Genomic DNA, 57,671 nt, shown 5'->3' on the forward strand with positions numbered 1-57,671 from the left:
ACATTTCCCAAGGCGAGTGAGCTGGCCGATTACCTGCATATGATAGAGGAGGCCAAGAAGCGTGATCATCGCAAGTTGGGACGTGAGCTGGAGCTGTTTGCCTTTTCAGAAAAAGTAGGGCTGGGGTTGCCGCTGTGGTTGCCTAAGGGGGCGCGGCTGCGGCAGAAGCTGATTGATTTTATGCAAAGGGCTCAGGTCAAAGCAGGATATGAACCTGTTGTAACCCCGCACATTGGGCATAAGAATTTATATGTCACATCCGGGCATTATGAGAAATATGGAGCGGATTCGTTTCAGCCTATCCATACGCCGCAGGAAGGGGAGGAGTTTCTACTGAAGCCCATGAATTGCCCCCACCACTGCGAAATATATAAGACCAAGCCCCGGTCGTACAAAGACTTACCTATCCGGTATGCCGAATTCGGCACCGTGTACCGTTATGAACAAAGCGGTGAGCTGCATGGCCTTACCCGGGTACGGGGGTTCACACAGGATGATGCACACTTATTTTGTCGTCCGGATCAGGTAAAGGATGAGTTTAAGAAGGTGATTGATTTGGTGCTCTATGTGTTTGGCGCGCTTGGTTTTGAGGATTACACGGCCCAGATTTCGCTGCGCGATCCGGAAAATAAGAGCAAATATATTGGTTCTGAAGATAACTGGAACCGTGCCGAGCATGATATTATTGAAGCGGCAGCGGAAAAAGGATTAAAAACGGTAGTAGAATATGGTGAAGCGGCATTTTATGGTCCTAAGCTGGATTTTATGGTCAAGGATGCATTGGGCCGCAAATGGCAGTTGGGTACGATTCAGGTAGACTACAATTTGCCAGAGCGTTTCGATCTGGAATATACGGGCAGTGACAACGCTAAACATCGTCCCGTCATGATTCACCGTGCGCCGTTTGGTTCGTTGGAACGCTTTGTTGCCGTGCTGATAGAACACTGCGCGGGCCAGTTTCCGCTGTGGCTCGCACCTGAGCAATTTATCATTCTTCCCGTGTCGGAAAAATACGAAGAATATGCAAAAAAACTTTTAGAATCGCTCAATAATTCCGATATTCGCGGCTTGATTGACCTGCGAGATGAGAAGGTAGGTCGGAAAATCAGGGACGCGGAGTTGAAAAAAATCCCTTATATGCTTATAGTCGGTGAAAAAGAAGCGGAAAACGGCACGATTTCTGTTCGAAAACACGGCCAGGGGGATTTGGGTACGATGCGTGTAGAGGCGTTTAGCGCACAGTTAATAAAAGAGATAACCGTTTAATTATTTTAGACATTTGGCATTAAATAGACCAGGATTCAGAGGCCCGAGACCTCCATTCAAGAAGAAGGAGCCGGAGCACCGTATCAATGAGAATATTAGGGTACCTGAGGTACGATTAGTGGGCGACAATGTAGAGCAAGGGGTTTATCCCACGCGCAAAGCATTGGAGTTGGCTGATGAATTGGAACTGGATTTAGTGGAAATTTCACCGAACGCTAGCCCGCCGGTCTGCAGGATCATTGACTACAGTAAGTTCATTTACGAACAGAAGAAGAAGCAGAAGGAGATTAAGGCAAACGCGAAACAGACGGTTATTAAGGAAATCCGTTTCGGGCCGAACACAAGCGACCACGACTTCGAATTCAAGCTTAAGCATGCGATTAAGTTTTTGGAAGCAGGCGAGAAGGTACGCGCGTATGTTCATTTCAAGGGCCGCGCAATCGTCTATAAGGAGCAAGGGGAAATCCTGCTGCTGCGCTTTGCCCAAGCGCTTGAAGACTACGGCAAAGTGGAGCTGCTTCCTAAATTGGAAGGCAAGCGGATGTTTTTGACCGTGGCCCCTAAAAAGTAAGTAAACTAACAAATCGATATAAAAAATAGTGAATCATGCCAAAAGTGAAAACCAATTCCAGTGCAAAGAAGCGTTTTAAGCTGACTGGAACAGGTAAGGTTGCGCGTAAGCATGCTTTTAAAAGTCACATTCTGACAAAGAAAAGCACCAAGCGCAAACGCAACCTGACGCAGACCGGTTTAGTGTCTGATGCCGATATGGGCAACGTTAAGCGGATGCTTACCATCGGCAAATAAGTCGGAGTCCGGAGTCGGAAGTCCGAAATTTTAAGTGTATTGTTAAAAGTTAAATAACCGGGTATTGGGTTGTAAGTTCATTGAGAGACATGGCGCCCACTACCAAAAAATCAAAAGATTATGCCACGTTCGGTTAACGCAGTAGCGTCAAGAAGACGACGCAAAAAGATTCTCAAATTAGCCAAGGGCTATTATGGATCGCGTAGCAAGGTTTATACCGTTGCAAAGAATACAGTAGAAAAGGGATTGTTGTACGCTTACCGCGACCGCAAGACCAAAAAAAGGGAATTTAGGGCTTTATGGATACAGCGTATCAATGCTGGAGCCCGTCAGCACGGAATTTCATATTCCCAGTTGATCGGAAAGCTGAATGCCAAAAACATCGGATTGAACCGTAAGGTACTGGCTGATTTGGCCATGAACAATCCGGAGGCATTCAAGGCAGTAGTTGATGCAGTAAAATAGAGTTTTAACCCGATATTGATTTTGTTAGGAAAGAGGGAGGCCGGCAGGCTTCCCTTTTTTAGTTCAAGGCCAGGTGCATCACGCTGTGCGGACCGATACCGGGTATCTCAAATTCTGCCGATAGTGTCGTAAAGCCCAACTGCCGGTAAAAATCATAAGCGACCCGGCGCGCGTTGCACCAGAGGTAATCAGCCATCAAACCGGTTGCCAAATGGTTGATCGCCGCATTCAATAGTTCGGTTCCAATCCCCTTGCCTCGCCAGTCGGGATGGGTAGCCATACCACGTAGCCGGTAGCCGGTTCCTGGGTGGCCTTCCAGCGCTTCGAGCTGGCAGGTCAGGATGCATACCGTGTCGCCATCACCTGACAGATATCCCATGTGGAACGTGGTTTCGAGATTGTCGCCTTGAAAATGACAGTCGGATAGCGGTGCACCAACCCGCAGTACAGCACTTCGCAAAGAGAGCGTTTCCTGCGCATTGATGAATCTAATCATGGTTAGTTATTTTTAACAACAGGTCGACCAAGCGATTGGAATAACCGTATTCATTGTCATACCAGCCAACTACCTTGACCAATCCGCCTACTACAGATGTCAATTGTGCGTCAAAGACACACGAATATGGGCTATTGAGAATGTCTATGGATACAATTGGATCGGTGGTGTATTGTAGTATCCCGTTCAATTCTGCGTTGGCTGCCTGTCTGAACGCGGCATTGATTTCATCGACCTTCGGTTGGCGTCTCAAAGTACAGGTGAAATCTGTCAATGAGCCATTTAAAACCGGTACGCGTATGCCAGCACCGCCGAGCTTGCCTTCCAGGTGCGGAAATACGCTGGTGATGGCTTTGGCAGCGCCGGTAGTAGTCGGTATGATAGAGGCAGTCGCTGCACGCGCCCTCCGTAAATCCCGATGTGGGGCGTCATGCAGGTTTTGGTCGCTCGTCATGCTGTGTACCGTCGTGATGTAACCGTCTAATATGCCCCAGTTTTCGTCCAGTACTTTTACCAACGGTGCAACATTATTGGTTGTACAGGACGCATTGGATAGGATAGGGGTACGCAGGCTGATAGCTGTATCATTGACCCCCAATACTACCGTCGGCACTTCCTTATCGGGCGAAGGCGCAGTAATGATCACTTGTGTTGCTCCGGCGTCAAGGTGCCGGGAAGCCTTTTCCCGGGTCACGAATTTACCGGTAGACTCTATCACAACATCGATGCCAAGCGATTTCCAGGGAAGATTTGCCGGCACAGGTTCGTTAAAAACGTGGATGGTATGCCCGTCAATCAGCAATTGATTGGACGTTGCATCCACCGATCCCCCGTACGGCCCGTGAACGGAATCGTATTTAAAAAGATGAGCGAGCGTTTGGGTATCGGCCAAGTCGTTGATGGCAGCGATATGCAGGTTGCTTGCCTTTCTAAGTAAAATGTTCCGGAGCGTATTTCGACCGATACGGCCAAACCCATTGATGGCGATAGTTGTCATGTTATGCATATACGAGCTGCCAAAGTTACACAATAAGCAATCATTCCCTAAAACAAATCGTTACTTCCGGCTGTTTTCCTGACATATGGGAAAGCATGAAGAACTAAAGCCGAGCGATTCAAAGCAGAATCTCAAAAAGGATAAACAGGTCGTCAAACGATCAGAAGACAAACGCTATGACAAGGATGAAGCTGATTTGGCGAATCCAGCGACAACCAGGAAATACAGCGAACAACCCCCAATTAAGCACAACTCCAAAACATAGCGTTGGAAATTAACAATGGAATGACATTGGACGTTCGTTTTTATATCAAATGGAATTACCTTTACCGAAATTCCATTTTGATACATGAAAACCATTATCGTAGCTACTGACTTTTCTAAGGAAGCCGAGAATGCCGTGGACTATGCAGCAGCATTAATCCAACAAATAGGGGGCAAAATTGTACTTTTCAATCTATACGTACCATCTATCCACGTCTCCAATGCGCGGCTTTCTCCGCAAGCTTTTGATCAATCCGCTAACCGCACCAAGGAACGGTTGGCCAGCCGCGCTGCAGCATTGAGCGATGCCTATGCTATTCCAGTATTGAGTTACCTTAGCGTGATGGGTGACATGGGCGAGGAAATTGAGCACCTCTTTGCCACCTATGATGCCAGCTTACTGGTCATGGGAATGGCGGCAAAGTCGTTGGAGCAGGATTTGCTTGGAAACACGACGACGGCACTGATTCATCAGTTTAAGTTTCCGGTATTGGCTGTTCCATACGGGGCAAAATTTAAGGGTGTCGATCGGATCCTGTTTGCCTGCGACAACCTGCAGGGAGTCCATCAGGTGATCTTACAGGAGGTCAAAACGTTGGCTTTGGGCATGAAGGCATCGGTGGAGATTTTCCACGTGAATAATCAAATCCGGAGGATTCAGGACGAAGGTATCGACGATCAAACAATAGCTGCCTTCGGGGAAGGGTTGGAAGGCGTGACGTATTATTATAAGGATGTAGCGTCCAATGCGGTAATCAAAGCCATACAAAACGAATTGATTAATATCAATGCCGACCTACTCATTATGTTGCCAAATAAATACGGTTTCTGGGGCTCGCTTATCCACCGGAGCAAGACACGCATTATGGCATCTGGTTTGTCGATAGCGCTGCTTTCCATTCCCTTGACCCTTGCCAGCAGGAAGGAAAGAACCGACGCTTAATTCCGGATAGCGGCAATCACTTTGTCAATATCGCGCTCACCGTCCCAATGGTCTTTCAGCTGGCCGTTATTTCCGTATATATATACGGCCGGGTACTGTGACGGAATATGGAATTTGTTGATGAAATCTGCGTTGCGGTCATATAACAATTCTACATTGGCCTTTCCCACCAAGGGTTTTGCATGGGTTTCCAGAAAGGACGCCATCAAGGCCGGATCGTTCATGGATACAAAGTAAAAATTTGCATCTTTCACTTGATCATAACGTTCGCCAATATGCTTTGCTTCATGCTGGCAGTGGCCACAGGTTGGATCGAACAGGATAAAGACGATATTCCCCTTCTTGGCGAGATCTTGCTTAGTGAAGCGGATGCCGCTACGGAGCATATAAAACGTAAAGTCGGGAATGGTCTGTGCGGGCTGGGGCGAAGCGGATGGTGTAGCCGGTTGCGGGGCGGCCGATACCGGATTGACGTCGGTTGCATGTGCCGCAGCGGAGGCGGCAGCTTGGGTATCTTCTGTTTGCGCTTCAATCGGCTTGGTGCTGTTTCCGCATGAAAGCATAGCCAGCAATAACAGTGTTCCAGTTAATGTCATCATGGTATTCTTCGTCGTAGTCATAGCAGCAAAGGTAAGGATTATCCGTCCAGTTTGCGAACCAAAAGCTGACAAGTGTACCGGTCTTTCAGTTCCATGATAATCGCTTTGTTGACCAGTACCCGATCTATCGTTTCTTGGTTATAGTGGCGAATGGTAATCAGTTCCAATCCGTTCTGGCATTGTACTTCATATCGGGCTTTGAGATCATGCAACAGCATGTTGACATTGTCTCCCGTGTCATCCACACTTACCGAGAAATTCACGGCACTGTTGTGCATCATGTTGACTTTGATTTTGTGTTGATGGAAGCGGCTGAAGATATCGCTCAAATTGTCTTCAACAATGAATGAAAAGTCCTTCGGAAGTATGGAAATCAACACCTGGTTGACCTTAAAAATAAATGATGGTACGGGCAGCGGGCCGTCAGTCCCACATATCTGTGTGCCTCCGTTTTCAATGTCTATGAACGACTTGACATAAAGTGGTATATTCTTGTTTTGTAACGGCTTGATGGTCTTTGGATGGATAACGGTGGCTCCGTAATAAGTCAATTCAATGGCGTCCAGATAAGAAAGCTCGGGGATTAACTGCGTTTCGTCGAACCATTTGGGATCTGCGTTTAGTACACCTGGTACATCTTTCCAGATCGTTACACTTTCGGCCTCGAGACTCGCTGCAAAAATGGCCGCTGAATAATCCGACCCTTCCCGTCCCAACGTGGTCGTGAAGTTTTCCGAAGTTGAGCCGATAAAACCTTGCGTAACAGCAAGCTGGTTTTCAAGCAACTGTGGAAGGTCCCGTTGGACGCGTTCTCTGGTGACGTGCCAGTCTACTTTCCCTTCGCGATGCGTGTTGTCTGTAGCGATGTAGTCACGGGCATCCAGCCATTTGTTTGCTATCCCGATGTGATTTAAATAGTGGCTGACGATGGTGGTAGAAACAAGCTCGCCTACCGACACGATCTGGTCATAAAGGTAATCATATGGATCCGCCGGTGCTTCTTCCAATATCCATTCGATCTCCACAAAACGATTGGAGACCTCATTGTAGACCGGATGACTGGTGTCGGTAAACAAGGCCCGCACAATCGAAGCATGATATTGCTTCGATTGTTCCAACAGGCCGAGTGTATCGTCTTGTTTGTTGAAATAACTTAAGGTTAGTTGCTCCAGCAGGTTCGTGGTCTTACCCATGGCGGAGACGACAATAAGCAGCTTGCTCGGTTGATAAGCGGCGACGATGCGGCCCAAGTTTACTACGCCTTCGGCGTCTTTGACAGATGCGCCTCCAAATTTGAATACTTGCATTTAAGGTTAATGATTTTGCATGTTTAATTCAGCGATGATACGCTTCGCCCGGTTGGTGAGAAGGCGTTCGATTTCACGATAGGGGACGCGCAATTCCGTTTGACCATCCACGTAAGGCTTAATCTCATAGATATTGTAGAGAAACAGCATGCTGTCCCGCTCTAAGGCAAAGTTATCGGGCAGCCTGAAGCGTCCTTGATCAAAAAAATACCGGTCTTCAAGCGATTGGTTGACGTCCAGGTTTTCCTGTTTTCTGAAATAACGTTCGGCTACCGCGGCCAATTCGTTTTGGAAAGTTTTGGCCACAACATCATCCAATCCCAGAAATGAGCGGTCTGTGAGGTCATAATGAACAAAGACGGTAGCATAATTGCCGTGGGCACCACCTGTATAACTAGAAGCATTGATTATCAGTTCTAAGTACGACGGTGTGATCCGGTACACTTTGGCATGCGATTCGGAAGTCCATACCCGGGGGAAGGGATCGGAGGCATGAAAATCGTCAAATTCACTGATGAACGTTTGAGCAGCCCCCTCTACGGTGGCCGTGTCGCTCCCTAAGACCGCTGCCAGGACGAAGCGGTTGACGACGGAGTCCTGAAACCTGGGATAGGACACGGTGAAATACGTTGTATCCGTTGTTTCACTGGTCTTGACCAGGTTCGAACTGTATTTTATGTAGTGTTCGTATTCGTATTCCAGCGTGTCGGAAGCGGCACTATTGGCTGTCGTTCCCTTCGTATCCGTATGGTTCTGGCATGCACTCAACAGCACTGTGCTGAGTAGATATAAGTTACGTAGCTTCATTGATTTTGCCATTATTATTGTTTACTTCCAGTGACACATTGACCCATTCTCCATCAAAAGACGCACCATATTTTTTATAGAAATTGATGGCGGGTTCATTCCATTCTAGTACTTGCCATACCATACCGCAATATTGCCGTGCGCGGCATAGTTCTCTGGTCGCATCAAACAATAACCCGCCGATACCCTTGCCACGCATCTGCGCCGTGACGATGATGTCTTCAAGATAAAGTCGGCGGCCTTTCCAGGTAGAATAACGGACATAGAAAAGCGACATGCCCACCAATTGCCCCGCCACATCGGCTACAAACGCTTCCCATACGGGCACGTCACCAAAGCCGGCATCGATAAATTCCTCCATACTTACGGTCACCTCGTCCGGAGCGTTTTCGTAAGCTGCCAGCTCCTTGATGAGCTCCAGCATCTGCGGGCAGTCAGCAGCGTTGGCTTTGCGTATCGTGATGTTCATTTTATTTGCCTGCTTCCCTGCCATTCATCACCGGTTACCGAAGATTGTACTTCCTAACCGCACCATGGTGCTGCCTTGCTCAATTGCAAGTTTGTAGTCAGCCGACATGCCCATCGAAAGGGTATCAAAGTGCGCGTCGTCTTTAAAAAAGCTTACCTTTATGCCGTCAAACAAAGACTTTAGCTCATGGAATTCTTCTTTGATTTCCTTCTGATTGGGCGTATTTGTAGCGATGCCCATCAACCCTTTAATCCGTATATGCGTTAATTGCGCAAATTCCGTCGATCGCAATAACTCGATGAGCTCTACGTGGTCAAGCCCAAATTTAGTGTCTTCCGTTGCGATATGTACCTGCAAGAGACAGCCAATGGTACGGTTATATTTTTGAGCCTGCTTGTTTATCTCCTTCAAAAGCTTCAGGCTGTCTACGGAGTGAATCAAGGTAATGAAAGGCGCTACATATTTCACCTTGTTGCTTTGTAGATGGCCAATAAGATGCCACTCAATATCTTTGGGCAGCACATCATATTTTGCAACGAGCTCTTGTACCATGTTTTCGCCGAAAGCCCGTTGCCCCGCATGGTAGGCTGTCAATATTTCTTCAGGTGTTTTGGTTTTTGAAACGGCGACGAGTGCCACATCTAACCGTTTGAGTTCTTCTTGAATCGTTTTTATCTGGTCAGCGATATCCATGAATCCGGCTTTATTTTTGTTTTTGTTAGCTATCTTTAACGTTTTCCCTCAATGGTTGACGGGTGATTGGCAAATTGCTTTTCATTGGCAATTTGTCTAAGTTTGCACAAAACTACAAAACCCGTGGGTTTCCACCAAAAGGGAGGTTGAAGGGGATAGAATAAAAAGAATGCAACGGCTGCTTACCGGAATTACGATTTTGTTTTTGTGCATCTCCTGCGGGGAGAAAATCCCGGATGGAATCATTCCGTCTAAAAGGATGCCCGATGTACTGTTGGATGTACATTTGGCGGATGGGCAGTTGATGGCCATGCCAATTGATTCAGCGCGTGCCTATCGCGACTCCTATTACCAAGCGATTTTCGACCGGTGGGGAATCGATTCAGCCGTGTTTAGACGGAGTGTTGAATATTATTCGACGCGGCCGCGTATAATGAATGAGCTTTATATAACGGTAGAAAAAAGATTGGAAGCACTTAACCTTGCTGAACAGAAGGCGGTGGAAGAAAAGTACAACCTGCAGCGGCGGGCAGATTCAATCATTAATGTCAGGCGATTGGATAGCTTGAAACGAATAGCCTTAGACTCACTGGATTTTAAACGCAAGCGCTTTCTGCTTTTCCTTCACGCTCCGGACAGTATTTATGGAGCACCCCATCCGATCACTCACGAAATGCTCCACGATAGACTATTGGAGTCGATTGGTTTGTCCCAGATGGCCATTGAAGGTCAAAATAAGGTCATGCCACGCGGCGAATCTCCAAGGCCTCCCCAGCCCCAGGCAAAATCAACAGAGGCCTCGCCCGTATTGCGGCCAATTGAAAAGATAAAATGAGCATGATTTACCCAGATAATGCGATCGAGAAGCTTGGTTTTGCCGATATAAAGGCTTTAATCAAAGCAAAATGCCTGAGTGAACCGGGGATGGAGATGGTCAATAAGATATCGCCACAAACGCGATTTGATCAGGTTGATAAGTTTCTAAGACAGGCTCATGAGTTTAAAGAGCTGCTTATTAATGACGCACCACTTCCTGTGGATCACCTCTATCCCATACGACCATTGGCAGAGAAAGCAAGGATTGTCGGTACGTTCTTGGCAGAAGACGAGTTTTTTGCGATATTGCTTTCTCTCAAGACCGTTTTTGCCGTTATCCGGTATTTCAATGAGCGAAGTGGCCAGTATCCCAATCTGGAAGCGTTGTTTGAACACTTGCCCATTGAGAAGAACATCGTGTCAGCGATTGAGCAGGTCATTGACGCAAAAGGCAGGGTCAAGCCTAATGCCTCGCCCATACTCGCTGAAATTATTTCAGGCATTACAAAGGCCGAACAGGAGGCCCGGAAGCGCATCGACCAGGTATTCCGGACTGCACAGCAAAATGGATGGACGGCAGACGGCAATTTGACTGTTCGCGATGGCCGGTTATGCATTCCCATCCTCGCCGAGAGCAAACGCAAAATAAAGGGCTGGATACACGATGAGTCAGCCACTGGCCAAACGGCTTACATTGAGCCTGAAGAAGTATTTCATCTGAACAATAAGGTGCGAGATCTTGAATTTGACAAGCGGCGCGAGATTGTTCGTATATTAACCGAGCTAACGGATGAATTGCGGCCTCACGTGCCGCTACTGATCGCCTATCACAACCTGTTGAGCAAGGTCGATTTTGTGCGAGCCAAAGCACTGTTTGCCATTGATATCGATGGGCATATGCCCGAATTGGGTAAAGATGCTTCTATTTCCCTTGTTGCTGCGCGGCACCCCCTGCTGTTGTTGACGCTACGCGAAAGCCAGCAATCGGTCGTGCCGCTCAATGTACATATAGACGATCGGCAGCGCATCATTGTCGTGTCGGGGCCGAATGCGGGCGGGAAGTCCGTATGTATGAAAACCATCGGACTATTGCAGTTGATGGTTCAGTCGGGGTTACTCATTCCCGCAGATGCCACTTCCAAAGTAGGTATATTCAAGCAACTGTTTGCAGATATTGGGGATGATCAATCCATTGAAAGCGATCTTAGCACGTATAGTGCTCACCTGTCAAAGATGAAATATTTCTCCGAACACGCTGATGCAAAAACATTGGTACTCATCGATGAGTTTGGCACGGGCACCGATCCGCTTTTCGGCGGACCTATTGCGGAGGCCGTACTGGAAGTGCTCAATCGGAAGAAAGTAAGGGGGGTAGTGACCACCCATTATTCCAACCTAAAGGTTTTCGCCAGTAATACGGAAGGAATCGAAAATGCGTCCATGCTTTTTGACAATGTAGCAATGCGACCACTGTACATTCTGCAAACAGGCAAACCCGGCAGTTCTTACGCCTTCGAAATCGCCCAGAAAATTGGATTGGGCGAAACCATTTTGCAGGCTGCGAGGCAAAAAATAGGCGACCAACAAAAACGTGTGGATACACTATTGGTTGATTTAGAACGCGACAAAAAGGAAGTCTATGAAGCGAAAATTGCTATTGCCCAAAAAGAAAAACAACTCAGCAGGTTAAAGGCGGAGAACGAGCAATTGCAGGCATATCTGGAAGAAAACAAGAAGACAATTATTAGCAAAGCACGGGAAGAAGCGCGCGACATTATCCGGAATGCCAATAAGCTGGTCGAAAATACAATATCAGGCATCAGGGAGAGCCAAGCGGAGAAAACGAAAACCAAGGCGTTGCGCCAACAACTGGATGCAGAATTGCACAAACATACTGAAAGGGCTAACATACAGCCTAAAGCCAAACAAAATCCCGTCGAAGCGGTTGCTATCAAGGTAGGTGATTGGGTGAAGATATTGGGCACGGACAATGAAGCACAGGTGATCAGTATAGCTAAAAATAACGTGGTACTGGCCATGGGCGAATTGCGCACCGTACAGAAGCGGTCAAATGTCATCCGTATAGCCAAGAAGGATGAACCGACACGCTCGCGCCAGCCCCATCAAACCAGGATTGCCGATGACGTGGCCAGTTTCCGGCCTGAGGTCGATGTGCGTGGCATGCGCACGGAAGCAGCACTATACGAAATTGAAAAATTTTTAGATAAAGCGGTAATGATGGGCTTCCCGAGCTTGAAAATCGTGCATGGTAAGGGCGACGGGATTTTGCGCAAGTTTATCCGGGAGTATTTACGCAAGTACGGCGAAGTGACGAGGATGGAGGACGAACACCCGGATAGGGGAGGTGAAGGAATTACATATGCGTATTTAGTCTAACAGCGGGTTCACCGAACACAAAATGGAATTTTTGCCTGAAAATAACGATTTGGTTGCTATTGGAGTTTCCGTACTTTCCGGCAGTTTGGTTGGACTGGAGCGGGAATACAAAAACAAGTCCGCGGGTTTTCGTACCATTGTATTGATTTGCCTGGGGGCGACAGCTTTTACCATTGCATCGCGCTATGGTGTGGGTAGCGACGACAGGATTGCAGCAAACATCATTACCGGTATTGGCTTTATCGGCGCCGGGGTAATCTTTAAAGACAAATTTTCCGTTATGGGGCTGACGACAGCAGCGGTAATTTGGATGGTAGCGGGTATTGGTATGGCGGCCGGAATTGGATATTATGGGCTTTCACTCTCGCTGTCGGTCATCACGGTTGTCGTGCTCTCGGTTTTCAATAAAGTGGAAGGGGCCATGGAACGGCTGTTTCTAACCCGTACCCTGTTTATCGTCTTTCAAGACATGGACGTCAACAACCTGGAAGAATTAAAACGACAAATGGACAAGCATCGTATTAAATATGTACGTAAAACGGTCAGCAAGCGGGCGCGCAGGTTGTCCGTAGTGTTTGAACTCACGGCCGACCGGAAGACCTTACAGCAATTTAACAATGAGATGATGAATCTCAGTTATGTGGAGGAATTTTATTATAATTCATAACAGCTAAGCGCGGCGGCTAAAAATGGTGGCAAAATTTGCTCTTTTTGTCAGAGTTTTAATCTTAACAAGCGGACCTCGTCCTATTTTTTTATGTGAATTAGCCAAAACTCACGTATTCTGAACGATTTTTCCTGTTTTTATTCTACTTTATTGTTAACATGGATATTTTTGTATGTTATGTTAATGTTTTGTTAACATGATTATGTGCTAAAATTAAGATAGACTTTTTACTTTTGCTTAAAAATAAAGCAATTAGTTGTTTACCCAAAAACAAATCACATGAAGAAGTCTTTACTTATGACGTCCTTAATGCTGATTGTTATTTCCTTTGTGCATGCACAAGTAACAACCAGTAGTATGACAGGTTCGGTGTCCCAAGTCGGCGGTCAGCCAACGGCTGGTGCCACTGTAAAAGCAACCCACGTGCCAAGTGGTACGGTTTACACGGGTACCTCAACGGAAAGCGGCCGTTTCAACCTCGCAAACATGCGGGTAGGAGGACCATATCGGGTTGAAGTGACGTACGTGGGGCAATCACCGGAGATTTACGAAGATATTTTCCTGCAATTGGGACAGCCTTACGTGTTGAATGCGATACTGTCTGATGCGAGCACTACGCTCGATGAAGTAGTAATTACGGCGTCTGGAGCGATTAATGTGAATAAAACTGGAGCTGGTACCAATGTTAGTACGCAGCAAATTGAAAATTTACCTCAGATAAGTCGGAGTGTTACGGAGTTTACAAGGTTGACTCCACAGGCTTCAGGAAATTCATTTGCGGGGCGTGATGCTCGCTATAACAATTTGCAAATCGATGGAGCCAATTTCAATAATGGTTTCGGACTCAGTTCAAACCCATTACCTGGTGGAAATTCCCAACCCATCTCATTGGATGCTATCGAGGAGATTCAAGTTAATATTGCTCCGTTTGACGTTACACAAAGCGGCTTTACTGGGGCAGGTATTAATGCGGTAACTCGGAGTGGTACAAACACTTTCCATGGTTCGGTATATGGTTTTTTTAACAACGATTACCTTACAGGTAGAAAAATAAAAGATAACCTGTTAGAGGCGGAGGATGGCGCAAAACGTAATTATGGCTTTCGCTTAGGTGGGCCGATTATAAAAGATAAGCTGTTTTTCTTTGTAAATGTGGAGCGCGAGGAAGCGACAGGTGCGAATGCTTCGGGCGCCAACCTTTGGAAAGCATCTTCAGATGGTGTCGCCAACCCAGATCAATATATCGCTCGAACCAGACGGGATGATTTAGTCGCTGTTCGGAATCACTTGATAAATGTATGGAATTATGACCCGGGGCGTTATGAAGGATATGCCGATGAGGCCAGTCAAGGTGCGACGAAAATTCTGGCCCGGATAGATTATAATATCAGTGATATTCATAAACTGTCTGTTCGTTACAATCAGGTCGTAGGGGTTAATGATCAGCAGGCCAACGGCAACTCGGGTCCGTATCCGCGGAGTTCGTTTAACCGGGTGAGTCAGAATTCCATCACCTTTGAGAATGGAAATTACGGATTCGAAAATACTGTTCGTTCGGTAAGTGCAGAATTAAATAGCAATTTTAACTCGCGGTGGTCTAATCAGTTTTTAGCTACTTATACCCGGATCCAGGATCTGCGTACTACTCCTGGGGATAGACTGTTTCCATTCGTTGATATTTGGGATGGGGGTAGAGCGGATGGTAACGGTAATTACATGAGTTTTGGCACAGAATTATTCTCTTTTAACAACGATGTGGTCAATGATAATTATTCATTTATCAATAATCTGACCTACGTCGCTGGTAGACATACGTTTACCGGTGGCGCCGCTTTCGAAATACAGAAATTTGGAAACAGTTATACCCGGTCTGGAACTTCTTATTATCGCTATGCATCGGTGGAAGATTTCCTTACTACGGGAACGCCTAATGAGGTAGCTCCTATTATGTTTTCATTGACTTATCCTTATGAAGGGCAGGACACTTACGCGCGAATCAATTTCGGTCTCGCATCATTGTACCTGCAAGACAGGGTTACTGTTACCGATCGATTGGCGTTGACATTGGGCGTACGTGCTGAGTTACCGCTATATTTAAATGATCTGACACCAAATCCGGCAATTAATGCAATAGAGTTACTGGATAAAGACGGTAATCCCACACATTACGACTCAGGTTCATGGCCAAGATCAAGGGTGTTGATATCACCAAGGCTGGGTTTTAACTTTGATGTATTAGGTGACCGCTCATTTATTTTACGTGGAGGGAGCGGCTTCTTTTCTGGACGGGTTCCTTTCGTTTGGTTGACCAATATGCCTACCAATGCGGGTGTCTTGCAAAATACGATTGAACCTGGAAGTTATGATGATGTTGCTTCATGGATTGGAAATGTTACTTTCCAGCCTCAGGATCCTTATTATTATGTGAAGAACCCTCCCCGTGGTGCAGAGGGTGTCTTCATTACTACGCCATCAGGAGGGGCACCTGGCTCTTTTGCATTGGTAGATCGTGATTTTAAAATGCCGATGGTGTGGCGTAGTAGCTTGGGTGTTGACTACAAGATCCCGAATTCCCCTGTTACGTTAATCGCAGACGCGTTATACACTCGTGACATCAACGCCGTATTTCAATTGGGAGCAAACCGCGTAGCCTCAGGAAATACCATGAACTACGGTGGAAATCCGGGGGATAATCGTGAATTTTTCCAGCCGGGTCAAAGCACGGCTTATAATCCGGTGATGGGGGGAAATAATGCAACAGTATTGACGAATACAGACGTAAAAGGACACGCATTTAGTGGTACTATTGGTGCTTCTATAGCTAATTTCCACAACTTGTCCGGATCAGTTTTCTATACGTATTCAGCAGCTAAAGAAGTGTCTGCGAATGCCGGATCGAGCGCAAGTTCGGCTTGGAGTGGCAGCCCGAACATCAATAGCCCCAATGATCAATTCTTGTATGCCTCCAATTTCGCTGTACCTCATCGGGTGATTGCAAATTTGAACTATAGATTCCAAAACACTACCATTGGGCTTTATTACAATGGTTCGCATCAGGGCAGGTTCTCTTACACATACAATGCCGACATTAATAACGATGGTGTAAACGCTGATTTGATTTATCTACCACAGAATACCGCTGATATTCCATTCTCCGCATACTCGGTTACTATTAATGGTGTCGCATATGAGTTTAGTGTTGCCGACCAACGTGCTGCCTTTGATGCCTATGCTGCTGAAAACGGCCTAAATAAATACCGTGGCGATTACTTGCCCAGGAACGCATTTCTTATTCCTTGGCTCAATCGATTCGATTTGCGCTGGACGCAAGACCTATTTAACAATGTAGGTGGACAACAAAATAAGATTCAGTTCACCGCCGACATTGTAAACGTAGGTAACTTGCTGAATAGGGATTGGGGTATTCAGAAAATGTTTAATAACAATATGCAGAACCTGTTGACAAGAGCATCTGCGACCGACGAATCAGGTGTTCCAAGCCTGCGGATGAACTACATTGTCGAGTTCAACCAAGAAAGGGGGCGAGATGAAGCTGTATTGCCGACTTCTCCTTTCCGTGATGCCAGCACATTCGGAACTACGTGGAGTGCTCAGCTCGGTTTACGTTATACCTTCTAATAGATTTATCGTAAATTAATAATGTGATAAGCGGTCCAAACTAAATTGGGCCGCTTATCTTTTGACCATTTGGGCAGACGATGACAAACGAATGTTTTCGGCAAGTGTTATAACCTCTGCGCAGATTCGCGTCCAGGTAAGCAGCTGTGAGGGTTTTCCGATTAGGCCAATGCCACTAGCAAAAGGTGAATCGGATCATACAGGTCAACCACAACCTGAACCGCCTGAAACAACGGGCCGAGAAAAAGCTGAAAAGCAAACGGGGCGTCAAAAAGCGGAAGCAGCGATGCCACGATGTCGAGCCGGTCTTCGGCAACATCAAACACAACCACAACTTCAAGCGCTTCATGCTAAGGGGATTGGATAAGGTCAATGTTGGAATGGGACTACTGTCATTGGCACACAGCCTGAGAAAAAAGAGCTTCCTAAAAGCTCCTTCGCCTTATTGCTAACAACCTATAGCTTACCCCGAACACAAAACACCTCTTTCAATCTTGCAAAACGATCACTGAATTAGAAAAAAAGGAAACGGGAAGCGCGCCGATAAAAAATACCTGTAATACTTCAAAAATCAAAAAGCCGCCTCAGTTATTTTTGAGACGGCCTCTTTTAGTTTTATACAGATATGACTAAAGGACTTAAACGGTAGGCCCCTGCGACTTCCCCGCTTCCACTTCAGCCCGGATCTTACTGTGTCGCTTACCATAAAGGAAGTAAATCACGATACCAAGTGCCATCCAGATGGCCAGCCGTTCCCAGCTTTCGATAGGAAGTGAGGCCATCATCGCGATGCACACGATAATACCGAGAATGGGTATAAGCGGTACCAGCGGGGTACGGAAAGGCCGCGGTGCTTCGGGGTTAACCTTTCGCAGCACCATTACTCCGATGCAGACCAACGTAAAAGCAAACAACGTCCCGATACTTACCATGTGGCCCAAATCGGATACCGGCACAAATCCGGTGAAGATGCTGACAAATATCATGAATATGATATTGGTTTTCCAAGGGGTTTGTCTTTTTGATAAGTCGGAAAAGAAGCGGGGAAGCAAGCCATCCTTGCTCATGGTATAGAATACCCGGCTTTGACCAAGCAGCATTACCAAAATCACAGATGTGTATCCGGTCAGGATGGCGATGATTAACGCGGTATTAAGAAACGTATACCCCGTTTTTGCAAAGGCTGTAGCAACTGGCTTTGCGTCACCGGCAAACAATTTGTAGTTTTCCAGGCCGGTCAGCACGTAGGAAAATAATACATACAATACGGTGCAAACCAACAGCGAGCCGATGATGCCAATAGGCATGCCTTTCTGTGGGTTTTTAGCCTCTTGGGCCGCTGTGCTCACCGCATCAAACCCGATGAAAGCGAAGAAAACAACCCCCGCACCGCGCATGATGCCGCTAATGCCAAAATGGCCAAAATAGTCGCTCTTAAAAAACTCAAAGAATCCCAGCTGACCGGACTTGACCAGTTCTTCACCCTCATTCACCGGAATGAACGGCTGGTGGTTGAGCGGATCGATGAAACTCCATCCCAATGCGATAAAAATCAACACAACCGCTACCTTCACTACCACGAGAATGTTGTTGACTAGCGACGATTCTTGGGTGCCGCGCATCAACAACAATGAGAGCAGGCATACAATGAAGATGGCTGGAAGGTTGACCACACCACCTTCCCAGGGGCCATGAAGGAAATTGTGCGGAATATGAATCCCAAACTCCAGCAAAAATTGATTGAAATACTGGGACCAACTGGAAGCTACCGTCGCAGCACCTAATGCATACTCAAGCACGAGGTCCCAACCAATGATCCAGGCTACAAACTCGCCCATGGTGGCATATGAATAGGTGTAAGCACTGCCTGCCACTGGAATCATGGCGGCAAATTCCGCATAACAAAGTCCCGCAAACGCACAGCCTACAGCCGCTACAATAAATGAAAGCGTGACCGCAGGGCCCGCGTTTTCTGCAGCTGTTATCCCGGTAAGGGAAAAAAGACCGGCGCCGATAATGGCACCAACGCCCAATGCTACCAAACCACTACTTGATAATGTCCGTTTAAGTGTACCTTCACCGCTTTCCGCTGCTTCGGCAATTAACGTAGGAATCGATTTTTTAAATAACATACAATTTTTGTTTTGGCAATTCAGGCCATTCCAGCTAGTTGGGGCCAAACCTACAAATTTTTATTTTTAAATAAAGGCTTTTTTTTTCTTACTGCAGCTATGTAATGATTTTGTTGATATCGGCTGTGCTTTTTAATGCAAAAAAGGGATTTGCACTAGCAAATCCCTCTATTTATATAACTTTTCTTATCCCACAAACACGATTTAGTAGATGTAGGGATTGATGGGGCGCGCTTGCGTTTGTTCTGCCTTTGTAAACTCCGTTTCTATGTGCTTTTTCAGATCGACGTTGACATGATTGCCACCGCCATTCACACTGATATGTGGTGCGATGATCAGCGACACAATTGACATCAGCTTGATCAGGATATTCATAGAAGGGCCGGAAGTATCCTTGAATGGGTCGCCCACGGTGTCGCCGGTTACCGAGGCCTTATGCGCATCAGAACCCTTGTATTCAATCTTGCCATTGATTTCTACACCTGCTTCAAACGACTTTTTAGCATTGTCCCATGCACCCCCTGCGTTATTCTGGAACATTCCCAGTAACACGCCGGATACTGTGACACCAGCAAGTAGCCCGCCAAGAATCTCGGCCGAGGAGGTATCTTCGAATACGCCTTTAAAGCCAAACCCTACCAATATTGGCACAATCAGCGCAATTGCACCGGGTAATATCATTTCGCGGATGGAAGCCTTCGTGGATATGGCAACACACTTGTCATACTCGGGCTTCGCCTTATATTCCATGATGCCGGGTATCTCCCGGAACTGCCGCCGCACTTCTTCTACCATCGACATAGCTGCACGGCCCACCGCAGCGATCGCCAACGAAGAGAAAATAAAGGGAATCATCGCACCGATAAAGAGCGCTCCCAATACGGGTGCTTTATATAGGTCGATGGAATCGATGCCCGCAATACCGACAAATGCCGCAAACAAGGCCAGCGCCGTCAACGCCGCCGAGGCAATGGCAAACCCTTTTCCAGTGGCTGCGGTGGTATTACCCACGGCATCCAGTTTATCCGTGCGCTCACGTACTTCTTTCGGCAATCCGCTCATTTCGGCAATGCCCCCGGCATTGTCGGCGATCGGACCGAACGCATCAATAGCCAGTTGCATAGCGGTAGTTGCCATCATGCCGGCGGCAGCGATTGCTACACCATATAAGCCTGCAAAGGCATACGATGTAATGATGCCGGCGGCCAGGATAATGGTAGGGACTGCAGTTGATTCCATGCCGACGGAAAGGCCGCCGATAATGTTGGTGGCATGCCCTGTAGATGATTGTTTGACAATGGATCCGACCGGACGCTTGCCCATAGCGGTATAATATTCAGTAACAATACTCATCAGTGCTCCCACGATGAGGCCCACGACGATGGCAAAGAAAACATCCAGAGAAGTAAAGGATACGCCGCGCAGCGCCAATTGATCGGGTAGCAACCAACCGACCACGAAGTATGATGCCAAGGCTGTAAACAAGATAGAAGACCAGTTTCCGAGATTCAGCGCCTGCTGCACATTGCCTTGATCATCGTTGACTTTTACCAGTGCCGCACCAACAATCGAGAAAATCAGTCCCAAGCCAGCGATGAGGATAGGCAGCAGCACTGGAGCTATACCGCCGAAACTATCGGCCGACACAATTTCCCGTCCTAAAACCATGGTGGCTAGTATGGTGGCTACATATGAGCCGAAAAGATCGGCGCCCATACCGGCAACGTCTCCCACATTGTCACCCACGTTGTCCGCAATGGTTGCGGGATTGCGCACATCATCCTCTGGGATTCCGGCTTCAACCTTTCCGACCAGGTCGGCCCCCACATCGGCAGCCTTCGTATAAATGCCGCCGCCTACGCGGGCAAATAACGCAATGGATTCGGCTCCAAGCGAGAAACCGGCCAACACCTCCAGCGCTTTTTCCATTTCAAGGCCGTTGACGCTGGCGCCAGTGCTCACGACGTAAATCTGATAAAAAACGATAAATAAAGCCCCCATACCCAAAACCGCCAGACCTGCAACCCCGAGCCCCATTACAGTACCGCCCGTGAAGGAAACCTTGAGGGCTTTCGCAAGGCCGCTTCTCGCGGCTTGTGTGGTTCGGACATTGGCCTTCGTGGCGATGTTCATGCCGATATAGCCCGCGAATGCCGATGTAACCGCACCGATGACGAATGAGACTGCAATAACCCAACTGGAGGTCTCCACCAAGGTGCCGGACCATGCTAACAAAATGGCCGCTATCACCACAAAATAGGAGAGTACTTTCCATTCTGCTTTTAGAAAAGCCATTGCACCTTCGGCGATATGGCCGGCCAACGAGCGCATATTTTCGTCACCGGCATCCTGTCGGCTTACCCATGCTGACTTGACAATCATCACAATGATGCCTACCAAACCCAATAGTGGAATCAGGTAAATCAGATTTGCTTGTAAAAATTCCATTTATAATCGATTATTGTTTACAAAACGTTTCATTGTTAAATAGGTTTCAACAAAGAGTCGCCAAAAATAAGATGCTTATTGCAATAATCAAATTTATTTATATGAATTAGTCAATTTTACCTGCTCTCGTGTCACTAACTTAATTGGAGCATAACCTAATGAATATCACACGCAATATCCACTTTCGTCATAGCACTTATCGCCGGCGTGGTATTTCCCGGTTCATTTCGGTAATGTCTACGTCGTCTTGGTGATTACCCAATAGGTGCTTACAGAAATAATCGCCCATCTTCCAGAAGAAATACTCGGTCATGTCACCAAAGCCGTGACGCTGCCCGGGCAGTAAAAGGAAATCAAAGCGTTTATTGGCTTTGATGAGCGCTTCAGCCATGCGGATGGTGTTGGCAGGATGTACGTTGTTGTCGATATCCCCTGTGGCCAGCAATAGGCGCCCCTTGAGGTTTTTGGCCAGCTCGGTGTTTTTCTCGATCGCGTAGGAAAACGTTGTATCTCCCTTGGCAGATATGCGTTCGGTCACGCCATGATGCCGCTCGCTCCACCACCGGTTGTAAATATTGTTTTCGTGGTTGCCTGCACCCGAAACAGCTACCTTGAAAAAATCCGGGTAAACCAGCATGGCCGCAGTGGACATGAACCCGCCGCCGGAATGCCCAGTAATGCCCACCCGGTTGATGTCGATGAATGGATGACGGTCAGCCAACTGCTCAGCCGCCGCTTTTTTGTCGGCTAAACCATAGTCGCGCAAATTGCCATAGCCATAGGTGTGATACCATTTTGATCGGGCAGGATGTCCGCCCCGGTTGCCTACAGTTATGACTACAAAGCCAAATTGCGCCAAACGGTCTATACGGTCCATGCTTCGCCCAAAGGCTTTGTTTACCGACTCGGTTTGCGGACCCGGATACACGTATTCAATAAGGGGGTAGGTTTGGGTCGAGTCAAAGTGAAACGGTTTATACATCACGCCATATAAATCCGTGATACCATCATCAGCCTTGACTTTGAAGGGCTCGGGAAATTTATATCCCGCGGCAAATAGCTGCGACAAATCGGCTGTTTCCAACTTCAGGATTTGCTGTCCAGCATTATTGTAAAGAGCTGATTCCGGAGTAGTATTCACCCGAGAATAATTGTTTACAAAAAATTGGCTGTTTTCGTCCATGAGGGCCTGATGGTCGAAGTTGCCGGCATTTAGCAATTTCATTCCGCTACCATTCAGGTTTATACTGTACAAATGTTGATAGTAGGGGTCTTCGTTTGCCTCACGGCCGTTGGCTACGAAGTATAAGGTGCGAGTTTTTTCATCCAATCCGGTGATTTCCGAACAATAAAACTCGCCGGAAGTAATCTGGTTTTTTAGGTTCCCGTTGCCGTCATATAGGTAATAATGTCCCCAACCGTCGCGTTCTGACCACACCACAAATTCCGGTCCGTTGCCAACCAATTCCGGTGGCTGTACGTCCAGGTAGGTGTTTGATCGTTCTTCGATAAGTATCTTTACGCTTCCATCAATGGCGGCGGTACCGATATCAATGCGTTTGAGATCACGGCTACTCCGGGAAAAGAAAAATTGTTCATTGGTACCTAACCAGGTATTCACACGGATGTCGTCCGGACGGTTGTTGCGGGGTTGACGCTTGGTGTATACCGCGAGTGTTTGGTTTTTAAATGCTGCCACGTCAATGCGGCGGGGCTTCTTGGTGGCAAACTCAAAGAGGTGAAGTTCCTGTTCCGTACTGTCCGGCTCACCGGGCATTTGGTATTTGTAGGTTTCCAGCGTAGGACGCTTGCTCCCTACGTTGTTGATAACCCAAAGGGAGTTGAGATGGCGGTTGTCCTTACGGGTCACGAGGAAATAGCGCCCATCGGGTGACCAGATGATACCGGCGCGCCGGCGTTGGTTTTTCTCATCTTCGTCTTTCTTTTCATCGCCGGTGGTGACGCTGCGGTCATCCCCACCCCAAGCATAATATTGAATTCCATCTGTAGTAATCTGGTGTTCTACGATGGTGCTGTCTTTCTCATCTTTTCGGGCTTTTTCGTAATTTTCGCGGTCCATCCAGTACAGGTTGTAGTTTTTGGCAAACACTACAGCGTTGGTATCCGGCGAGAAGGACGCCCAGGAAAGGTGCGGCTTGGGCTTCAACGAATCGGCCAGCTCGACCAATTGCCGGGTTTGTAAGTCATATTCGAGGTAAAACACTTTTTTCTTGAGGGAATCCGTTTTATTGGTACTTTTCTCACGTTCTTCTTTGGTTTTCAATGTGTCTTTGGTACTGTTTACTTCAAAGCGGATGCGGCGCTCGTCCTCCGTAAATTTCAGGTTTCGGATATCGATATGCTGCGCATCGAAAGGATCTTTGACTATTCGTGTCAGCTGAGCGGCAAGCTGTGCATTATCAAAAAGAACGTCTTTCTTTCGGGCAGAGGGATCCACGATATACCAATTTTTTCCTTGGGACGTTTCATATACATACCAAAAGCGGTTGGAGTTTTTCAGCCAGTTGGGGCTTACAGAAGTGGAAAAAATCAAGCGCCTCAGCTTGTCTGGTGAGAATCGGGCGGCGAGCTGGTAGTTTGCCTTTACTTGTTCACGGTTTTCTTGTGCGATTCCTACGTTTACTACCAAAAACATGAAGAATACCAAGTTGTATTTTCTGTACATAGGGGTTAAGGAAAAGTATTACATTATTTGCAGGCGCAAATTATCAGTTTTTGATCGATATCTTTAGGTTTAAGATTGTAATATTCGCGTTAACCCGGTTGGAACAGCATTGTTGGCGGTGAAATAGCAAGTTAACATAGATTGAACGGCCAACGGAAAGGCCGCTCAATCTATATCAATGCTGTTGCTGGCGCTAATTACCTATCGTCCACAAATAGATAGTGTCACTACCTACTTCTATCGTCTTCTCGGCCGGCCAATCGCCCATATCGAAGTCGTGCGATACGATACGGCTGCCCGGTTTCAATTCTTTCTGCAGCTTTGGCCTAAGCTTTAGGTTGACCGACGGCAGGAGGTACATGGTTACGACGTTTGCTTTGCTGAAATCGAAATCAAACAAGTTTCCTTCGACAAACCGCACTTTGTCTGTGACGCCTGCCGCTTTGGCATTTGCATTCGCTTCTTTGATGCGTTGCGGATTAAGGTCTACGCCAACTCCGGTGGCACCAAATTTCTGGGCAGCTGTGATGACTATCCGTCCATCACCACATCCCAGATCATAGACGACGTCACCGGGCTTGACACCGGCAAGTTTGAGCATCTCTTCTACCGTCTCTTGTTTGGTGGGTACATACGGTACATCCAGATCAGGTTGTTGGGCGTACGCACCCGAGCATACGGCAACAAACAGAACCATCAGCCAATTTTTGAGTGTGTTCATTGTGTTCATTTTTAATTGTTATACCTAAAGTTAATTGCGTTGCATCATGTCTGCGGTATTACTGATAACTACCGAACTGTGAAGAAAAACAACATACCCAGCAACAGTACGGCTACCCCCACTAACGCGCCGATGCCCGTATAGGCTAAGCTTGAGTAAAGCAAATAAGCACACGAACCGCAGAATATGAGCGGCGTTACCGGATAGAACGGTACGCTGAATGGGCGGACAACACCGGGTTCTTTCGCGCGCAGAACAAACAGGGCTACGCCGGTAGCAAGGAAAAAGAACCAGAATACCGGCGCGGTAAAGTCTACCATCGACTGGAAGCCATCGCGCGTAAGAGCGCCCAGCACTATCAAAGCGAGCGCGATCATGCCCTGCAATATCAGGGCATTTACCGGTGACGACGTCTTGCTGTTCCATTTGCCTAAGCGGCCAAAGACCTCAAAATCCCGCCCCAGCGCATAATTAGTGCGGGCGCCCGTAAAGATGGTGGCATTGATGGACGTAAGTGCAGCCATAGCCACAATTACGCCGATAAGCAATACACCCGGTTCACCCAACGTAACACGCATTAAGTCGATACCCACCGCTTCGGAAGCGGCTATCCGCTCGATGCCGAGCGCGTGTAAAAACGCCCAATTGATAAGCAGATAAATCGCTGTAATGGCTAAAATGCTGATGACCAGCACTTGCACCATTTTCCGACTCCCGGCTTTCAGTTCGGCGGAAATATAGCCTGCCTCGTTCCAGCCGCCGAAAGTAAGCAGCACAAATACCATCGCCAGCCCGATTGCCGACGAGTTGTCTAAGGATGTGACTGGCAGCGCAGATAAGGCAGTAGGGGAAGGGCTGATAAAAAAGCCGACAACGATCACGCATAATATGCCGATAAACTCAAAGGCGAACAGCAGTTTCTGCATACCCGTGCCGAAATTTACCCCGAGTATATTGATGAGCGTAAGCGTCGTCACCACCAGCGCCGCAAAAATCGCTGACGAATAGCTGCCAATCGGGTAGAGCTGCGAAAGGTAATCACCGATAATATAAGCGAGTAGTGCTATGGATCCGGTTTGTATTATACTTAGCCTTGCCCAAGCAAATAAGAAGGCAAAACGTTTGCCAAATGCCCGCATCAGGAAATGGTAGTCGCCTCCGGTATTCGGAAATGTGGTGCTCAGCTCCGCATAGCAAAGGGCGCCGATGAGCGACACCAGTCCGCCGAGTAGCCACACGGAAAGAAACAATTCGGGGCTGCCCGTGTTAGCCGCAACAATCGATGGGGTACGGAAAATCCCTGCGCCCACCACGATGCCTACGATAATCGTGATGGCGTCAATAATCCGGATTAAAGGTCGAGGGTTTTTATCTTCTTGGACTTCGGAATATGGCAACGTTGGTGTCGCTTGGCCATTTTTGGATGTTGTCGTGAAGGCGTTGACCACCTTGCTTTCCTCTTTCATATAACGGTCGTTACGATTGGTGTACGGTTTATATACAAACGGATACCTGCTTTGTTTCCAAAGGTCCTGTAATATTTTTGTGAGGTAACCTTCGGCCTACGCTCGGTTATCGGTCACGAGCCTCCTTCACCGAAAAAGCCGTCGTGAAAGTTCACCAAAAACAGCTCTTTGGTTGCGCGGGTGCAGGCGGTATAGAGCCAACGTAAAAACTCCACGTCGAGCTGTTCGTCGGTGAGATAGCCTTGGTCTACGAAGACCGCCTGCCATTGTCCGCCTTGCGCTTTGTGGCAGGTGATGGCCATCGCAAACTTGATTTGCAGGGCATTATAATACGGATCCGCTTTTAGCGCGGCCATCCGTTCCTTTTTGTCGGGGATGTCTATGTAATCCTGCATCACGGCGTCAAACAGGCGCTGTTGATCGGCCTGCGATAAGCTGGGAGAATCCGTGTGCAGCGTATCAAGCATTACCCGGCAATCGATGGGTTCGATTTCGTCAGTATCGATAAAGGCCAAACTCACGTCGGCGAAACGGAAGCCGTGCTGTTCGTGGACATTGCGTACCCTGCGTACTTGTGCCATGTCGCCGTTTGCAATAAAACCTGTCCGATTCGAATCAGCCGAAAGCCAATAGTAGTTGTTACGTACTACCATGATGTAGTCGCCACCGGTCAGCTCCTCATCCCTAAACAGAATGCGGTGACGGATATTTTGATTATAGCTGTTAGCATTCTTATTCGAACGGCAGATAACCATGGTATTCTCCAGGCCGTATTTATCATAGGCATAGTGCAAGCCATCGATAAGCCGTTCGCCTGTCATTCGGTAGATATCGCCGTAACCTGCTACACGGATGCGTGGAAAAGTAATGGCTGCATGGTTTGTAGCCGATTGGAGTTGCTGGCGTATAGCTGTCGCATTGTGAAGGATGCCCGAATGCTTTTCCTGCCGTACTACCTCCGTAAGCTCAAAGGTGAATACTTGCATACCAAACGTGCCGGCAAGCCATTGCGCGTCGAGTGCGGGGCTTTGCAAAAGCCCCACCGGCGGAAGCTGGGCCGTGTCGCCGACAAACATCAAGCAGCAGTTTTGACCGCTATTTACATAGTCTACTAGATCCTCCAGAAGACTTTTGCTGTTAAAGGAAAAACGTTCGTTGGATATCATCGATGCTTCATCCACGATAAAAAGCGTATCCGTATGCGGATTATTAGCTAGCCCGAAAGCCATGTCGGGAGACAGGGCCACCTTTTTGCGGTATATCTTCTTGTGGATGGTGGAAGCCTTTTTGCCGGAATAGCTGCGCATTACTTTGGCTGCCCTCCCCGTGGGGGCCAAAAGGACCGTGCGCATTTGTAAAACGGGGAGTGCATTCACCAGTGTGCTGATGATGGTGGTCTTTCCCGTACCTGCGTACCCCTTAAGGACGAAACATGAATGATGACCAGCCTGCCCCAGAAAAATAGCTAACCTTTGGAATGCTTCATACTGCTGTCCAGTAGGCTGTAAGGGGAAACGGCTGTAAAGTAATTCAGCAATCTGCACGACCAAAGGTAGCCAAAAGTTTGTTCAAAATGATTTATCTAAGTAAGTTTGTCGCGACATATAAACGGTGATGACATATATTTCCGCAGATTTTGACCAACAACATGCCGCCGAGTACACTTTATTGGCGAGAATAGGACATGAAGAGAATGCCTTGGCTGTGTTAGACAATGCCGGACAACTGAAAGTCATTACCGCTTATGACCCGCGCCATACCAAGCAAGAAGTGGCTGATTTACTGAATCTCAATTTCGGGCGTGTGAAGTTGGCTGTGCCCGATGGTTCATATTCGTTTGTACCTGGCGAGGCATTTCGTGAAAGTGCTCTCGATATATACCGTCGGTACTTGCCCGGTGACGGCCTTGCCGATACCGTGATATCCAGTTTGCCCGCGCTTGGTATTACGTTGCTTCATCATGTCAACCAATTGGGCTTGGAACCGTTTGTCGGACGGTTTTCTCATCTGGGCATTTATCCTGTGGTCCAACCGTTGCTGGCGGCGGTGGTGGGGCATGCGCGGCAGACGGCGGGCCCATTCGTCAGCATCAACAAACAAGCTTCCTGCGTCAATATCGCTGTGCTTGATTCGGGAAAGTTTATTTATGCCAATGATTTTGAAGTCTTCGGTCCGGACGACCTAAATTACTACCTGCTCGCAGTATTAACAAATGGTGAGCTGATCGGTAAGCAGCCCGTTTGTTGTTTGTCCGGCGATATTGCGGAAGACGGCGAATTTCATCGACGGGTGACAAAATACAGTGAACATGTGGTATTTGCCGACAGCGGGCAGCTTACTGGGGTAAGCCTACCCCAGGCATTGCAGTTGGAGCAACATCAATACCTTACGCTTTTAGGGCTATATCTATGCGAATAATCGGGGGCAGTCACGGCGGACTGCGATTACATCCTCCATCCACTTTGCCTGTACGGCCCACTACGGACATGGCCAAGGAAGCACTATTCAATGTACTGGAAAACCGGATAGACTTCAGTGGACTGGGCGCGTTGGATCTTTTTTCAGGAACAGGAAATATCACATTCGAGTTCGCTTCCCGCGGTGTAGCCCGTGTTGTGGCGGTAGATGCCCATTTCAAATGCATCCAGTATATCAATACCGTCGCCAAGAAATTGAACATGACCGCTATAAAAGCGGTAAAGGCCGATGCCCTCAAATTTATACCATCTTGCAAAGACCAATTTGACTTGGTATTCGCGGATCCGCCATATGACCTGCCGCAATTGCCGCAAATTCCCAATCTTGTGTTCGCCGCTGGCTTATTAAAACCGGGCGCTTGGCTAATTTTAGAACATGCATCTACACGGAAGCTTGAAACCAGTCCACATTGGGTAGAAACACGCAAATACGGATATTCATCGTTTTCGTTTTATCGACTTTAGTACCGCTTCTGGAACGAATTGGCTAATGTCCCCACCGTTTATGATGATCTCGCGGATAATCGTCGAAGAAATGTGAGACAGCCCGCTACTGCTTACCAGAAACACCGTCTCAATATCCGGAGCAAGCACCGTATTGTTGAGCGCGATGGCCTTTTCAAATTCAAAATCACCGGCATTGCGCATACCGCGCAGAATATAATACGCACCGACCTTGCGGCAAAAATCTACCGTAAGCCCGTCAAACTGTACGACCTCCACACAGTCTCCATGTGATGAAAATACTTCCTGCGTGATAGCCAGGCGCTCGTCATGATTGAAATAGCCTTTTTTTGTCGTGTTCGTTCCAATAGCCACATAAATTTTGTCGAAAAGCCGCCGGCCCCTTACGACAATATCCACATGTGCATTCGTTATGGGATCAAAAGATCCGGGAAAAACCGCAGTCTTCATGTGTAGTTCTTTTTAAAGGTATTACATGGTAAATGATATCAATTGGGCGTAATCGTATTCAAAATGTCCTCAATAAGCGGATAGGTATTTTTCCTTATTTTATTGAATTTATCCCGTCCCAGCCATATCGCCTCGGTAATGTCCTCTTCCAGCTGGGGTTTTAGTTTTGGAACTTTGTTGACTCCCATTTCATACCAGTTTGTCTTTTTCAATACCAATTCGCCTTTCAGCATGTAAGCATGATAAGTGGTCATGACCTTCTGTCCAAGGTAATCGACTTTAATTCCGCACTCCTCTTCTACTTCCCGCACGGCGGCTTGTTTCATTGACTCATCATCATCCACTTTACCCTTAGGCAGGTCCCATTTCCCAAGCCGATGGATGAAAAGGTAGTCCCCTTCGCCATTTTTCACTAATCCACCTGACGCTTTAATTACTTTGATTCTTTTTTTAATGAGGCTCAAAAACTCCTTGGGGTTTTTTATTAGTATGAAATATGTAATAAAAAATTTATTATGCTTTGATTCTTTGAAAAGTTTTTCGAAGTCAAAATCTTGATCGTCAATCGTTTGAAAATTGGGTAAGTCACCGGGGATAAAATCTGCCAAAACGAGGGCCGATTGGTTCATATAAATTTTATAGATTTGCGCCATGAATAATATGAATGAGGTTGCACAAAAAGTTGCCGAATCATTGTTGCAAATTAAAGCAATTAAATTACAACCCAAAAAACCTTTTACATGGGCATCGGGTTGGAAGTCGCCGATTTATTGCGATAACCGGGTAGCTTTATCACACCCGCCTATCCGAACATATATTCGCCAGAAGCTTTCTGAGCTGATACAGGAGGAGTTCGGATCGGTGGAAATGATTTCCGGTGTGGCCACGGCTGGTATTCCGCAGGGGGTGTTGGTTGCACAGGACTTGGGGTTGCCGTTTACATATGTACGCAGTGGATCCAAAGATCACGGCCGGCAAAACCTGATTGAAGGCGAAGTCGTCGGTGGTCAGCGTGTGGTGGTTGTTGAAGATTTAATCTCAACAGGTAAGAGCAGCTTGAGAGCTGTGCAAGCACTGCGCGACGCTGAATGCAACGTTGTCGGCCTGGTATCCATCTTCACGTATGGTTTTGCGGAGGCAGATGCGAATTTCGCAGAAGCAAGGTGCAGGTACGTAAGTCTATGTAATTATGACACCCTTATTGAGGTCGCCGCTAAACACAACTATATTTTAAACAACGATATCGAAATACTCGGACAGTGGCGGAAGAATCCGGGCGAATGGTCACCAACCGAGTAATAAGGCCTATATGACCATTATTCAGAATCAAGTCTCCATCGATAAACCGGTTGCCGAAGTGTATGCTTTTCTGGCGGATTGCAATAACCACGAGCAATTGATGCCTTCATCGGTTTACAGTTGGTCATCCACGCAGGACGAGGCGCAGTTTACTATCCAAAACATGGCTAAGTTGGCGCTCAAGGTGGATAGTCGGCAGGAAAAGAGCGAAGTGGTGCTAGTGCCGTCTGAAAAAGCCCCGTTCGATGTATCTGTGCGTTGGTCTGTCAAGCCACAGGGCGACAACTCGACCGTGGCCAAGCTGGTCATTGAAGCAGACTTACCGGTGATGATGAAGATGTTAGCTGCTTCTCCCTTACAAAAATTGGTGGATGAACAGGTGACCAATCTCCGCAAGGCGCTGCAGAAAGCGGCAATTAAATGAGCAATGAGATATTAGCTTATTGAAAAACCCCGACTCTTTTTCGTTTTAAAGTCGGGGCTTTTTTGATCGCATTGGCAATGCATTATCCGTTGAATTGCTCAGCCACAAAATCCCAATTGACTACGTTCCACCAATTGCTGATATATTCAGGCCTCCGATTTTGATAGTGAAGATAATAGGCATGCTCCCATACATCAAGGCCAAGCAGGGGCTTCCCTTTTAGCTCCGCATCATCCATTAATGGGTTGTCCTGGTTAGGGGTCGAGCCTATTTTTAATGAGCCGTTATCACGTACGAGCCAAGCCCAGCCCGATCCAAAACGGCCGGTTCCAGCCGTAGCAAATTGCTCTTTAAATTGGTCGAGAGATCCGAATGCTCCATTAATGGCATCCAACAGTGCGCCCGTTGGCGCATTGCCGTCTACCGGCGCACGGAGCGATTTCCAAAAAAACGTATGATTCCAGGCACCACCTCCATTATTACGGATTTTTGCGGAGAGGCCCGAGATATTGGCGAAAAGCTCCCCAGGAGTGGTATAAGTTATTTCTTCGGCTTTGATAGCCTCATTAACCGCATTGATGTAAGCCGTATGATGTTTCGTATAATGGATTTCCATTGTACGTGCATCAATGTGGGGCTCCAATGCGTTGTATTCGTAGTCCAAAGGTTCCTGTGAAAATTCCAGTGAGCCGCCCGATTCATCAGATGATTCGCCGGATGAATTGGGTGAACTGCATCCCACCAAAGTATTTAACGGGCTCACGCCCAAAGCAGTGGAAGCAACAGTCAGGCCAATGGTTGTACGTAAAAAATTCCTTCTGTTGGTAGTTGCCATAACGGTTAAGAGATTTGATTTACAGCTTAAATACAACCAAAGGTAAAAATTTGTTTTCTAAATCCCATGGATTTATTGATATGAAACGGACGAATCGATTAATGTGATGGGAAGACTCAGTCACAATCGCCATCAGGACGACATGTGAGGCCTCCCGCCAGGTCAAGTGGTTTGTTGGGGTTTTCCTTCTTCCATGTTTCGAATGCCTTTTCCAGTGTTTCCAAAAATACTTCGGAAGGCTGTGCACCGGAGACGGCATATTTACGATCGAACACAAAAAAGGGTACTCCACGGGCGCCGATATTGCGCGCCTCCTGGATATCCCTGGCCACGTCATATCCATATTGATCGCTGTTCAGCATTGCTGTGATAGCCGCCTGTTCCAGTCCTGCGGATTCCCCCAGAGCCACCAATGTCTCGCGGTCGCTGATATCTTTTCCTTCCGTAAAATGGGCGCGGAATAAGATTTCTTTCATAGCATTGCCCACACCCCGCAATTGGGCCATGTGCAGCAGCCGGTGAGCATCCCACGTATTGGCTACTACCGTCCGCTCAAAGTTCAGCTCAACGCCGGCGTGTTTCGCCATGGCCGCTACCCGAACGGTCATATCCCTCGCCTGTGCAATGGGCAATCCCTTCCGTTCGGCGAGGTAATGGTAGGTATCGGTGTAAATAGTATCTTTGGGTAGGTCGGGGTCCAACTGAAAGCTCTTCCACTCCAGTCTCACGGCTTGGCGCCCGCTAAACCGCGCAAGCGCGGTTTCAAAGTGATGTTTGCCGATATAACAAAATGGACAAGCGATGTCCGACCATACTTCGATTTTCATCGTTATTATTCCTTAAATAGCGGAGCTATACAATTTGCAAAAATAATTCATCTTTAGGTGAGCGTACTTTCTTTTGGTTGACCAGCCAGTCGTTCTCCGAATCCCGATAACCTAAGGGCAAGATGGTTACGCTTTTGAGTCCCTGTGCGGGCAACTGCAGTAATTCGTCCAAAGCAGCGTTGTCAAAACCTTCCATTGGGGTGGCATCGACGCGGAGTTCCGCCGCGGCCGCGATCGCCAAGCCAAAGGCAATGTAGGCCTGCCGTGCCGCGTGTTCAAAGTTGGCATTGGCAGGTCTGCTAAGATACATGTTTTTTAGCCGATTCTTGTAGTCATCAAACGTATCAGCCGGAAGACCCCGTTCTGCTGCCGTATGACTGAAAACACGGTCAATCCGTTCAGCAGTGTAGTTGTCCCATGCCGCAAAAACCAGCACATGAGACCCATCCACAATTTGACGCTGCCCATAAGCGATTGGCTGGATTTTCTGGCGGAGTTCCGCATTGGTAATTACGATAATTTTAAAAGGTTGCAATCCGGATGATGTTGGAGCAAGGTATGCTGCCTGCAGTATTTTATCCACCTTCTCCTGCGGAACGGGTTGGCCGTTCATCTTCTTCGTGGCGTAACGCCAGTTTAGCGCATCTAATAATTGCATAGTCAGTCCCAAAAACTTGTTTTCGTTGAAATATATACGGATGCAAAGGTAATCAATGTTTAAACACTAATATGGGTGCCAATCGAAAATATACATTGAAATGACCGTCCACTTGGCGGCGCTAACGCTTGGCGAGAAACTGCTTCAACGGTTCGATGAACCGTGCGTAAGCTTCAATATGTGGCAAGTGACCGATATCAGCGATTTCCACGAGTCGCGCGTTTGGAATAGCCTCAGCAGTTTTCTTGCCCAGAAGAGGATAATTGCCCAACGTTTCCTGTACAGCTTTAGGCGCATTGGCCTTACCCAACGCTGTACGGTCGCGTTGTCCGATGATGAGCAGGGTTGGGACCTTGATGTCGCCGAATTCATAGACTACGGGCTGCGTAAAAATCATGTCGTATAACAATGCCGAATTCCAGGCAATGCGCGGATAATCGACATCGTTGGTCCAACCGGCAAGCATATGTACCCAGCGGTCATACTCCGGGCGCCATTGATTGCCGTAGTAGAAGGCAAGTTGGTAACTTTTGATTTTATCATAGGTCTGCTCAAGTTCGCTCTTATACCAGTCATCTACTGTTTGGTAGGGCACCATAGTTTTCCAGTCTTCCAATCCAATTGGGTTTTCCAGAATGAGCGATTGAGTTCGTTCAGGATACATCAACGCAAACCGGGTGGCCAGCATGCCGCCCATGGAGTGACCGAGGATATGAGCTTTGTCGATTTGGAGGTTATCCAGCAACTTTCGTGTATTCAGCGCCAGCAACTGGAAGGAATACTGAATGCGGATTGGTTTCGAAGACTTTCCAAATCCGATTTGGTCTGGCATCACGACCCGATAGCCTTGCTGGGCCAAGTCGGCTGCGGTCTGTTCCCAATACGCACCATTGAAGTTCTTGCCATGGAGCAGCACCATGGTTTCGCCGTTGGGCGCTTTCGGAACTACATCCATATAAGCCATCTTCAGTGTTTCTCCCTGGATTTGCAGCGATATGTAACTCACCGGAAAAGGATATTCGATGGTTTCGAGGTTGGCACCTATGGGCGAATCATTTTGTGCGGCAGCGGGGGCCATTGCGCCCAACACCAATGCGGTTATTCCCCACACGCCATTCATAATTTTAGTATATAGCATAGCCTATTGAATTCCTTGTCAGTTTGCGTAGCGATATAGCAATAAGTGCCCTGCCAGCATGAGCAGCGCGAAACCCACGCCTACTAAGGTAACACCCGTCCACTGAAAATGTTCCCATGCCAGAGAAGCTACAAAAGTGCCCAAAGACCCCCCCACGAAATAGCTGGTCATGTAGACCGTGTTTACCCGGTTGGTAGCTTCGGGATGTTTGGCAAAGATGATCGCTTGATTGGTCAGGTGGATGCCCTGCAGCGCTGCATCAATGAGTAATACACCAATTATCAGCGCTCCATAGCCCGTTGCTCCGGGGATGCCGATAAGCCACCAAGAAATCAAGGTGAGTACTGACAACCCGATGACCAGCTGATTACGGTCTATCCGGTCGATCATCTTGCCGAGAAATGCCGGCACGAGTGCACCCGCTATGCCAAGGATGCCGAACGCACCGGCCACGTCACTGCTTGCATAGAACGGCGGTGCTTCGAGATGGAAGACCAGTGTAGTCCAAAAGGTGGTAAAAATAGCGAAACTGCAAGCCCCCCGCCAGGCGGCAAGCCGTAAGGCGGAATCAGTCCTAAAATAGTGGACGAGCGAACGCATTAGCGAGCCATAGCTACCCTTAAACGATGGCTTCACCTCTGGTAAGGTTTTCATGACCAGTACCCAATAAATAAACATGATGGTAGCGCCAATGAAAAACATGTACCGCCATCCAAGCTGTGCACCAATGAAGCCGCTGATAACACGTGAAGCCAAGACCCCGATAAGCAAGCCGCTCATAACCATCCCGATGGACTTGCTTTTCTCCGCCGGGCTGGACAGCGTAGCAGCTAGTGGTACAAAAAGTTGCGGGATGATGCTGGTAAGGCCGATAAAAAAACTGGCGATGACCAACCACGATAGCGTATAGCTGAATGTAGCCAGCAACAATGACAGCACGATGAATGGAAAAATGGTCAGTATAAGCCGCTTTCGATGAAACATATCAGCGAGTGGGACCAAAAAAAACAGTCCAGCAGCGTAACCGATTTGGGTAACCATCGCCACGCTGCCAGCTTGGGCCTCCGAAACCTGGAAGTCCCGCGCAATCAGGGCAAGCAGCGGTTGGTTGTAGTAATTGTTGGCCACCACGAGACCGGCACCTACCGTCATCAGCCACAGTGTGCGTTTGCTCAATCCGGTCATCAGCGGAACGCTCCCTTTTCTGATTTCATCGTGTTCGTCGTTTGCCAAATCAACAGCCCGGCCAAGTAGATGCTGTGTACAAGTTGTACGGACACAGCGTTCCAGTTTTCGATGAGAGCACTCCCGAAAATCAAGGTGGTCATCACGGTGAGTCCTACCATCAGCGCTTCATTGAACCATCGGCCGGTGAAGAGCCAAATGCCTGTAATGAGTTCCACGAAAACAAGTACATAGCCGAATGCCGAAACCACTGCATATGGTAATGGGGTGCCGGCAAATTGCTCTGCCATGCCTGCGGCAAAAGTTTGCAGCTTCGGCAGGCGAACGAGCCCATGGCCAAAGAATGACATAGCGATAGGTAGTCGGATAAACAAAGCAGCGAATTTGGGATGACTCATGGTAGTCGTTTTTGTGAATGAACAAATATAGGGGGATTTGTTTAAGGACGGATGCAACAATTTTGGGAAAGTATAGTAACTTTGGCACATGTCAGTTACTACCAACACGAGCTTTCGTACGCAGCAATTTATCGAAAGGGAATTGCAATATGGCGCCCATAATTACCACCCTTTGCCTGTCGTTTTGGAAAGGGGGGAGGGCGTCTTTCTATGGGATGTCGACGGCAAACGGTATTATGATTTCCTGTCAGGGTATTCAGCGGTAAATCAAGGGCATTGCCATCCGAAGATCGTCGGCGCATTAATTGAGCAGGCACAAAAGCTAACGCTCACTTCAAGGGCTTTCCACAGTGATTTATTAGGTGAATATGCCCAGTACATTACCACGTATTTCGGGTATGATAAAGTACTGCCCATGAACAGCGGCGTCGAGGCTGTCGAAACTGCATTAAAGCTGGCTCGGCGCTGGGGGTATGACCGGAAAGGTATACCGGTCAATCAGGCTAAGATCGTCGCCGTCGAAGGGAATTTTCATGGCCGGACGCTCAATGTCGTGTCTTTCAGCACCGATCCATCCTCACGCGACGGGTTTGGTCCGTTCATGCCGGGCTACGAAATAGTCCCTTATAATGATTTGGAAGCGTTGGCTGAGGCTTTGAACGATCCCCAGGTTGCAGGGTTCCTGGTAGAGCCCATACAGGGCGAAGCCGGCGTATTTGTGCCGGACGATGGGTACCTGGCGGCCGCTTATGATTTATGTAAGCGGGCAAATGTCTTGTTCATAGGAGATGAAATCCAAACGGGATTGGCACGGACAGGAAAGCTCTTGGCTTGTGACCACGAAAATATCCGTCCAGACATCCTCATTTTAGGTAAAGCGCTCAGTGGTGGCACGTTGCCTATTTCCGCTGTTTTAGCTGATGACGACGTGATGCTGTGCATTAAGGCTGGTGAACATGGCTCTACCTATGGCGGTAACCCATTGGCTTGCAAAGTGGCGATAGCTGCTCTCGAAGTCATCCGGGAAGAAGGACTGGCCGAGAACGCGGCGCAATTGGGTGCTTACTTCCGACAGAGAATACAACAACTCCAGCATCCGTTCATCAAACAAGTCCGGGGTAAAGGACTTCTTAATGCCATTGTTATCGAGCACATTAACCCCGACGCGGCATGGCACCTGTGCCTCGTGTTGAAGGACCAGGGGCTACTGGCCAAGCCCACACATGGCGATAAAATTCGCTTTGCGCCGCCCTTGGTCATCAATAAAACACAATTGGACGATAGCTTGTCTATTATTGAAAAGAGCCTCGCCAAGTTGGCTGATTTAGTATAAAATTGCATCTCGCCCCGACAATGCGTAACTTCGTGCCCAAAATCGTACGATATGCAATATCAGCAATGGCGCGGCAGCGGGAATGAAAAGCGGGAAACGAACCAGCACATATACGGGATACGGGCGGTCATCGAAGCCATAGACAGTGGCAAGGAAATCGAATCGCTCTTCGTTCAACGCGGGTTAGGGGGGGCGCTGTTCCTCGAATTGAAGCAAGTGCTCAAGCAGCAGGGGATCAGCTACCAGCAGGTGCCTGTCGAAAAGCTCAACCGGATGACACGCAAAAACCACCAAGGTGTCATCGCGGTAATCTCGCCAATCACCTACCAACGTACGGAAGACGTCGTACCGATGATATACGAGAAAGGTGAGGTACCCTTGCTGATTATCCTTGACGGTATTACTGATGTACGAAACCTTGGCGCCATAGCGCGCACGGCGGCATGTACGGGTGTACATGCCTTTATTGTACCCAAAAAGGGGTCGGCCGAAATAAATCCCGACGCCATTAAAACGTCCGCCGGTGCACTCTACAAAATCAACGTGTGCAGGGAAGATAGTCTCGCCAAAACCGTCCGCTTTCTGCAAGAATCAGGGATTCAGGTGGTAGCTTGTACGGAAAAGACAGACAGCGATTTATATCAATTTGATTATTCAGTGCCGACAGCCTTGGTGCTGGGCTCAGAAGAGCATGGCATTTCCGATGATCTGCTGCGCGTCGTAGACCATTTGGCGAAAATACCCATGGTTGGCACCATTGCTTCACTCAATGTATCCGTGTCAGCTGGAGTAGCTTTGTACGAAGTGATTAGGCAGCGACGGGCTACCTAATCTTTTTCTTCCGAAGCAGCGGCTTCAGGTGCCTTTTTCTTCTTCTTGCTTGGCCTTCTTTTGCCATACGATCCATTGACGATTTTTCCACGTTTGCTTTTCTTATCTCCTTTTCCCATATTGAATTGAATAATTAGTTACAACAAATACAACAAATATGAAATTGAGTTTTCGAAACCGAAGACCAAATTAATAAAATTGGGGCTGAAAGAGAAATAAAGAACGTGCTGCAATTTTGTCAGTGCGGATGATGTGGGTGGTTTGAGGGGTTAACTTACAGTTAAAATTTGTTTTATTTATCTTTGTATCAGCTATTTGTGGTGATTACATGATGCGTTAATGAAAAAAGAATATCACATTGCGAATAGTGTGGTGCCTGTGCGTTTCGAGGATGGCCTTGTGCGCATCACCAACGGCGAATCCACTAAACGGGCCATGACAGCGGGATCCGAACAGCCGATTGCGTTGTTAGTACGCCTGATTAGGAAAGATTATCACACAAACTATGGAAAACCGTTGGCCATTAGCGACGACTCGTTTTCGGTAGAGATTGTGGGGCATCTTTTGGCTGAGTTTTTATTACTGAAATACAGTGGTTTACTTCGTGTAATCTTGTTGTTTGGTTTATATGATCGCTTCCGTCGTTCATGCGAGGTGATTGACTGCGGGGAGGCAGGCAAAGACCCCAATCGTTGGTTTTGGGACAAACTGAGCCCTTACCGTGGCAAGCTGGCCGGATGGTTACCCAAAGCCGAGTCCTGGCCGACGGAAACCCATCGCCAGTAATTTTTAGGCGACCTCGCGCATATCCACAGCCACGACACGCGATACCCCCTGTTCGACCATGGTCACGCCGTAAATGATATCCGTGCTTGCGATTGTACGCTTGTTGTGCGATACGATGATAAACTGCGATTGGTTTGAAAACTTGCGGATGATGTTATTGAACTTGTCGATATTCGTATCGTCAAGCGGTGCGTCTACCTCATCGAAAATACAGAAAGGTGCCGGCTTAAGCAAGTACAATGAAAACAAAAGGGCGGTGGAGGTCAATGTTTTTTCGCCGCCGGAAAGCTGATTGATGGACAGCGGCCGCTTACCTTTCGGGCGGGCCATGATGTCGATATCAGATTCCAGTGGATTATTGGGGTCACTTAAGATGAGATCGCAGGTGTCTTCTTCATTAAATAACGAGCGGAACACATTGATGAAATTTTCCCGAACCCGGGTAAACGCGTCCATAAATTTTTCCCGTGCAGTGTCGTCGATTTCTTGAATCGTTTCCAGCAGCGAATTTTTGGCGTCCAGCAGATCTTGTTTTTCTTTGACGATGAATGTGTAACGCTCATTCATTTCTTGGTAGGCCTCCATAGCCATCGGATTGATGCTGCCGAAGTCGTCCAATTGCCTGCGCAGCTTGTCTGTTTTCTCGCGTAGGGTTTCCTCATCGTCTGCTGGCTCGGTATTTGTAGTCTCCGGCTTCTCGGAGGCTGCGGCCATCAGCTCATTGATATCGATCGAAAATTCCACCGAAAGACGTTCCTTCAGCGCATTTAGATCGAGCTTGAGACTGGTCTTTTTATCACGCAGCTCGTCGAATAAAAAGTCCACCTGCTCTTTCTGCCTGCGCAGCTGGGTGATTTGGTCTTCCGTCTCGTTTATTTTTCCGCGAGCGGCATAATACGCTTCTTCTACCTCCTGCAGACCTTTTTCGAATGCTTCCTTTTGCGCATACATGGCGATGAGATCCTCATCCGAGTCATCCACGTGCTGCAGCGTCCCTTTGATATCGGCCTGCACCTGCTCGTATTCGGTAGCGTTTTTTGCGATGCGGGTTTCGTACGTATCTCGTAGGCTTTCGCGGTATTCGAGATCCTTATTGATGCTGGACACCTTGTTTTGCTGCTGATGAAAGCGGATATTTTCCTGATTGTAGGCCGACGACCGCTCGGTGAGTATTTCGGACAGCTCTTGGAAAGCCAACTGCATTTCCTGCACGGTCGTATCAAGCTCCATTTTTTCGGCTTTCAATCGTTCCAGCCGCGGTTCAGCCTCCCGGAGTTCACCGACGATACCTGTTATTTTCTGTTCGATGTCATGCTTTCGGTTTTGACTGGTGGTGATGAACGCTTGGTATTGTTCCTGCTTGGTCTTTACCGAAACCAGCTCGTTGTTGAGCCGGTTGAGTTGCTGGCTGAGTTCTTCCATCCGCGCTTTTTGCGAGCTATTTTTTAAGCTTGCAACCTGCTGTATTGCCGTATCCAGTCGTTCTTGCTGGGCAGCGATATGCTGCCCCAATGATTTGATCTCTTTGGACAGGTTTTCGAGGTTTTTAGCCCGCCCGATGCGTTTTCCCTCAAAGAGGCCCACCGAACCGCCAGAAATGCCAAATCGGTTTTTGCCAAATTTGCCGCCTTTGTGAAGCACGACGATCGCTTCCATCGGTAGTGGTTCTTCCAGCGCCTTTTCGTCGTCTGCCTGAAGCAAGAATACGTTATGCAACAACATCCTGCACAATGGAAGATATCGTTCGTCCGCGCTGATTATATCGAGCGCCGGGATTAGACGGTTGTCTGGCACTGGCAGCGACTCAGGCACGCGCAGGCCGTCGATGGCGTCAAGCACAAAGAAATTGGCCCGCCCACGTGCGGCATCGCTCAATAGACGTATCGCTTGCACCGCCTCCCCGTGGTGTTGCACCACGTAGTGATTCATGTACGGTTCGAGGTAATTTTCGACCGCAATGCGGTAATCTTCTTGGCAGAAGAGGATATCAGAAAACAACGGGTATTGCTTTTTCCAAGCCGCGCTTTTACGCAGGAATCGGATAGACTCCGGGAAACCTTCCAGATTGTCAACCAGGGATTTGGTTAGGTTATATTCGTTTTGTTTGGCATCAAGTTGCCTGTTGTCCTTGATGATTGCATCCTTAAGCGACTGGATAACGGCCTCGGTATCGGTAATTTGCCGCTGCAATTCGCCTTCTGACTGAACGGCGAGGTCGTACTCCCGCTGCAACGTAGTTGTTTGGTCCTCGAGTTCAGCAACCAACGCGTTGAACTGATCGAGCTCGGCCGCCTTTGATGCGGCGTCCGTTACATTTCGTAGGCTTTCCTGCTCGAGTGCATCGCGCTGGATATGCAATACGGCAATTTCCTTTTCGAGCTTATAGCTTTCGTTTTGTAGCTCGTTGTGTTGCCGTGTGATGGCGTTGAGCTTGTTCTTAGCCGTTTGCTGTTGCCCGCGCAGTTCGTCAACCTCGGTCCGTTGCCGGTTAAGTGCGGTGGTGATGGTATCGAGTTTCTGTTGTTCTACGGCATGCTCCTCGTTTAGCCGTTTGATATTATACAGCGCATGATTGAGCTGTTGTTTATCTTGGGCAAGTTCTTCGCTAAGCCGCTTTTCCTTATCCTGCAGGTTGCGAAGCTGTTCGTTTTTTACTTTTTTTTCGCTTTCGTATGCACGTATTTTCGCGATATATTCATGCGTGGCCTTCTGCTGGGTGGAAAGGTTTTTCTCTTTCGCCAGGCTTTCTTGTTTCAACTGCTGGAGTTGTGCCTCCAGCTTGGCTATTTCCGCGCTCACGCGGGCCTGTTCGGTACGCTGGCTCAATTCTTGTTCGTCTAAACGTGCCAGCGACTCACTGAAATGCGTAATGCGGTGAGTGGCCAATGCCATACTTAGCGTTTTGTACTGCGCTTTAAGCCGATGGTAGCGTTCTGCTTTTTTGGCCTGGTTTTCCAGGGTCTTTAGGTTTTTCTCGATTTCAAACAGCAGGTCTTCGACCCGTGCTAAATCACTTTCGGTATCCTTCAGCTTATTAAGCGTCTGCTTTTTGCGGACTTTGTATTTGGAGATGCCCGAAGCTTCCTCAAAAAGGTTGCGGCGTGAGTTTTCTTTATTGTTGATGATTTCATCAATCATCTTCAGTTCGATGATGGAATAGGAATCGGCACCGATACCTGTATCCAAAAACAAATCGGTGATGTCTTTCAGACGACATTTCACGTCATTAAGCCGGTATTCACTTTCCCCATTGCGGTAAAGCTTGCGGGTGATAGTTACCTGTGAAAACTCCGTGGGTAGGATGTTCTTCGTGTTATCAAACGAAAGCGATACCTCGGCAAGGTTTGCAGGCTTGCGATTTTTGGTGCCGTTGAAGATGATGTTTTCCATCTTTTCCGAACGAAGCATACGGGTACTCTGTTCGCCGAGTACCCAACGGATGGCATCCACCACATTGGATTTGCCGCAGCCATTAGGCCCTACAATAGCCGTCACGCCTTCGTTGAAATGAATGGTAATTTTGTCACCGAAACTTTTAAAGCCTTTTATTTCGAGCTTGGTAAGTTGCATCTATGCCGATATTCTCCTCATTATTCGTGGGCGAATTTAAGAAATTGGATTGATTAAGCGCAAGTATCGCCTATCTTTGCCACAAACAACTCAATTGCCCCATGGGATATACTAGCCTTGCTGCATGCATCGATGACCTGGAACGCCATAACCACCTGATTCGCATCAAACAGGAGGTCGACCCGTATCTGGAGATGGCTGCCATTCATATGCGCGTCTACGATGCTCAAGGACCAGCCTTGTTGTTTGAAAACATTAAGGGAAGCCAGTTTCCGGCAGTGTCCAATCTCTTCGGCACCTTGGAGCGATCGCGTTTTATGTTCAGAGATACACTTGACAAAATCAAAGTGCTGGTAGACGTCAAGTCCGATCCTATGCGGGCACTCAAAAATCCCTTGAAATACGCGCATGTAGCAACGACCGCTTTATCGGCGTTGCCGTGGAAAAAGCGAAGCGGTGCCCCGATCCTCTATGGCACCACGCAAATCAGCCAATTGCCTCAAATCGTGAATTGGCCCATGGATGGCGGTCCTTTTGTGACGATGCCCCAGGTTTATACCGAGGACGTAGCCAAGCCTGGCCCCATGCATGCCAATCTTGGCATGTATCGTATCCAACTGGCAGGCAACGATTACGTACGTGATGCTGAAGTAGGTCTTCATTACCAACTTCACCGAGGCATTGGGGTGCATCAAACAAAGGCGAATGCAATGGGGCAGCCGCTCAAGGTAAGCATTTTCGTGGGCGGCCCGCCGTCGCACCCGTTATCCGCCGTAATGCCGTTGCCTGAAGGGTTGTCGGAACTGACGTTTGCTGGAGCGCTGGGCAATAGACGTTTCCGGTATTTCTATGATGAGGAAGGTTTTTGTGTTTCTGCAGATGCTGATTTTGTTATTACTGGTACAGTTTATCCGGGGGAGAATAAGCCAGAAGGGCCTTTTGGCGACCATCTGGGCTATTACAGTCTGGTGCACCCATTCCCGCTGATGCGTATACATAAAGTATATCACCGGAAAGACCCCATCTGGTCGTTTACTGTCGTTGGACGCCCGCCACAGGAAGACACCAGCTTTGGGGCATTGATACACGAAATCACCGGATCCGCTATTCCGCAGGAAATCAACGGACTCCATGCCGTCCACGCGGTGGATGCTGCCGGTGTGCACCCGCTGCTGTTTGCCATCGGCAGCGAGCGTTACACACCTTATTTGGAAACTGATCGGCCGCAGGAAATTCTTACCATTGCTAATCAGGTGCTTGGCAAAAACCAATTGAGCCTTGCCAAATACCTTTTTATAACTGCATATCAGGATAACCCCGAATTGGATATCCATGACGTAGCAGCTTTTTTGAAACATGTGCTCGAACGTATAGACTTCCAGCGGGATTTGCACTTTCATACGCAAACAACCATTGACACCCTTGACTATTCGGGCGACGGATTGAATGCGGGTTCGAAGGTAGTCTTTGCCGCCGCTGGCAGCAAAAGGCGCGAACTGGCTACCGAACTGCCTGCCGGTCTGTCATTGCCCCAGCCGTTTCAGGACTGCAAACTCGCACTGCCCGGCATTTTGGCCGTCGAAGCCCCTCCATTCACGGACAACGACACGGAGGCTGGCCGCATTGAGCGGTGGAGTGCTGCAGTACATGCAGTTGACTTTACAGGCATCATGCTTATCGTGCTTTGTGATGATGCCGCATTTACTGCTGCCAACATCAATAACCTGGTGTGGATTACATTCACCCGCAGCAACCCTTCGCATGATATCCATGGCGTGGGGAGTTTCACCAGGCACAAGCATTGGGGATGCCATGGACCGGTAATTATTGACGCACGCAAAAAGCCCCATCACGCCCCCGAGCTCATCAAAGATCCCCAAGTAGAGAAACGTGTGGATGCGATGGGAGCGAAGGGTGGACCGCTTCATGGCGTGATATAAAGTAAACAAGCTAAAGCCGCCATCGTTGATACCCATATTTAGGGTAAGTTGTTGCCCGCGCTGATTTTGCCGGTCGACAAACAACCAATAGCCTGGGTAGAACAATCCCGTCGTCAACCTGTTAACCCCTATAGCAAGTAAGTCACAGATGTTTTACAAAAACCAGTATCGTTATGAGAAAAGTGCTGATGGTGCTCACTTCCCACCAGGATATGGAAAATACGGATAGTAAAACGGGCGTATGGCTCGGCGAGTTTACAGAGCCGTACTACGAGTTTATAGACAATGGCTTCGCGGTGGTATTAGCAAGCCCGGTGGGTGGCGAGCCTCCCGTGGATCCTATGAGTAAATTGGCGGAGCATATCACCGCTTCCAACCGGCGGTTTCATGACGACCCGGATGCGCAGCGTCTGTTTAGTAACACGTTGACGCTGGATACATTAACGGCTGTAAATTTCGACGCGCTGTTTTATCCAGGCGGACACGGGCCGCTTTGGGATTTGGCAAGGAATGCCACCAGTGGGCAGCTAATTCTGGATTTCATGGCAGCTGGCAAACCCGTCGGTGCAGTATGCCATGGACCGGCCGCACTCATCAAGGCGGCGGCATTGCAACCTGGGCTGTTGCGGGGTAAGCGGGTCACAGCATTTACCAACATGGAAGAGACGCTGAGCGCCCGCACGGGCAACATCCCGTATAACCTTGAATCGGCGTTGAAAGAACTTGGTGCCGATTTCCACGCTGCGCTGGTTCCATTTACCAAGCATGTAGAGACCGATGGTATGTTGGTAACCGGCCAAAACCCACTGTCTGCCGGCCCCACTGCCCGGGCAGTCATTCAGCTACTCGGCGCAAAAGGTGAACTCGGGGTGGTCGACCCGCTGCCCTGAAAGGACAAAATCCGGTCCCACTACTGCGCGGGACCGGACTTGCCATCATACCAACTACTTAAATCTAAAAACTAACCTTTATACCGGAACCATTTTGCCAGTTCTTTGTAACTTGCTTTCTTGCCATACATCAAAATACCTACTCGGTATATACGGCCAGCAACCCACGTGGTAAGGACGAACCCGCCAACCAACAGGGCCAGCGACAAGCCGATCTGCCAAACGGGTACACCGAAGGGTATACGCACCAGCATCGCAATCGGGGAGGTGAATGGGATCATGCTTAGCCAGAAGGCCAGCGGCCCGTGGGGATCGTTGACCAAAATGCCGAACGACAGGATATACGTGAATAATAGCGGGATGGTTATCGGAAACATGAACTGCTGGGTTTCTGTTTCGCTGTCTACCGCAGAACCGACAGCTGCAAACAAAGCGCTGTAAAGCAGATATCCCCCAAAGAAATAAAGCAAAAAGGTAATGACGATGGTTTGAAAATCAACTTTACTCAATTCATGCGTGGCTTTGCTGAATAAACCGCCTTGAGATTTGGTTGCTGGCGTGACCCCGTCGCCCGAGACACGCTGCTGATTTTCGATTTGTGCCTTGATATCCCGCCCGTCCATGATTCCGGCACTTGCTACGCCCATTAACGTAGTAGAAAGGACAATCCAGAGAATAAACTGGGTAAGCCCTACCAACCCGATGCCGATGATTTTGCCCATCATCAATTGAAAAGGCTTGACCGAGGAGATGATGACTTCCACAATGCGACTGTTTTTTTCTTCGATAATACCCCGCATCACCTGTGCGCCGTAAAGAAACAGGCAAATATAAACCAGGATAGAAAGCGAAATTGCAATTCCCATCGCGGCCCCAGCACTGCTATCCTTCTCCCCATCGGCGGAAATCTCCTTAGCGGAAAGGGTTACGTTTGGACTGATACGCTCTACGGTTGCCCGATCAATCCCTGCATTGGCAAACGCGATGTCACGCAATACCTGTTCCAGCTGGCGGCTTACTTCGTTCTGTATGCCAAAACTGGCCGTTTCCTTGGCATACAGCTCGACGTTGGATGACGTCGCTACATCAGGCGGAATGATGAGGAGGAGTGTTTTCTCTTTTTCGCTCAGAATCCGTGCTTTTTCGGCAACGATGTCATCCGACACATCCATAAACGTGATGTTTTTGGTGTTGGACAGCTTTCCTTCAATAAGACTGCTCTGATCAATGACATATATGGTTGCTTGATTACCTTCGAAGCTCTTTGCGGTAAGGTAAATGGTGAGCGCATAAATCCCTATCAGGAACAAGGGCACAAGGAACGTCACCAGTAAAAATGACTTTTTCTTTACCCGGCTAAGGTATTCGCGCTTGATGATGAGTAATATCTTGTTCATTCGGATGTCGCGATTAATGTATTTGAAGTTTGTGCGGTTACCTGTTGCACAAAAATATCATGGATGCTGGGAATTACCTCTTTAAGTTCTTGGATTTGAACCAGCGGGATTAAATAGGTCAATACGTCATTGATCGTTTTCCCTGCCGCCACCTTGATGGTTAGTATGGTGTTTTCACCGGCGTGTACCGAATTTTCAATGGAAAACAAACCTTCTACCGCCGGTATGGGCTCGTCATGGGCAAGGTGTTCTACGCGATAAGTGTTGGTCCGATAGGTATTTCTGATTTCTTTTACTTTGCCATCCAATATTTTCTTGGATTTATTTATCAACACGATACTATCGCAGAGCTCTTCGACAGATTCCATGCGGTGAGTGGAAAAGATGATAGTAGCACCGCTGCGATTCAGCGCTAATATTTCTTCTTTGATGATATTTGCATTGACGGGGTCAAAGCCGGTAAACGGTTCGTCCAGTATAATCAAATCGGGTCGATGAATGACCGTGGCCACAAACTGAACCTTTTGCTGCATTCCCTTGCTGAGATCTTCCACTTTTTTATTCCACCAGCTCTGCATCTCCATTTTTTCAAACCAGTGCTTGATGCGATCGACTGCCTCTTTTCGTGAAAGTCCCTTGAGTTGGGCAAGGTAGAGCATTTGTTCGCCGATTTCCATTTTTTTGTACAGGCCGCGTTCTTCGGGCAAATAACCGATACGGCTGATATGGTTGGGATTAAGCCGCTCGCCATCGAAATACACCTCGCCGCTGTCGGGAGCAGTGATTTGGTTGATAATGCGAATCAGTGAGGTTTTCCCCGCTCCATTAGGGCCTAACAGCCCAAAAATGCTGCCTTTTGCTACACGCGTGGAAACATCATCCAATGCTCGATGGTTGGCGTATTGCTTCACGATGTTTTTGACTTCAAGCATATGTGTGTATTGGTTCATGCGGTTGAGACGCCGCAGTTCCGATATTGTTACATTACATGTTTTAACATTTTTTAACAAAGGACGGGGTTAAACTTTTCCGGTTAAATCTCCTCTTATGATTAAACGCAGCAAGTAACAGATAGCAACAATAACGAAAGGAGATTATCATGAAAATTGCACTATTGATTACGCTTTTAGTTTCTGGAATGACCTATGGAACCGTCGCTCAACAGCCACGGCCAGAGCACCCGCGGAGCGCGGAAGAAATCGCCAAAATGCGGACGGACCGGCTGGCGGAAAATCTGGGGCTCAGCGACGAACAACAAAAAGAAGTTTATGCGCTGAATCTCGAAAAAGCGGAAAAATTGAAAGCTACGCGCGAAGAACGGGCAGCTAAGATGGCCGAACTGCGTTCGGAAATGAAAGCTGATCAGGAACGGCTGAATGATATCCTGACGGAAGAACAGCGCGAAATGCTGAAACAGCAACAAGCGGAACGCGCTGAAAAAATGAAAGCCGCGAGGAAAGGGCGCAACGAAGGAAAATTTAGGGGCGACCGGTTTAGAAAAGGAGATAGACACTTCCATAAAAGGGGAGGCGCCAAGGCGGATACCACACAGGTCACCCTGTCAGAAGTAACCCCGAATGTAAAGTAGTTTAATTGTTCTATATTTTTTTGGTTAAGTTTGATGATGAACGCCCATTCCGCCTTTGGTGGATGGGCGTTTTTTTTGCATCTCGCACGAGTTTTATGCTGTATCGGATATGGGAACTCATGCAGGTTTGTTATGTTTGTGCCATACCAATACAATTCCATTATGCGGCATATCAGTATCATTGGTTCGGGCACCATGGGAAATGGAATCGCCCATACATTTGCTCAATTCGGTTTTGACGTTTCCCTTGTTGACATCAACCCGGATGCATTATCAAAAGCGCTGCTCACGATTGCGGACAACCTTGATCGTCAAATCAAAAAAGGAACGATTACCGATAGTGACAAACTGCACACACTTGGACGCATCGCTACATATTCGAGTGTAGCCGACGGCGTCAAGGCGGCGGACTTCGTCGTGGAAGCGGCCACCGAAAATGAGGCGGTAAAGCTGGGCCTATTTGCCGAACTGGATCGTTTATGTCCAGCCCACACGATCTTAGCCAGCAATACTTCGTCAATATCGATAACCAAAATTGCGTCAGCCACTTCGAGGCCGGACAAGGTTATCGGAATGCACTTTATGAACCCCGTGCCGGTCATGAAGCTTGTTGAAGTGATAAAAGGCTATGCCACATCAGTGGATACAATAACCACAATTATTGCCCTTTCAAAACAGTTGGATAAAGTCCCCGTGGAATCAAATGACTATCCGGGCTTCGTGGCTAACCGCATTTTAATGCCCATGATTAACGAAGCGATCTATGCCTTATACGAGGGTGTAGCGGATGCCGAGGCGATTGATACCGTCATGAAACTGGGCATGGCCCACCCGATGGGGCCTCTGCAATTGGCTGATTTTATTGGACTTGATGTGTGTTTGTCCATACTGCGGGTACTCCACAGCGGCTTCGGGAATCCCAAATACGCACCATGTCCGCTGCTGGTCAATATGGTGGCCGCGGGTAAGCTGGGCCGTAAAAGCGGACAGGGGTTTTACCGATATTGATGGAGCCTTCGGGCTGAAAAACGCCAAAGTCCCTAAGACAATCGCATTCAACAAATGCTGGTGTTCTATGGCACCCTAAGGTACTTCTTTCGTACTACTTCCTTACACTTACTTTACCTTTTACTCGGATTTTATTCGGCATTTGTTCGGATCATGTTCGGAGTTTGCTCGGTTATTAACCGAATAAACTAAAAAGAAAAAACAACTTATATTCATAAGAATATACCGTTTTATGTAAATTTGGGGTAAGGCTGACTTACGTTATGAGTAGGGGGACACCTGCCTAAGTTAAGCCCTCAACAGGAGATCGTGCGGTTGACCCGCCGAGTCCTGGATGTTTTTGCGTCTCGCAAGGAAATGCGTACCTTTGTAACATGAAAACCCTGGATGGGCGCACGCCCAAATTCTTGCAGTTTGCCGATTTGATTATCCACGAAGATGACAACCTTATTGTCATCAATAAACCACCGTTTCTAGCATCACTCGATGAACGCGAAGGGGGAGAAGCTAGTGTGCTACGCCTGGCAAAAAAATACCATCCGGATGCCCAGATATGTCACCGGTTGGATAAGGAGACTTCGGGACTCTTGCTGATTGCTAAAAATCCAGAAACATACCGTTTGATTGCTATCGAATTTGAGCGCCGCCGGGTGTCTAAGATATACCATGCCATCATTGAAGGTACGCATGTGTTTGAAGACCTATTGGTAGATTTGCCCATTCTGAACTTAGGTAACAAGAACGTAACTATTGACCGTGCCAACGGTAAACGTGCCGAAACGTATTTCAGATCGCTACGCTATTTTAAACACTATACATTGGTAGAATGCCGTCCCATAACGGGCCGCATGCACCAAATCCGTGTACATTTGGCTACACAGCACGCTGCTATAGTGGGTGACACCCTCTATCGCGGTAAACCCGTTTTTCTTTCGCAAATCAAGAAACGGGGGTTTACCTTGGGTAAAGGACAGGAAGAACTTCCGATTATGAAGCGGTTTGCGCTCCATGCCCGTGAGTTGCAATTGACCGTTGGCGACCAAGCCTATCGTTTCGAAGCCCCATACCCGAAAGATTTTGCTACGCTGCTCCGACAGTTGGAAAAATACGATGACTGAATGCACCCCGTCGTATTGGATATCCATACAATTTTACTAAGTTTGGCTCCGTGAAGTTACTTCGTGTCATATTGCTGATGTACATCGGCGTATTGTCGTTGATTCCTTGTCGTGATGATATCTCGGCATTAGGGTTTGACGGTCCATTGACACATGCGGCTTCCGGCCATTCGGACGCTCATTCCCACGACTCATGCAGCCCATTCTGTGTAGGCAACTGCTGTGGTGCAGTATGGGGGCTCCGTATGGGGATTGGTCCGATAAAAGATCCCATTTATTTCCCTTTCACGAGTGACCGCGCAATTCTTTACGATATCGGCCTCATCCCTAACTGGTTTTTGAGCAAAATCTGGCAACCCCCGCAGGCTACCGTTTAATCTTACTTTACATTTCTATTTAATCGCTGTAGATTGGCGTTGGCATGCCTATGGCTGTACGCGGCGGTATCGGCGATCCGAAGTTGATTACTTATAAATTAATCGGTCAAGCAATGTTAGATGCTGTCATAAAATTTAGTATAAAAAACAAGATTATTATTGGCTTGCTGACCCTATCCCTCATCATTTGGGGAATATGGAGTGCTAGCAGACTGCCCATTGATGCCGTACCCGATATCACTGACAATCAGGTACAGATTATTACCATCTGTCCAACACTGGCGGGGCAAGAGGTGGAACAATTGGTCACCTTTCCGATTGAACAAAGCATTGCAAATGTACCCAACCTGGACGAGATAAGGAGTATTTCGCGGTTTGGTTTGTCGGTTGTCACGGCTGTGTTCTACGAAAATACCGATATTTATTTCGCCCGACAGCTTATCCACGAACGGCTACAGGAGGCCGTTGAACAGATACCGATTGGTATCGGTACACCTGAATTGGCACCAGTAAGCACCGGCCTGGGCGAAGTATATCAATACATCTTGCGCCCAAAGGCAGGAAGCGAAGCCAATTATTCGGCCATGGACCTGCGTACCATGCAGGATTGGATTGTCGCCCGTCAGTTGCGGGGAACGCCCGGCGTTGCTGAGATCAACAGCTTCGGCGGTCAACTCAAGCAATACGAGGTTTCGGTCAATCCAGATAAGCTCAAATCCATGGATATCGGTATCCCGGATATATTTGACGCCCTGGAAGTCAATAATCAAAATACGGGCGGGGCGTATATTGATAAAAAGCCAAACGCGTATTTCATCCGAGGGATCGGGCTGGTCAACTCACTGGAAGATATCGGCAATATCGTTGTGAAAAGCCGCTCCAACAGCGTTCCGATACTCATCAGGGATGTTGCCGAAGTGCGGTACGGAAGTGCTATACGGTACGGGGCGCTCACATACAACGGCGAGGTGGATGCGGTAGGAGGCGTGGTGATGATGCTTAAGGGACACAACAGCAATGAAGTTGTCCAGCGTGTGAAAGCCAAGATACCCACGATACAGCAATCGCTGCCGGACGATGTGGTCATAGAGCCCTACCTTGACCGCACCGAACTGGTGGGTCGAGCCATGGGTACAGTGGAAAAGAACCTTGTTGAAGGGGCGCTAATCGTCATTTTTGTATTGGTGGTTTTTCTGGGGAACCTTCGGGCGGGACTCATTGTCGCTTCTTCCATCCCCCTTGCAATGCTTTTCGCGCTGGGCATGATGAATGTCTTTGGCGTAAGCGCAAACCTGATGAGCCTGGGTGCGATTGATTTTGGACTCATCGTTGATGGCGCAGTGATTGTCGTAGAGGCCGCCCTGCACCACTTGGGAATACGAAAATCTACCGAACGCCTTACCCAACGTGAAATGGATGAGGAAGTGTACCGGTCGGCTTCAAAAATACGCACGAGCGCGGCATTCGGCGAAATCATCATCCTTATTGTCTATATTCCGATCCTCACACTGGTAGGTATCGAGGGCAAAATGTTCCGCCCCATGGCCATGACCGTGGGCTTTGCCATATTAGGGGCATTGATATTGTCGCTTACTTACATCCCCGTGATGTGTGCCTTGTTCCTTCCAAAGGCAAAGACCGCAAAGACTTCGTTTTCAGACCGGATGATGGCTCGCCTGCAACAGGTTTACAGGCCGCTGCTGGAAGGTGCAATGCGCATAAAATACGTGCTTATTGGTACTACCGCGGTGATTTTTGCTGTATCCCTCATCGTCTTTTCAAGAATGGGCGGAGAGTTTATCCCACAATTGGAAGAAGGCGATTTTGCGTTCCATTGTATCCTGCCGCAGGGTACGTCCTTGAGCCAAAGTGTCGAAACCTCCATGCTGGCATCGCGTATCATCAAACAATTCGACGAGGTCAAAATGGTCGTCGGCAAAACCGGTGCTGCCGAGGTGCCAACTGACCCAATGCCTCCCGAAGCTACAGACCTGATGATTATCCTTAACCCCAAAGATGAGTGGCCGGTACGTAAAACATATAAGCAACTTGCCGATGAAATCATGGAAAAACTGACCGTAATCCCAGGCGTTTTCTTCGAGTCAAACCAACCGATTCAAATGCGTTTTAATGAGCTGATGACGGGTATCCGACAGGATGTAGCTGTGAAGATCTTCGGGGAAAACCTGGATTCGCTATTGGTCTACGCAAACCAAGTGAGCCGAATCATACAAGGCGTGGAAGGTATCACTGCACCACAGGTAGAACGGATAGCCGGTCTACCGCAGATCAACGTCGTATACGATCGTGCGCGGATCGCTAACTACGGATTGTCAGTTTCGGCACTGAATGACATATTGAGTACGGCATTTGCCGGAAAGGCCGCTGGATTGGTGTTTGAAAATGAACGGCGGTTCGAGCTTGTTGTCCGGCTAGACAGTGTATATCGGAGTTCGATAGCGGATGTCGCCAACTTATGGGTACCTTTGCCGACCGGAGAACAGGTGCCGTTGTCCCAACTGGCACAGGTGTCATTTAAGATTGGCCCGGCACAGATAAGCCGCGAAGATGGAAAAAGGCGCATCGTTATTGGATTCAATCTGGACGGCCGTGATGTAGCTAGCGCAGTAGCCGAAATACAGGCAAAACTCCAGCAACAGGTCCAACTACCCGCGGGATACTATTATACCTATGGAGGAATGTTCGAGAACCTACAAAAGGCCTCAAACCGCCTGATGGTGGTGGTCCCTATATCGCTGGCGTTGATTTTCATGCTGCTTTTTTTTACGTTCAACACGTTCAGACACGCAGCATTGATCTTTACGGCTATCCCGATGAGTGCAATCGGTGGCGTATGCGCATTGCTGTTGCGGGGCATGCCGTTCAGCATCTCGGCGGGGATCGGTTTTATCGCACTCTTCGGCGTCGTGGTATTGAATGGAATTGTATTGATCGGCACATTCAACCAACTTGAAAAGGAAGGGTGGACTGACGTAGTTGCGCGAGTGTTGGAGGGAACGAAGATCCGGTTACGGCCGGTGCTGATGACCGCCGCCGTGGCCAGCTTGGGCTTCCTGCCTATGGCATTGAGCAATACGGCTGGCGCAGAAGTGCAACGCCCTTTGGCAACGGTGGTAATTGGCGGGCTATTGACCGCAACCTTTCTGACGTTGTTTATTTTGCCGTTGCTTTACGTGGTGTTCGATGGTGGCAAACGTCGACGATCCGGTGTAGCAGGTACTGCAAAAAGAACGCCGCTTGTTGTTTTCCTGACGTTGTTGGCTGGAATACCACAGGCCTCCCGCGCACAGCTTACCGACTGCACCAACGGGATTACCATTGAACAGGCCATATCGATGGCTCTCGCCAATAACCAGGATGTCCTGGCAGCTGAATTGCATGCTAAGGCCTCGGAAAGCATGCTTGTGGCCACGGCGGAGCTACCCAAAGCAGAAGTCGGCGTGCAATCGGGAAGCTTCAACAGTTTGGCGCGTGACAATGCCTTTCAATTGTCCCAGGCCATACCCTTTCCGACGGTGTTTGGTGCCCGGCGCAAACTATATCAAGCTGAAGCGGAAGCGAGCCGGATTAACCGGGAGATTACCGTCAATACACTCAAAAATCAAGTGCGGACATCGTTTTACTACATTCAGTACCTTCTGCACCGGCAGGACAAATTGACCTACCTTGATAGCCTGTATGCCGATGCTTCCAGAGCTGCTTTCCTGCGCTACCAAACGGGAGAGGCGAGCCAGCTGGAAATGAGTATGGCTGACACGAAACGAGGCGAAATCAAACTGCTGTTGGAGGAAAACGGGACACAACTGCGTAATGCGTATCGAGATTTTAGCGCGTTATTAAATATGGATGGCATGCTATCAATAGCTCCTGGGGCTACCTATGAACCCGTGGAGCTGACTACGCTTGTTGACAATGCAGCTGTCATCCGCCATCCGATCATCCGCGAACTTCAGCAACGTGCTTTTATTACCGAACAGCGCAAAAGAGTTGAAACCGCCCAGACACTACCTGACGTGACAGTAGGATATACGAACCAATCCCTTGTTGGTACCTATTTGATGAATGGCCGCGAGCAATATTTCGGACGCGATAAACGGTTCGGTTTTGTCAACGTCGGTATTGCCATCCCGCTTACATTAGGAGCGACCAAAGGCCGCATACGCGCAATGGAATACCAGCAACAAGCAGCCGAAGCGGTGAGCCAGCAAGCTGTACGCATGATGGAAGCGCGGCTGCTGAATGCTTATGAGCAATACGAGCTTCGTTGGAGACGCTACCAGTATTTCGTCAAAAAGGCTTTGCCTAATGCAGAACGTATTATCCAAGCGGCACAATTGGGTTACCAAACCGGTGAAATCACTTATGTAGAGTATCTGTATGCGTTGCAGACCTCTACCGATGTAGAACTGGATTGTCTTGAAGTTATCCAATCGCTCAATCAGGCAGTTATCGATATCAATTTTTTACTAAACAATTAGCTATAAAATGAATAACACCGATTTTGTATTCAACAGTCGCAAACAGGTAGACTGGTGGCTTATCATGCTTATGGCCGTTTTGCTTAGCGCCTGCGACAGCCACGGGACAAGGGATGCACACGAGCATGGGGCTACACATAGCCACCACGGCGGAGCGGGGCAGGGTGGGACAATCGCTCGGCTTACCAAGGCACAGAGGCAGTCTATCGACCTGACGTTGGGAACGTTTGAACAAATGGAACTGGCCGCTATCATCAAGGCCAATGGTCGTTTGAAAGTACCCAACAGCAACAAGGCAAGTATTACCGCTTTATATGGCGGGGTGATCAAGACCTTGCGTGTAGATGTGGGCACTTCCGTAAAACAAGGTGCGGTCATTGCGACCATTGTGCATCCACAGTTTGTGCAACTCCAGGAAGAATATCTCGCCATCAGCAGTAAGATCGCATTTGCCGAGCAGGAACAGGAGCGGCAACGCGCACTGAATACAGGCAATGTGGGCGCACTGAAAAACCTTCAGCAGGCTGATGCGGAGCTCAATGTACAACGCACACGAAGGGCGTCACTTTTTCAACAGCTCCGGCTGATGGGAATCGACCCCGACGCCGTGACGTACAACAACCTCCAAACGGAATTGGCCGTCACTAGCCCGGTGAGCGGCATTGTCAGCCAGGTATACGCGCAGCTGGGTAGCTATGTGGATGCATCGTCTCCGGTGGCCGAAGTTGTGCAAAACAATCAGCTTCACCTGGATTTACATGTTTTTGAAAAGGATCTTCCCTTTTTGCGTGTCGGACAGCGGGTACATTTTAGGTTGACCAACAACCCAAGTAAGACCTACGATGCTCGCATATTTGGTGTCGGCGCTTCATTTGAAGACGAAAGCAAAACCGTGCCTGTGCACTGTGCAGTAGATGGCGATAAAGCCGGCCTTATAGACGGAATGAACATCACGGCTGCAATCAGTCTCGCCGAGATATCGTCCACAGCCTTACCCGATGATGCGATTGTAGATGCAGAAGGGAAGGCCTATATCTTCGTGGTGGTCGATGGACAAGCGCATGACCACAGTCATTCTCATGGCCACATCGGGCACGACCACGGTGAGGAACCCTCGTATCATGCCGAAGATTGGATGAGTTTCGAAAAAGTAGAAGTTGTAAAAGGGATATCGGAAATGGGCTATACAGCGGTTACTCTGGTTAATCCGATTCCAGACCAAGCACAAATCGTAACAAAAGGCGCATTTTTTGTAAACGCAGTATTAACCGGTACGGCAGGGCACTCGCATTAGCACAGGCCCGGCCAACCGGCCAACCTCGTCTGTATACGTCCATCGGCGTATTAGGTAAACAATTGATGTTGGGGGCCACGGACCTGAAGCCCCAAAGCTTTATTTAAAGCTTCAATGAAATAGGTGGACAGCAGCGGCGATTCAATCTCCACATTTTGATGGACAAAGAAATAAAGGGCTTGCAAACCAGCGTCCCGCCATTCCTGGATGCGTTCAACCCAATCATCCAGCCGACTTTTGTCCGTAGGGTGGTTTGCACCCACATAGCGCACGAAGGCCGTGGGCGTGGTCAAGCGCATATGCAGCATGTCTCGTCGTCCGGCAGTATCCACAATGACGTTTGCCACTTTCTCGGTCTCCAGCAGTTTATACAGCTTTTCGCGCGCATCCTGATTGGCAAACCACTCCGCATTGCGAACTTCCACCGCGAGTGGTACCGAACCGGCAAATTTTTTAACAAAGGAGGCTAACCGTTCAAAATCCTTGAGCTTGAAATTGTCATGCAATTGAAGGAAGCTCATCCCCAATTTTTCTTCAAACAGGGCAATAGCATCACAAAATGCAATCATCTTCTCGTCTACATTCAGCAACCGGCCATAGTGGCTGATCGTCTGTGGTACTTTAGGAAAAAACTTGAAATCGGCAGGCGTTTTGGCTTTCCAGATTTCCACCTGTTGCTTATCGGGTGAGTTATAGAATGTGCCATTCAGCTCGATGCTATTGAACTGGGTGGCGTAGTAGGTCAGCTCATCTTTGGTGCCGCGGGGGTAGAATCCCTTAAGGTCCTGTTTGTTCCACT

The 57,671-nt window shown here is 48.2% G+C and carries 52 protein-coding genes (2 of these 52 only partly in view); 26 read left to right on the forward strand and 26 right to left on the reverse strand.

Annotated features, from left to right (window positions below):
* From thrS to rplT, 4 genes are all read left to right on the forward strand, one after another.
* Positions 1-1,266 carry the 3' portion of a threonine--tRNA ligase gene (gene thrS / locus B5X72_RS05480; protein WP_079715810.1) on the forward strand. 660 nt of this gene lie to the left of the window's left edge, so 1,266 of the gene's 1,926 nt are visible here — the last part of the coding sequence; its start codon lies off the left edge, out of view; the stop codon is at positions 1,264-1,266.
* Between the two features lie 13 nt (positions 1,267-1,279).
* Complete coding sequence (infC, locus tag B5X72_RS05485) at positions 1,280-1,837, forward strand: translation initiation factor IF-3 (RefSeq protein WP_079715811.1); 558 nt, start codon at positions 1,280-1,282, stop codon at positions 1,835-1,837.
* Positions 1,838-1,872: 35 nt separating this feature from the next.
* Complete coding sequence (gene rpmI / locus B5X72_RS05490) at positions 1,873-2,073, forward strand: 50S ribosomal protein L35 (RefSeq protein ID WP_079715812.1); 201 nt, start codon at positions 1,873-1,875, stop codon at positions 2,071-2,073.
* 120 nt (positions 2,074-2,193) lie between these two features.
* Positions 2,194-2,538, forward strand: a complete 345-nt coding sequence (gene rplT / locus B5X72_RS05495; protein ID WP_079715813.1) for a 50S ribosomal protein L20 — start codon at positions 2,194-2,196, stop codon at positions 2,536-2,538.
* A gap of 58 nt (positions 2,539-2,596) precedes the next feature.
* Here rplT and B5X72_RS05500 read toward each other — a convergent pair whose 3' ends face one another.
* Both B5X72_RS05500 and gap read right to left on the reverse strand, forming a co-directional pair.
* A complete protein-coding gene (locus B5X72_RS05500; protein WP_079715814.1) occupies positions 2,597-3,034 on the reverse strand; it encodes a GNAT family N-acetyltransferase in 438 nt (145 codons plus the stop codon).
* On the reverse strand, positions 3,027-4,031 hold the full coding sequence (gene gap / locus B5X72_RS05505) for a type I glyceraldehyde-3-phosphate dehydrogenase (protein WP_079715815.1): 1,005 nt from the start codon (positions 4,029-4,031) through the stop codon (positions 3,027-3,029). Before gap ends, B5X72_RS05500 begins: the two co-directional genes overlap by 8 nt.
* 85 nt (positions 4,032-4,116) lie before the next feature.
* Between gap and B5X72_RS05510 the strand changes: the two genes are divergently transcribed.
* Positions 4,117-4,296 carry a hypothetical protein gene (locus B5X72_RS05510; RefSeq protein WP_079715816.1) on the forward strand — a complete coding sequence of 60 codons (180 nt, stop codon included), beginning with the start codon at positions 4,117-4,119 and terminating at the stop codon, positions 4,294-4,296.
* A gap of 84 nt (positions 4,297-4,380) precedes the next feature.
* The gene (locus B5X72_RS05515; RefSeq protein WP_079715817.1) at positions 4,381-5,238 is read left to right on the forward strand and encodes a universal stress protein; all 858 of its coding nucleotides are present in this window, start codon (positions 4,381-4,383) and stop codon (positions 5,236-5,238) included.
* On the opposite strand, the gene B5X72_RS05520 is transcribed toward B5X72_RS05515, so the two are convergent.
* Genes B5X72_RS05520 through B5X72_RS05540 form a run of 5 tightly spaced genes read right to left on the reverse strand, consistent with a single transcriptional unit; the run spans position 5,235 to position 9,113 of the window.
* Complete coding sequence (locus B5X72_RS05520) at positions 5,235-5,858, reverse strand: TlpA family protein disulfide reductase (RefSeq protein ID WP_233632583.1); 624 nt, start codon at positions 5,856-5,858, stop codon at positions 5,235-5,237. The two genes, B5X72_RS05515 and B5X72_RS05520, sit on opposite strands and share 4 nt — an antisense overlap.
* A 17-nt stretch (positions 5,859-5,875) precedes the next feature.
* Positions 5,876-7,144 carry an aspartate kinase gene (locus tag B5X72_RS05525; protein ID WP_079715819.1) on the reverse strand — a complete coding sequence of 423 codons (1,269 nt, stop codon included), beginning with the start codon at positions 7,142-7,144 and terminating at the stop codon, positions 5,876-5,878.
* A 6-nt stretch (positions 7,145-7,150) separates the two neighbouring features.
* The gene (locus B5X72_RS05530; RefSeq protein ID WP_176146108.1) at positions 7,151-7,951 is read right to left on the reverse strand and encodes a DUF3298 and DUF4163 domain-containing protein; all 801 of its coding nucleotides are present in this window, start codon (positions 7,949-7,951) and stop codon (positions 7,151-7,153) included.
* Positions 7,938-8,420 carry a GNAT family N-acetyltransferase gene (locus tag B5X72_RS05535; protein ID WP_079716032.1) on the reverse strand — a complete coding sequence of 161 codons (483 nt, stop codon included), beginning with the start codon at positions 8,418-8,420 and terminating at the stop codon, positions 7,938-7,940. The genes B5X72_RS05530 and B5X72_RS05535 overlap by 14 nt, the downstream gene beginning before the upstream one ends.
* A gap of 27 nt (positions 8,421-8,447) precedes the next feature.
* Complete coding sequence (locus B5X72_RS05540) at positions 8,448-9,113, reverse strand: YggS family pyridoxal phosphate-dependent enzyme (protein ID WP_079715821.1); 666 nt, start codon at positions 9,111-9,113, stop codon at positions 8,448-8,450.
* A gap of 169 nt (positions 9,114-9,282) precedes the next feature.
* Here B5X72_RS05540 and B5X72_RS05545 point away from each other — a divergent pair, with 169 nt between their 5' ends.
* From B5X72_RS05545 to B5X72_RS05565, 5 genes are all read left to right on the forward strand, one after another.
* Positions 9,283-9,948 (forward strand): DUF4296 domain-containing protein, encoded by a 666-nt coding sequence (locus B5X72_RS05545; protein WP_079715822.1) that lies wholly within the window; start codon positions 9,283-9,285, stop codon positions 9,946-9,948.
* Between the two features lie 2 nt (positions 9,949-9,950).
* The gene (locus tag B5X72_RS05550) at positions 9,951-12,326 is read left to right on the forward strand and encodes an endonuclease MutS2 (RefSeq protein ID WP_079716033.1); all 2,376 of its coding nucleotides are present in this window, start codon (positions 9,951-9,953) and stop codon (positions 12,324-12,326) included.
* A 31-nt stretch (positions 12,327-12,357) separates the two neighbouring features.
* Positions 12,358-12,993 carry an MgtC/SapB family protein gene (locus tag B5X72_RS05555; protein ID WP_176146109.1) on the forward strand — a complete coding sequence of 212 codons (636 nt, stop codon included), beginning with the start codon at positions 12,358-12,360 and terminating at the stop codon, positions 12,991-12,993.
* A gap of 279 nt (positions 12,994-13,272) precedes the next feature.
* Positions 13,273-16,632 (forward strand): TonB-dependent receptor, encoded by a 3,360-nt coding sequence (locus tag B5X72_RS05560; RefSeq protein ID WP_079715824.1) that lies wholly within the window; start codon positions 13,273-13,275, stop codon positions 16,630-16,632.
* 185 nt (positions 16,633-16,817) lie between these two features.
* The gene (locus B5X72_RS05565) at positions 16,818-17,084 is read left to right on the forward strand and encodes a transposase (protein WP_079715825.1); all 267 of its coding nucleotides are present in this window, start codon (positions 16,818-16,820) and stop codon (positions 17,082-17,084) included.
* Between the two features lie 186 nt (positions 17,085-17,270).
* On the opposite strand, the gene B5X72_RS05570 is transcribed toward B5X72_RS05565, so the two are convergent.
* The 6 genes from B5X72_RS05570 to B5X72_RS05595 all read right to left on the reverse strand — a co-directional run bounded on the left by B5X72_RS05570 (position 17,271) and on the right by B5X72_RS05595 (position 27,629).
* A complete protein-coding gene (locus B5X72_RS05570; RefSeq protein WP_079715826.1) occupies positions 17,271-18,764 on the reverse strand; it encodes an amino acid permease in 1,494 nt (497 codons plus the stop codon).
* A gap of 204 nt (positions 18,765-18,968) precedes the next feature.
* A complete protein-coding gene (locus B5X72_RS05575; protein WP_079715827.1) occupies positions 18,969-21,212 on the reverse strand; it encodes a sodium-translocating pyrophosphatase in 2,244 nt (747 codons plus the stop codon).
* Between the two features lie 196 nt (positions 21,213-21,408).
* Positions 21,409-23,898, reverse strand: coding sequence for a S9 family peptidase (locus B5X72_RS05580; protein ID WP_079715828.1), 2,490 nt, complete (start codon positions 23,896-23,898; stop codon positions 21,409-21,411).
* A 193-nt stretch (positions 23,899-24,091) separates the two neighbouring features.
* Positions 24,092-24,619: an SAM-dependent methyltransferase gene (locus B5X72_RS05585; RefSeq protein WP_233632584.1), complete on the reverse strand. Its 528-nt coding sequence runs from the start codon at positions 24,617-24,619 to the stop codon at positions 24,092-24,094.
* Between the two features lie 68 nt (positions 24,620-24,687).
* Complete coding sequence (locus B5X72_RS05590) at positions 24,688-26,085, reverse strand: APC family permease (protein ID WP_079715830.1); 1,398 nt, start codon at positions 26,083-26,085, stop codon at positions 24,688-24,690.
* A gap of 113 nt (positions 26,086-26,198) precedes the next feature.
* On the reverse strand, positions 26,199-27,629 hold the full coding sequence (locus B5X72_RS05595) for an ATP-dependent DNA helicase (RefSeq protein WP_079716034.1): 1,431 nt from the start codon (positions 27,627-27,629) through the stop codon (positions 26,199-26,201).
* 70 nt (positions 27,630-27,699) lie between these two features.
* Between B5X72_RS05595 and B5X72_RS05600 the strand changes: the two genes are divergently transcribed.
* Complete coding sequence (locus B5X72_RS05600) at positions 27,700-28,503, forward strand: DUF3822 family protein (RefSeq protein ID WP_079715831.1); 804 nt, start codon at positions 27,700-27,702, stop codon at positions 28,501-28,503.
* Positions 28,494-29,027 (forward strand): RsmD family RNA methyltransferase, encoded by a 534-nt coding sequence (locus B5X72_RS05605; RefSeq protein WP_079715832.1) that lies wholly within the window; start codon positions 28,494-28,496, stop codon positions 29,025-29,027. The genes B5X72_RS05600 and B5X72_RS05605 overlap by 10 nt, the downstream gene beginning before the upstream one ends.
* On the opposite strand, the gene coaD is transcribed toward B5X72_RS05605, so the two are convergent.
* Together coaD and B5X72_RS05615 are read right to left on the reverse strand one after the other, a co-directional pair.
* Entirely contained in the window at positions 29,001-29,477 is a 477-nt protein-coding gene (gene coaD / locus B5X72_RS05610) for a pantetheine-phosphate adenylyltransferase (RefSeq protein ID WP_079715833.1), read from the reverse strand. The two genes, B5X72_RS05605 and coaD, sit on opposite strands and share 27 nt — an antisense overlap.
* A gap of 38 nt (positions 29,478-29,515) precedes the next feature.
* Positions 29,516-29,941 carry an NUDIX hydrolase gene (locus tag B5X72_RS05615; RefSeq protein WP_233632586.1) on the reverse strand — a complete coding sequence of 142 codons (426 nt, stop codon included), beginning with the start codon at positions 29,939-29,941 and terminating at the stop codon, positions 29,516-29,518.
* Positions 29,942-30,128: 187 nt separating this feature from the next.
* Between B5X72_RS05615 and pyrE the strand changes: the two genes are divergently transcribed.
* Together pyrE and B5X72_RS05625 are read left to right on the forward strand one after the other, a co-directional pair.
* Positions 30,129-30,776, forward strand: coding sequence for an orotate phosphoribosyltransferase (gene pyrE, locus B5X72_RS05620; RefSeq protein WP_079715835.1), 648 nt, complete (start codon positions 30,129-30,131; stop codon positions 30,774-30,776).
* Positions 30,777-30,786: 10 nt separating this feature from the next.
* Entirely contained in the window at positions 30,787-31,200 is a 414-nt protein-coding gene (locus B5X72_RS05625) for an SRPBCC family protein (RefSeq protein WP_079715836.1), read from the forward strand.
* A gap of 82 nt (positions 31,201-31,282) precedes the next feature.
* On the opposite strand, the gene B5X72_RS05630 is transcribed toward B5X72_RS05625, so the two are convergent.
* The 6 genes from B5X72_RS05630 to B5X72_RS05655 all read right to left on the reverse strand — a co-directional run bounded on the left by B5X72_RS05630 (position 31,283) and on the right by B5X72_RS05655 (position 36,241).
* A complete protein-coding gene (locus B5X72_RS05630; protein ID WP_079715837.1) occupies positions 31,283-32,035 on the reverse strand; it encodes a superoxide dismutase in 753 nt (250 codons plus the stop codon).
* 116 nt (positions 32,036-32,151) lie between these two features.
* A complete protein-coding gene (locus tag B5X72_RS05635) occupies positions 32,152-32,862 on the reverse strand; it encodes a DsbA family oxidoreductase (protein ID WP_079715838.1) in 711 nt (236 codons plus the stop codon).
* 25 nt (positions 32,863-32,887) lie between these two features.
* The gene (locus B5X72_RS05640) at positions 32,888-33,520 is read right to left on the reverse strand and encodes a nitroreductase family protein (protein ID WP_079715839.1); all 633 of its coding nucleotides are present in this window, start codon (positions 33,518-33,520) and stop codon (positions 32,888-32,890) included.
* Positions 33,521-33,641: 121 nt separating this feature from the next.
* Positions 33,642-34,658: an alpha/beta fold hydrolase gene (locus B5X72_RS05645; RefSeq protein WP_304612944.1), complete on the reverse strand. Its 1,017-nt coding sequence runs from the start codon at positions 34,656-34,658 to the stop codon at positions 33,642-33,644.
* Between the two features lie 18 nt (positions 34,659-34,676).
* Positions 34,677-35,891 carry an MFS transporter gene (locus tag B5X72_RS05650; RefSeq protein WP_245826841.1) on the reverse strand — a complete coding sequence of 405 codons (1,215 nt, stop codon included), beginning with the start codon at positions 35,889-35,891 and terminating at the stop codon, positions 34,677-34,679.
* A complete protein-coding gene (locus B5X72_RS05655) occupies positions 35,843-36,241 on the reverse strand; it encodes a DoxX family protein (protein ID WP_139378548.1) in 399 nt (132 codons plus the stop codon). The genes B5X72_RS05650 and B5X72_RS05655 overlap by 49 nt, the downstream gene beginning before the upstream one ends.
* An 88-nt stretch (positions 36,242-36,329) precedes the next feature.
* Here B5X72_RS05655 and rocD point away from each other — a divergent pair, with 88 nt between their 5' ends.
* Both rocD and rlmB read left to right on the forward strand, forming a co-directional pair.
* Positions 36,330-37,574, forward strand: coding sequence for an ornithine--oxo-acid transaminase (gene rocD / locus B5X72_RS05660; protein ID WP_079715843.1), 1,245 nt, complete (start codon positions 36,330-36,332; stop codon positions 37,572-37,574).
* Between the two features lie 51 nt (positions 37,575-37,625).
* Entirely contained in the window at positions 37,626-38,405 is a 780-nt protein-coding gene (gene rlmB, locus B5X72_RS05665; protein WP_079715844.1) for a 23S rRNA (guanosine(2251)-2'-O)-methyltransferase RlmB, read from the forward strand.
* Here the strand turns inward: rlmB and B5X72_RS05670 are convergent.
* The gene (locus B5X72_RS05670) at positions 38,402-38,524 is read right to left on the reverse strand and encodes a 30S ribosomal protein THX (protein ID WP_079715845.1); all 123 of its coding nucleotides are present in this window, start codon (positions 38,522-38,524) and stop codon (positions 38,402-38,404) included. The two genes, rlmB and B5X72_RS05670, sit on opposite strands and share 4 nt — an antisense overlap.
* Before the next feature lie 220 nt (positions 38,525-38,744).
* Between B5X72_RS05670 and B5X72_RS05675 the strand changes: the two genes are divergently transcribed.
* Positions 38,745-39,191 carry a hypothetical protein gene (locus tag B5X72_RS05675; RefSeq protein WP_079715846.1) on the forward strand — a complete coding sequence of 149 codons (447 nt, stop codon included), beginning with the start codon at positions 38,745-38,747 and terminating at the stop codon, positions 39,189-39,191.
* Positions 39,192-39,194: 3 nt separating this feature from the next.
* On the opposite strand, the gene smc is transcribed toward B5X72_RS05675, so the two are convergent.
* Positions 39,195-42,761, reverse strand: coding sequence for a chromosome segregation protein SMC (gene smc, locus B5X72_RS05680; RefSeq protein WP_079715847.1), 3,567 nt, complete (start codon positions 42,759-42,761; stop codon positions 39,195-39,197).
* Between the two features lie 101 nt (positions 42,762-42,862).
* Here smc and B5X72_RS05685 point away from each other — a divergent pair, with 101 nt between their 5' ends.
* Positions 42,863-44,701 carry a UbiD family decarboxylase gene (locus tag B5X72_RS05685; RefSeq protein ID WP_079715848.1) on the forward strand — a complete coding sequence of 613 codons (1,839 nt, stop codon included), beginning with the start codon at positions 42,863-42,865 and terminating at the stop codon, positions 44,699-44,701.
* Positions 44,702-44,874: 173 nt separating this feature from the next.
* Positions 44,875-45,591 (forward strand): type 1 glutamine amidotransferase domain-containing protein, encoded by a 717-nt coding sequence (locus tag B5X72_RS05690; RefSeq protein WP_233632587.1) that lies wholly within the window; start codon positions 44,875-44,877, stop codon positions 45,589-45,591.
* A 71-nt stretch (positions 45,592-45,662) separates the two neighbouring features.
* Here the strand turns inward: B5X72_RS05690 and B5X72_RS05695 are convergent, their stop codons facing one another.
* A complete protein-coding gene (locus B5X72_RS05695) occupies positions 45,663-46,988 on the reverse strand; it encodes an ABC transporter permease (RefSeq protein WP_079715849.1) in 1,326 nt (441 codons plus the stop codon).
* Positions 46,985-47,920, reverse strand: coding sequence for an ABC transporter ATP-binding protein (locus B5X72_RS05700; RefSeq protein ID WP_079716036.1), 936 nt, complete (start codon positions 47,918-47,920; stop codon positions 46,985-46,987). Before B5X72_RS05700 ends, B5X72_RS05695 begins: the two co-directional genes overlap by 4 nt.
* 167 nt (positions 47,921-48,087) lie before the next feature.
* Here B5X72_RS05700 and B5X72_RS05705 point away from each other — a divergent pair, with 167 nt between their 5' ends.
* The 6 genes from B5X72_RS05705 to B5X72_RS05725 all read left to right on the forward strand — a co-directional run bounded on the left by B5X72_RS05705 (position 48,088) and on the right by B5X72_RS05725 (position 56,872).
* Complete coding sequence (locus B5X72_RS05705; protein ID WP_139378549.1) at positions 48,088-48,576, forward strand: periplasmic heavy metal sensor; 489 nt, start codon at positions 48,088-48,090, stop codon at positions 48,574-48,576.
* Positions 48,577-48,738: 162 nt separating this feature from the next.
* Positions 48,739-49,584, forward strand: coding sequence for a 3-hydroxybutyryl-CoA dehydrogenase (locus tag B5X72_RS05710; protein ID WP_079716037.1), 846 nt, complete (start codon positions 48,739-48,741; stop codon positions 49,582-49,584).
* 374 nt (positions 49,585-49,958) lie between these two features.
* Positions 49,959-50,702, forward strand: a complete 744-nt coding sequence (locus tag B5X72_RS05715; RefSeq protein ID WP_079715851.1) for an RluA family pseudouridine synthase — start codon at positions 49,959-49,961, stop codon at positions 50,700-50,702.
* A 50-nt stretch (positions 50,703-50,752) separates the two neighbouring features.
* Positions 50,753-51,079 carry a hypothetical protein gene (locus tag B5X72_RS20505; RefSeq protein ID WP_139378550.1) on the forward strand — a complete coding sequence of 109 codons (327 nt, stop codon included), beginning with the start codon at positions 50,753-50,755 and terminating at the stop codon, positions 51,077-51,079.
* A gap of 113 nt (positions 51,080-51,192) precedes the next feature.
* Positions 51,193-55,578 (forward strand): CusA/CzcA family heavy metal efflux RND transporter, encoded by a 4,386-nt coding sequence (locus B5X72_RS05720; protein WP_079716038.1) that lies wholly within the window; start codon positions 51,193-51,195, stop codon positions 55,576-55,578.
* 7 nt (positions 55,579-55,585) lie between these two features.
* Complete coding sequence (locus B5X72_RS05725) at positions 55,586-56,872, forward strand: efflux RND transporter periplasmic adaptor subunit (protein ID WP_079715852.1); 1,287 nt, start codon at positions 55,586-55,588, stop codon at positions 56,870-56,872.
* Between the two features lie 50 nt (positions 56,873-56,922).
* On the opposite strand, the gene B5X72_RS05730 is transcribed toward B5X72_RS05725, so the two are convergent.
* Positions 56,923-57,671: the 3' portion of a DUF72 domain-containing protein gene (locus B5X72_RS05730; RefSeq protein WP_079715853.1), read on the reverse strand. 130 nt of this gene lie beyond the right edge of the window; only the last 749 of its 879 coding nucleotides appear in the window; its start codon lies beyond the right edge, outside the window — the gene reads right to left on this strand; it ends in the stop codon at positions 56,923-56,925.

The organism is Parapedobacter luteus (assembly GCF_900168055.1).
Classification (GTDB): Bacteria; Bacteroidota; Bacteroidia; order Sphingobacteriales; family Sphingobacteriaceae; genus Parapedobacter; species Parapedobacter luteus.

Excerpts from the sequence above, each read along its gene's own strand:
- rpmI (WP_079715812.1), top strand. The coding sequence starts at position 1,873 with ATGCCAAAAGTGAAAACCAATTCCAGTGCAAAGAAGCGTTTTAAGCTG.
- rplT (WP_079715813.1), top strand. The coding sequence starts at position 2,194 with ATGCCACGTTCGGTTAACGCAGTAGCGTCAAGAAGACGACGCAAAAAG.
- B5X72_RS05500 (WP_079715814.1), bottom strand. The coding sequence starts at position 3,034 with ATGATTAGATTCATCAATGCGCAGGAAACGCTCTCTTTGCGAAGTGCT.
- gap (WP_079715815.1), bottom strand. The coding sequence starts at position 4,031 with ATGACAACTATCGCCATCAATGGGTTTGGCCGTATCGGTCGAAATACG.
- B5X72_RS05510 (WP_079715816.1), top strand. The coding sequence starts at position 4,117 with ATGGGAAAGCATGAAGAACTAAAGCCGAGCGATTCAAAGCAGAATCTC.
- B5X72_RS05515 (WP_079715817.1), top strand. The coding sequence starts at position 4,381 with ATGAAAACCATTATCGTAGCTACTGACTTTTCTAAGGAAGCCGAGAAT.
- B5X72_RS05520 (WP_233632583.1), bottom strand. The coding sequence starts at position 5,858 with ATGACTACGACGAAGAATACCATGATGACATTAACTGGAACACTGTTA.
- B5X72_RS05525 (WP_079715819.1), bottom strand. The coding sequence starts at position 7,144 with ATGCAAGTATTCAAATTTGGAGGCGCATCTGTCAAAGACGCCGAAGGC.
- B5X72_RS05530 (WP_176146108.1), bottom strand. The coding sequence starts at position 7,951 with ATGAAGCTACGTAACTTATATCTACTCAGCACAGTGCTGTTGAGTGCA.
- B5X72_RS05535 (WP_079716032.1), bottom strand. The coding sequence starts at position 8,420 with ATGAACATCACGATACGCAAAGCCAACGCTGCTGACTGCCCGCAGATG.
- B5X72_RS05540 (WP_079715821.1), bottom strand. The coding sequence starts at position 9,113 with ATGGATATCGCTGACCAGATAAAAACGATTCAAGAAGAACTCAAACGG.
- B5X72_RS05545 (WP_079715822.1), top strand. The coding sequence starts at position 9,283 with ATGCAACGGCTGCTTACCGGAATTACGATTTTGTTTTTGTGCATCTCC.
- B5X72_RS05550 (WP_079716033.1), top strand. The coding sequence starts at position 9,951 with ATGATTTACCCAGATAATGCGATCGAGAAGCTTGGTTTTGCCGATATA.
- B5X72_RS05560 (WP_079715824.1), top strand. The coding sequence starts at position 13,273 with ATGAAGAAGTCTTTACTTATGACGTCCTTAATGCTGATTGTTATTTCC.
- B5X72_RS05570 (WP_079715826.1), bottom strand. The coding sequence starts at position 18,764 with ATGTTATTTAAAAAATCGATTCCTACGTTAATTGCCGAAGCAGCGGAA.
- B5X72_RS05575 (WP_079715827.1), bottom strand. The coding sequence starts at position 21,212 with ATGGAATTTTTACAAGCAAATCTGATTTACCTGATTCCACTATTGGGT.
- B5X72_RS05580 (WP_079715828.1), bottom strand. The coding sequence starts at position 23,898 with ATGTACAGAAAATACAACTTGGTATTCTTCATGTTTTTGGTAGTAAAC.
- B5X72_RS05585 (WP_233632584.1), bottom strand. The coding sequence starts at position 24,619 with ATGAACACACTCAAAAATTGGCTGATGGTTCTGTTTGTTGCCGTATGC.
- B5X72_RS05590 (WP_079715830.1), bottom strand. The coding sequence starts at position 26,085 with ATGAAAGAGGAAAGCAAGGTGGTCAACGCCTTCACGACAACATCCAAA.
- B5X72_RS05600 (WP_079715831.1), top strand. The coding sequence starts at position 27,700 with ATGACATATATTTCCGCAGATTTTGACCAACAACATGCCGCCGAGTAC.
- B5X72_RS05605 (WP_079715832.1), top strand. The coding sequence starts at position 28,494 with ATGCGAATAATCGGGGGCAGTCACGGCGGACTGCGATTACATCCTCCA.
- coaD (WP_079715833.1), bottom strand. The coding sequence starts at position 29,477 with ATGAAGACTGCGGTTTTTCCCGGATCTTTTGATCCCATAACGAATGCA.
- pyrE (WP_079715835.1), top strand. The coding sequence starts at position 30,129 with ATGAATAATATGAATGAGGTTGCACAAAAAGTTGCCGAATCATTGTTG.
- B5X72_RS05625 (WP_079715836.1), top strand. The coding sequence starts at position 30,787 with ATGACCATTATTCAGAATCAAGTCTCCATCGATAAACCGGTTGCCGAA.
- B5X72_RS05630 (WP_079715837.1), bottom strand. The coding sequence starts at position 32,035 with ATGGCAACTACCAACAGAAGGAATTTTTTACGTACAACCATTGGCCTG.
- B5X72_RS05635 (WP_079715838.1), bottom strand. The coding sequence starts at position 32,862 with ATGAAAATCGAAGTATGGTCGGACATCGCTTGTCCATTTTGTTATATC.
- B5X72_RS05640 (WP_079715839.1), bottom strand. The coding sequence starts at position 33,520 with ATGCAATTATTAGATGCGCTAAACTGGCGTTACGCCACGAAGAAGATG.
- B5X72_RS05645 (WP_304612944.1), bottom strand. The coding sequence starts at position 34,658 with ATGCTATATACTAAAATTATGAATGGCGTGTGGGGAATAACCGCATTG.
- B5X72_RS05655 (WP_139378548.1), bottom strand. The coding sequence starts at position 36,241 with ATGAGTCATCCCAAATTCGCTGCTTTGTTTATCCGACTACCTATCGCT.
- rocD (WP_079715843.1), top strand. The coding sequence starts at position 36,330 with ATGTCAGTTACTACCAACACGAGCTTTCGTACGCAGCAATTTATCGAA.
- rlmB (WP_079715844.1), top strand. The coding sequence starts at position 37,626 with ATGCAATATCAGCAATGGCGCGGCAGCGGGAATGAAAAGCGGGAAACG.
- B5X72_RS05670 (WP_079715845.1), bottom strand. The coding sequence starts at position 38,524 with ATGGGAAAAGGAGATAAGAAAAGCAAACGTGGAAAAATCGTCAATGGA.
- B5X72_RS05675 (WP_079715846.1), top strand. The coding sequence starts at position 38,745 with ATGAAAAAAGAATATCACATTGCGAATAGTGTGGTGCCTGTGCGTTTC.
- smc (WP_079715847.1), bottom strand. The coding sequence starts at position 42,761 with ATGCAACTTACCAAGCTCGAAATAAAAGGCTTTAAAAGTTTCGGTGAC.
- B5X72_RS05685 (WP_079715848.1), top strand. The coding sequence starts at position 42,863 with ATGGGATATACTAGCCTTGCTGCATGCATCGATGACCTGGAACGCCAT.
- B5X72_RS05690 (WP_233632587.1), top strand. The coding sequence starts at position 44,875 with ATGAGAAAAGTGCTGATGGTGCTCACTTCCCACCAGGATATGGAAAAT.
- B5X72_RS05695 (WP_079715849.1), bottom strand. The coding sequence starts at position 46,988 with ATGAACAAGATATTACTCATCATCAAGCGCGAATACCTTAGCCGGGTA.
- B5X72_RS05700 (WP_079716036.1), bottom strand. The coding sequence starts at position 47,920 with ATGCTTGAAGTCAAAAACATCGTGAAGCAATACGCCAACCATCGAGCA.
- B5X72_RS05705 (WP_139378549.1), top strand. The coding sequence starts at position 48,088 with ATGAAAATTGCACTATTGATTACGCTTTTAGTTTCTGGAATGACCTAT.
- B5X72_RS05710 (WP_079716037.1), top strand. The coding sequence starts at position 48,739 with ATGCGGCATATCAGTATCATTGGTTCGGGCACCATGGGAAATGGAATC.
- B5X72_RS05715 (WP_079715851.1), top strand. The coding sequence starts at position 49,959 with ATGAAAACCCTGGATGGGCGCACGCCCAAATTCTTGCAGTTTGCCGAT.
- B5X72_RS05720 (WP_079716038.1), top strand. The coding sequence starts at position 51,193 with ATGTTAGATGCTGTCATAAAATTTAGTATAAAAAACAAGATTATTATT.
- B5X72_RS05725 (WP_079715852.1), top strand. The coding sequence starts at position 55,586 with ATGAATAACACCGATTTTGTATTCAACAGTCGCAAACAGGTAGACTGG.